The organism is Clostridium sp. KLE 1755, assembly GCF_000466465.2.
GTDB classification, from domain to species: domain Bacteria; phylum Bacillota; class Clostridia; order Lachnospirales; family Lachnospiraceae; genus Eisenbergiella; species Eisenbergiella porci.
Genome location: NZ_KE992717.1, coordinates 129,073 through 174,688 on the forward strand (window position 1 = coordinate 129,073; position 45,616 = coordinate 174,688).

Here is a 45,616-nt window from a genome sequence, read left to right on the forward strand (position 1 = left end):
CAAATATCCATGCAAGCATGGCTACTTGGCCCGTTGCTCGCGGGAATAAACAACTATAACTTACAGATGCAGATAATTTCTGCAAAATCTATGGACAGGAGGAATTTATAATGGGTCAGCCACTTGTTTTTCCGCATGGGGTCACGGTTTATGATCCTGAAAAATGCTGGAACGGATATACTCTGGTTCCGCTGATTAATGACGGTGTCCTGCTGTTTGATATGAACGGCAACGAAATCCGCCGCTGGAATATGCAGGCCATGCCTGCGAAAATGTTGCCGGGCGGCTATGTGATGGGGCTTTCCGGCTACCGCCACCCGGATTACGGCATGCAGGACGGTGTAAATCTGCTGGAAATCGACTATGACGGCAACATTGTTTGGGAATTTGACCACCTGGAGGAAATTGATGATCCCGGCCGTGATCACCGCTGGATGGCAAGGCAGCATCACGATTACCAGCGGGAGGGCAACCCGGTGGGCTACTATGTACCCGGTATGGATGCCAATCCGCTGGGCGGGAAAACCCTGATTTTATGTCATCAGACCATCCGCAATCCGCTGATTTCCGATAAAAAACTTCTGGATGACATGATGATTGAAGTGGACTGGGAAGGGAATATCCTCTGGAAATGGTCCATCAGCGATCATTTTGAGGAACTGGGTTTTGACGAGGCAGCGAAAAATGTACTCTTCCGCGATCCGAATATGCGCTCCTCGGACGGCGGCGTAGGCGATTATCTGCATGTGAACTGCGCAAGCTATCTTGGGCCAAATAAATGGTACGATCAGGGCGACAGCCGTTTCCATCCGGACAACATTATTTTCGACTGCCGGGAAGCGAACATCCTGGCAATCCTGGACAAAGCCAGCGGAAAGCTGGTTTGGAAAATCGGGCCGGACTTCAATGCCTCACCGGAGCTTCGCAAGCTGGGCTGGATCATCGGCCAGCATCATTTTCACATGATCCCCAAAGGCCTGCCCGGGGAAGGCAACCTGCTGGTATTCGACAACGGCGGTTGGGCCGGCTATGGCATGCCCAATCCCGGTTCTGCCCTCGGCGCGAAAAATGCGCAACGCGATTACAGCCGTGTCCTGGAATTTGATCCGATAACACTGGAAGTGGTGTGGAAGCTCACCCCCAAGGAGCTGGGCCATGCAATCCCCACGGACGCCAGTAAATTCTACAGCCCTTATGTTAGCAGCGTCCAGCGTCTTCCCAACGGGAATACCATGGTTGACGAAGGCTCCGACGGCCGTGTCATCGAAGTGACACCGGCGCATGAGATCGTCTGGGAATGGATTTCCCCTTATTACAGCCACAATACAAAAGGGCCCAAAAGCAACATGATTTACAGGGCCTACCGTTATCCCTACAGCTACGTCCCTATGGAGCCGGAACCACAGGAGATCCCCATCCCCCGCATCGACAACAGCACCTACCGCGTTCCCGGGGCAGGCGCCTTCGGAGCGAAAAAAGTAGTTGATGTTCCCGGCACGCTGCCGTATTATGAAGATGTGGCTCTGTGTGTCGCTACTGACGACGAAGAGGATGTAACAAAACGGGAAAAGGTATTTTCCGTGGATAAGGACTTCTTCCTTCCTGTAACCCATGCAAACTGGGATACGGATGTGTTGAAGGTAAAGGGTATGCCGGTGCTGGTGCTGTTCGGCGCCGAACGCTGCACTCACTGCAAGGCGCTGCACCCTGTCCTTGAGGAGGCCCTGAAAGAAGAATACGCCGGTAAATATGCGGTGCGCTATGTGGATGTGGATGCCAATCCGGATCTGACGCAGGCCTGTCATATCGGCGGAATCCCGGTGGTTGCCGTCTACAGGGACGGCGCTGAGGCCGTCCGTTTCAACGGGGAAAAGGATTACGACGATCTGTGCGATATTCTGGATAAATACGTATAATTATACTGTTTTCATACATCCGCTGTTTCATAAAGCCATAAGAAGGAGCTGCTCATGCAGTTCTTTCTTATGGCCTTTTTTTGAGGTGGACATTATATGCATAACATCAGCTTTTTACAAAATGAGAACCTGCCCTCTTTTGCCCAGTTCTGCATCAGCGACAGCCGATATGAGGATTTGCGTACCCATTTCACAAAAAAAACTTACCGGGCCGGGGAATGTGTACAGTCGGAGGGAGATACCATCACCCACTTCGGCATTGTGGTATCCGGAATACTGAAAGCGGTCAGCTACTCCAGGGACGGCGAGGAGCTGTGCAACGCCTATTTTGAAGAAGAGGATGTTTTCCCGGAATTCCTGTATCTTACAGGCAACCGGCATTATACTTACCTGCTATACGTGGAGAAAAGGGCGGAGGTACTGTGGATTCCCATTTTTCTTCTGGAGGAAATGCTGTCTGCGGATGCCGGACTGGTAAGCGCGCTTTTATGCTATGTCTCCCAGCGGGGGCTGAAAAACCAGCTGTATTTAAACTGCCTGAATTACCAGACCGTCCGGGAGCGCATTGCTTACTGGATCATGGGCGTCCGGAAAATAGAAGCCAGACAGGAGCAGGAGGTTCATATGCCCCGCTCCCAGCGGATTTTCGCCAATATGCTCCATGTCAACCGTTCTTCCCTGAACCAGGAGCTAAAACAGATGGAACGGGAAGGCTATTTCCGGCTGGATAAGGAAAGATTGCTCCATGTGGAGGGGGAACGGCTGAAGGAGCTGCTCTGATCGGGCAGCTATGTCAGGCAATTCCTATTAAAAACGGTCCTCACCTGAAAATACTGCTGACAGGTTCCCCTGGGCGGCCTTCCACTCAGCACTGTTTTTTATAATGTAAGCCATCATGCACCGGAGACAATAATCCACACAGCCAAGTTTTATGACGAAGGTTTTATGGGGAAGTTAACAACAGGGAAGTTAACCTTCCCTTGACACCTGCAGGAAATGGTGTTAGCATAACTTCGGATCAAAGTGCTGTACCATTGCTTTGGCCGGAAAAAAGGACAGATATAAATGTACAGGAAAACAAAAAGGGCTGCGGCCCACAAAAATCCACAAATAAACAGACATGACCGGCGGCAGGCTTCCTGCCGTTTTTTTATTGGAAATTTTACTGTGGTAGAGTGAAAAAGGAGTAATGAAATGCAGAAAAAATGGATGAATGCGGCGGAAAAGCTGGGTATGATTATCTTCGGCAACCTTCTGTACGCACTGGCGGTAACACTTTTTATCATGCCGAACCACCTGATTACAGGAGGCACTACCGGACTGGCGCTGTTCTTTTACCGGACGGCCGGGATTCCCGTCAGCGCCTTTGTATCGGTGTTCAATATCACTATGTTCCTGCTCGGCGCGTGGGTGCTTGGAAAACAGTTTGCACTGACTACGGTGCTCAGTACCGTAATCTATCCTCTCCTTTTAGGGCTGCTGGAGGGCGCCGGCATAACTGGCTTTGTGACTGAGGAACGGCTGGTGGCGGTTCTCTATGCCGGGCTTCTCATCGGCGCCGGAATCGGTGTGGTTATGCGGGCGGGCGCCTCTACGGGAGGGATGGATATTCCAGCGCTGATACTGAAAAAGAAGAAAAATATCAATGTTTCGGCTGTCATTTATCTGTGTGACTGCATTATCCTGGCGCTCCAGATGTCCGCCTCCGACGCAGGATCCATCCTGTACGGTATCCTTTTGATCGCTGTTTACACCCTGGTGCTTGACAAGGTTCTGATGTTGGGCGGGGCCAGAATGCAGGTCAAAATCGTCAGCCGTGAACACGACGCCATCAACCGGCTGCTGGCAGAAAAAATTGACTGCGGAACTTCGCTGCTTCACATGGAAACCGGTTTTCTGCATCAGGAACAGAATATGGTGCTGGCCGTGATCTCAAACCGTGATCTGCCTAAAGTGAACCAGCTGGTTCTGGAGGTGGACCCGGAGGCTTTTATGATTGTCAGCCAAATCAATGAAGTGCGGGGAAGGGGCTTTACCCTGAGCAAGCTCTACCGCAAGGATACCCAGAACAAATAAACAGGGAAATTTCCGGCGCAATGAAATGCCCGTGGATTCAGTAACTTCTGAGGCGCGGTAAAACCGGCCTACTGCATATCGGGATCGTACAAAGAGTTAGCGAACATCCGGCAGTACATCTGCGTCAGAATGATCTGGCTTTCCGGAGAACCGTATCTCTTTGCCAGGATCTGGGAATCAATCCGGTTTATGCCGGTTTTAAGCTGGCCGCCAGATGGCTGTACTCCTCTTCCGCGGTTTGGGGCCATCGCGGTTTATTACATCCTCCTGAGCATGATATGCGGGGTGTTAATCGGCAGAGGCAAAGAGGAACTCGTTTTGCTTCATAGTTCCTCGTTTTTTCTGAAAATCTCATTTTTATCTTCGTCCGTCAACAGCTTTTCCGTGATAAAAGCAATCGCGGCCACCACAAAGATATTCAGTCCAAACCGCACAAAGGTAAAACGCCAGCCAAAAGAGGAAATTTCAAACAACAGCAACGGTATACGGATACTTGAACTGGCGCACAGGAACAGAATCACATTAGAAACCCTGCTTCCCTTTTTGAGTAAAACGCCTGCCACAGGCAAAAGCGCATACAGAGGAACGGCCGTCACCATCCCTGACAGCAACGCGGTAAGCGCCCCTCTGAAGCCGGACCTTACTCCCATGATTTTTACCATGGAATCCCTCTCGATCCAGACGTCCAGCAGTCCGATACAGATAAAAATGGGAGTGAGCATGAACAGGAAGTTCAAAAAGTTTTTGCCGGTGAAACGCAGGACGGAAATTTCTCTCTGCGGCTGCCAAACCAGCATGATTATATTAATGACGGCCACCACGGAGAGCAGCCAATTCTTTTTCAGAAGTTTTTTCATGTCAGCAGCACTCCAATAAGAAAGGCTGCGGCAAAAGAAAATAAAAATGCAAGCGCATTACGAAGCACCGCGGCCTTTTTTCCCAGATATTTGATTTCCATCGGCAGAGTCACAAACCCAACCATGGTGAGCGTGGAAATAAAAACCGCTGTCTGTGTGACCCCTGCACCGTTTTGCAACAGCCTGGCGGCGACAGGGAAGGCCACCAAGACAGGCACCAGCGTTACCGCGCCAAGCAACGCTGCGGTCAGCATACCGCGAAAGCCGCTTTGTGCGCCTATGACGTATTGAATTGTTTCAGGTGAAACTGCCGCCAGCAAAAGCCCTGCCAGAAAAAGAATCGAAATAAATTGCGGCAGCACATTGATAAACATTTTCCAGGCTCTTTTGAGGGATAGCATGGTTTTATTCCTGTCTTTTACATAAGATATAGTAAGCAAAACAGCTGTCACGCCGTACAGGGAATAAGTAAATAAATTGTCCATTTTTATCCTTTTTCTCCCCCAATCGCTTTTTTTAACCGCGGAATCAGGAAGAACGCGAATGTCCCGCCTGTCAAAGCTGTGATAAGCTGCGGAATTGAAAACATATTTGAAATGACCGCCGCCTGTTTTTCCGGCAGGCCTAAAAATACAGGTATGGCAATCCGTACGATTCCCACATACAATACCAGAAATTTGGCAAATGCAGCGGTGAACAGCGCAGCCAGACGGGCTTTGTACTTTTTTCCGCCTATGCTGCGGTTTCCTATGAAATGCCAAAGCACCACAAGCGCTGCATTTCCTGCTGCAATAAACGGAATCAGACTCCAAAGCGGCCCGATCCCGAAAAGCCGTGCAACCACCGGTGAAACTGCCGCGACGCACAGCCCCGATGAAAGGCCGCAGGTCATTACTGAAATGATAAGCACCAGGTTAACGATTGAACCGGTAATCAGGGAATTGTTCAACGGCATCAAAGCCGCCTGCAATACGACCAGCAAAGCGATTAAAACCGCCGTACGCGTAATCCGGAGTATTCTGTTTTTCTGTTCCATATTTTTCACCTTTTCCTTGTTTGTTTGTAATTACTATACTATAATTCAGTCAAATCACCTGTTGCACCTGCAACAAATGAAGAAGAAGGAAGAGGTAAAGCAGTGAATGAATATTTGGAAGATTTAGCGCAGATGAACTTATTTTCCGGTATTGAGCCGGGAGAAATAGCGGAGCTTCTCAACTGCCTTCAGGCAAGGCGGGTCCAATATGCCAGCGGTGAAATGATCCTGGAGGAAGGCAGCCGGGTCCGCAAGTTCGGCATTATTTTATCCGGGCACGCCCATTCCATAAAATGGGACACCTCAGGCCGGGTAATTATACTGACCCTGCTTGAAAAGGGGAGCGAAATCGGTGTACTTCTGGCTGCACAGCCGGAAAAGGAAAGCCCTGTTTCCATACAGGCGCAGGACGATGTTTCCGTGCTGATGATCCCGTATGACCGTGTCCTTGCCCCTTGTATAAAGGCATGTCCAAAGCATGACAGGCTGTTGAGAAATTACATTTCCATCGTCGCCCAAAAGGGACTTGTTCTACATGAGCGTATTGACTGTCTTCTGAAGTCCACAGTCCGCGAAAAAATTATGACCTATCTATTGCGCATATCACATGAACAAAAAAGTACCTCCTTTCAAATTCCGCTCAACCGGAATGCGATGTCCGAATATCTGAATATTGAACGCAGCGCACTTTCCAGGGAGTTGTCTAATATGAAACGAGATGGACTGATCGATTATCATCTGAACAATTTCAGGCTGAAATACAATAATTAATTTTTATAATTGTTCTTGTAAATAATTTTAAATTAAACTATTCTGGTTTCAGGAGGGTAAAAGGATGGATGATTTATGGTATCAGATGATATTTAAAAGAAAGTCGTTTCATATTTTTAAGGACAGACAGACCATATCGGATATAGAGTTAAGAAATATCGAAGAAAATATTAAAAATTTTAAGTCATTGGATGAAGGTATAAAAACAGCTTTCCAGATTGTGCCCGCAGAGGAAACGTCCTGTAAGCGTGGAGAGGAGTATTGTATCCTGCTTTACAGTGAAAAGAAAGGGGATTATCTCCGCAATATCGGTTATATCGGGGAGCAGCTTGATTTATACCTGGCCTCTCTTAACATCGGCGCCCTGTGGTTTGGGATCGGCAAAGCAGATGCCGGGAATTACAACGGGCTGGATTTTGTTATTATGATAGCAATTGCCAGAGTGGAGGAAAGCAAATTCCGGAAGGATATGTTTAAGAGCAAAAGGAAACCCCTGGAACAGATATGGAAAGGAAACTGCTATCAGGAGATTGGTAATATTGTAAGATTTGCGCCCAGCGCCTGCAATACGCAGCCCTGGAAGGTTGTGGCAGAGGAAAACAAACTGACCGTATACCGTTATAAGCAGCCGGGAAAGCGGGGAATTATGCCTGCCGCCAAGGTGGCGTATTATAACAGGATTGATATGGGGATTTTCCTGTTGTTTCTTGAACTATGCCTGGCGCATGAGGGGCTCAGATTTGAAAGGGCTCTTTTTGCTGATGCAGATGATGACAGTGCGGAAATGACGTTGGCTGCGGTATATCTTATAGGATGACAGAGATATTAGCCGCCTGCGAAATGCAATTAATTGCAGTCATTGAACAGACATACCAATACAGGAAAAGGATGAAATATATTGCGGAAACCAATTCTTTCATAGAGAAAGATAACGACAGTCTTGTTTTTCCCGAAAAGTGAAACAATCCTATGGCTGGATAAAAGAATCCACCACACAAGCGGGCGGAAGAAATTATTGAGGGCCTTATTGTGACCAGGGTAAATGCGCAAAACATCAATAATCATACTTAAAGACCAAAATATCAGGGAAGCAGCTTGGTTTCTGCTTCCCTGATACTTTTTACTATTCTGCTTTTACAATTATTTCATCATACTGCTTCTTCAGTTCCGGATAGTTCTGATTGCCAAACTCCTCCAGCCTGTCCATACCAATCTGCTCCGCCTGCTGAACCATTTCCCGGAATGCTTCTTCACAGGCCTCTTCGGTTTCCGCCATAAAAATATTGGTCTGCTGATTCTTTACCATCTCATCCAGCTTGGCATTGATATTTGCCTCATCGGAATCTGTTACAAACCGGATCATTCCGATAACGGGATTCCTCTTGACATATGCAGTCAGATTTTTTCTGTCCTGCGCTGTCTGTGATTCGGAGTTTGCTTCCGCAATACTGGTTACAATCGCATTGTGTACCAGCCATCCCCAGTATTTCAGACCTCTGGGCTGAAGAACCGTGTTGTCCCCCTGAAAATCATATGTAAAATCAGGATAACCTTCACTGTCAACAGTATAGTCTTCCCCTTCAATTCCCCACATTAACAGCTTCATTCCTTCTTCGCCATAGGCATAGGCCAATAATTTATATGCAGCCTCCACATCCTTGCAGGAACGAGTGATATAAAGACCACGGCCGCCACAGCCGGTATCATAGGCCACACAATCATCACTCAGTTCCGAGGTAACCAGAGAAAATGTAAAATCATCTCCGTTGGCGGCAATTGCCGTATTGTAATTATCTGCATGGTTATCATATCCAAAATTAGCAAATACCTTACCGCCTACACAGATTTCCTTTGTTTCGTCTTCGGACTGATATGCAAAATTTTCCGCACTCAAATAACCTTTTCTGTACCACTCATTTACCTTTTTATAAAAGTCCAGCAGCTTATCCTGACGAAGCCACCATTTCAGGCTGCCGTCCTCCGCTTCATAGAAGCCGCCGTTTTTTACTCCCATCTGCTGCATCAACCAGTTAAATTTATGTGCGCAGTTAAAAGAGCATACCGTATAATCGGGATAAGACTGCGCCACCTTTTCAAACGCTGCATCCAAATCGTCCAGTGTCTTGAATTCCAGTCCCAGTTCTTCTGCAATATCCGTCCTGTACATGAAACCAGGGCCTTCCGTCAAAATTTTATCATATTCCGAATAAGCGCCGCTGGGGGAAAAACCACATCCAATGGTATAATAATGGTCATCAGCCGCCTTATTTACAAACTGATATACCGGATCTACTTCAAATGCAACCTCAGGATAAGTTTCATGAAGCTCATCCAAAGGATAGCATACCTGGGAATCCGCAAGATACTGATACCGGCCGGAGCAGATAATGTCAGGCATATCCCCGGAAGCCACCATTAATGACAGCTGATTGTTATCTGCCGCCCTGGTTACTTCAATATTTACCCCCAGTCTCTTTTCAAATTCTTCAGGCACCGCACCTTCCCACTTATCATAAGGCCACCATGTTTCGTCCACAAATAAGGTTAATGTGGGAACATCTCCGGCATCCGCACGGCCATCCGTCTCCTGAACCGATGCTTCGGTCGCTGTGGTTTCCTTCCCTCCCCCCGTGGTACTCACCTCGTTTTGCGTCTCCTGTGAACCGCCGCATGCCGCCAAAGACATTGTCATGGCAGCAGTCAGCAGAACTGCTAATACTTTTTTACATTTCATACACTCATCCTCCTGCTACAATATATTTATGGTTAATTTTCCTGACACCCGGTCAGGATGCTACCCATCTTGTTTTACGGAGTAAAATACAAACTCTGTCTGCGCAGAGAATTTTCCTCCATGAAATTTCAAAAACTAACCAGTCTATTCCTTGACCGCCCCAATCATCATACCCTGTACAAAATATTTCTGTAAAAACGGATATACACACATGATGGGAATCATTGATACTGCCATAGCCGTGGCCTGTACGGTAAATGACGTAGCTGTATTCGCCTGTGACATCTGTCCGGCCACATCTGCATTGGCCGCTGTTGCCAGCGTCTGGTTAATTGTGGTCATCATTTTAAAGGAAAGTGTCTGCAGACTTGCATCCCTCACATAGTACGCCGAGTCCAGCCAGCTGTTCCACTGGCCCACTGCGGCGAACAAAGCCAGCGTAGCCAGAAAGGGTTTGGAAACGGGGAGCACGATCTTCGTAAGCACCTTAATTTCCCTTGCCCCGTCAATCTTGGCCGCCTCAATCATAGATTCCGGAATGGATGCGAAAAAATTAATACCTGTCATGACAAAAAAAGTATTCACCATCCCGGGAACCACATATACCCAAAAGGTATTCAGAAGCCCCAGACTTCTGAGCAGCACATAATAAGGAATCAGTCCGCCGGAAAAATACATGGTGAATATGACAAGGAACCTGTACCCCTTTTTAAACATCAGATTATTTCTCGACAGCGCATAGCTGAACATACTGGTAAAGCCCGTACATAATACAGTTCCCACTACCGTCCTCGCCACGGAAATAAAAAAAGCATGCCTCCATCCTTCATCTCCGATAAACAGTTCATAATTGGACAGCGTAAATTTTCTGGGCCACAGGTAAACGCCGCCTTTCATTAAATCAAGCCCGTCATTAAAGGAGCATATGATTGTGTAATAAAAAGGATATAATGTAACAATCCCGATAAAAGCAAGAAGTATGTATACTATCACATTTACCACTTTATCTTCATTTATTTTGCCCTTCATACTCCCACCTCCTAAAACAGGCCTTCACCTGATACTTTTTTGGCTACCTGATTGCTGATGATCACCAGGATAATTGAAATAAGTGACTGTATCAGATCTACTGCTGTTGCATAAGAGAAGCGTCCCTGCGCCATTCCCATTTTAAAGGCATAGGTCTGGATAATTTCAGAGGCAGCGTTATTCACCGTATTCCCCATCAAAAATGACTGTTCAAAGTTGGATCCCACCATACCGCCTCCCAGGAAGCTTCCAATGGATAAAATCAGGACGGTGACAATCGCCCCCTTTATTCCCGGCAGGGTAATATGCCAAATCCGTTTCAGCCTTCCGGCCCCGTCAATGCTGGCAGCTTCATAAAGCGTACTGTCAATTCCCGAAATAGCCGCCAGAAAAATGATTGCCCACCAGCCGGAGCTTTTCCAGATTGAAAGAACCACCGTCATTCCCCAGAAATAATCCGGGTCCGTAAGAAGGGGAATCCCTTTGGATATGATACCTGCATTTACCAGAAGCTGGTTCAGGACTCCATTATTCTGCGCAAACAGGGCACTGCTGATACCATATACAAGCACCCAGGATATAAAATTGGGCAGGTAGCTTACCGTCTGCACCGTTTTCTTAAAGAATTTATTATGACATTCAGATATCAAAATTGCCAGAATTATCGGAACCGGAAATGCAAACACCATCTTCAGCGTACTGATTGCTATGGTATTCCTCAGAAGCTCTCCAAAACGGTAATCTGTAAAGAATTCCTTAAAATATTTCAATCCCACCCATTCGCTGGTAAATATCCCTCCGACCCCCGAGGTCAGCTTATACGACTTGAACGCCAGAATGATCCCGAACATGGGTATTACTGAAAAAACCAGCAAATACAAGACTCCGGCCAGCGCAAATACCTGCAGCTCTATCTGTCTGCCGAAACGCTTCACGGCCCTTTTCACCGTTCGTCCCTTATTCATCTCTGCCTGTCTCCTCCCTTTTTCTTTATTGTTTTTCTTTTATTTCATGGGTGTATTGTATCACTGCATCCTTTTCATGCATATCGTATGTTTTTTAGCCAAAAACTTACATTTCTTTATACACAATAACTTTTATAAATAAAATTTATATTTAACTGAAAGATTTTTGGTTTTTATTACAAATAGAGCTTTTTAGGAGAACAAAAACAAAAATCGTACACAAACCCAAAAAATTTACATACCTGATTTTATCTGTATGTATTGTTTTTTATAATAATTTTTTAGATAATGATTAGAGAACCCGCAAAAAAAGGAGGACTATTTTGTTTCCAAATATTACCAGGCTTCAGAACCGTTTTATCATATGTTATCTTCTGGCTGTTTTTATACCCATTATGCTATTAAGCAGTATGATTTATTCTTATCACAGCCATCAAAGGACAAGGGACTATATCACCGGTAAAAAGAACTCTTTAATCATCGAACAGAACTATCTGGAAAGCCAACTGAACAGTTCTTCCAACTACTTTAATCAACTAAAGTCTAATTATGAACTTCAGTCTTTGCTAAAGGGTATCTATGCTTCCGAAAGGGAAATTGTCTATGTTTATAACAGCCAGCTCTATTCCCTGATCAGCAGTATTTTTTTATATGATTCCAATATCAGCGGCATCACCCTATACACACAGAATACCAATGCCGCAAATATCCTGAATTATTTTGAACCGATGTCAGCCTGTCCTGTGTATGAAGATTTCCAGGCGGAACTGATTGACGGTTTCTGGAAAGCAGAGGAAGAAAAGGACGGCGCCGGCTTTTCCTTTTATATTGGCTTTTCCAATCCGCCGTCGGCGGCCTTTCCCGGTATTGTAAAGCTGAGTTACAACCATAATATTTTCAGCTCCTGCGAAGCGGACAGCCCGGAGTCTTCCGTTTACGTATTCCTGAACGGCCGCCCCATCTACCGGAGCAATGACGCGCCGGAAGCATCTGCGTGCCTGGAAGCCCATGAGCAGCAGCTCCTTGCCCAGACGCAGGCCGATGCCCCTCAGGTCATCCTGGACGGGAAAAGCCGCAGCATCATCAGCGCGATTTCTTTGGATAACGGCATTTTCCACGTAATAAGGGTGACGCCGGAAACAGGAAATATTTTTTCCTATCAGCCGTTTTTGCTCAGCCTGGCCATATCGGTTCTGATTCTTGGCAGCGCCAGCATTATTATCTTCTGCCTCATATTCAAACCGCTGAAAAACATTGTAAGGCTTTCCGAACATATGAACCGTCAGAACAGCCACACCCTTTCCCTTTATCCCGGGAAAATTTCCAGGGATGAAACCGGGGATCTGATTCTTTCCTTCAACCGGATGTCCGAGAGGATCAATGAGCTGTCCGAAAGCCTGCTGAATAATGAAATACAGTTGAAAAATGCACAGATAGAGGCCCTGCAGAACCAGCTCAATCCCCACTTCTTTTATGGCACGCTGGAAAGCATCCGCATGATAGCGGAAGCCAATCATCAGGAGCTGATATCCGATATCGCATATTCCTTCGGCAACCTGATGCGTTATTCCCTTTCCAGGGAGTATCTGGTCCCGGTGTCCAGGGAAATAGAAATGACGCGGCAGTATGTTTCCATCCAGGAAAAAAGGCTGGTAAACCGTTTCGAAATCAGCTGGGATATCTGCGAACTGGACGACAAATGGCGCTGTCCCAAATTTGCCCTTTTTAATATGGTGGAAAATGTATTTTCCCATAATGTGAGCAAATGCAGAAGCTTTATTCAGGCGGCCGTAATCCTGAAAAAAGACGGGGATGATCTTATCATCACAGTCAAAAATACCGGCCCCGGCATCCCTCCGGAAAGGCTCGCCCATCTTCGCTACCTGCTGGAGCATCCCAGGGAACGGGATACCATGACGAGTGAAAATAACGGCCGCGGTATTTTTAATATCAACGACCGTCTCAGGCTGTTTTACGGCGGGGACTACCGGCTGGACATTGACAGCGAGGAAAATGTCCTTACGGTATGCAGCGTGCGGATCTGTAAACATTATAATGGTTTTTAGGAAAATTCAGGCGCGGCACCTGCGCGCGGACAGGAGCGGAAATGCTGAAGCTATTGCTGGTTGATGATGAATATATTGTTTTAAAAGGTCTGGAAATCGTTCTGCGTGATCAGAAAGAGGTGTCACTTGAAATCAGAACCGCAATCGATGCGGTGGACGCCTATGAAAAGGCGGAGGGCTGGACGCCGGATGTTATTATCGCGGATATTAATATGCCCGAGATTGACGGTCTTACCATGCTGGAACGTCTTTCTGTTACGATTCCTTTATGCAGGTTTATCATCGTCAGCGGATATGAGGAAAATGAATATCTGAAACGTGCGCTGAAGCTTCATGTGGATGATTATCTTCTGAAGCCGGTGGATAAGCTTTATTTAATCCGGCGTCTCAAGCAAATAGACGAGGAAAAAAAGGCCCGCATTAAAAATACTCTGATGAAGTGCAGGCTGATGCTGTTTCGGGGTCATTTTTTCCATGATTCCGAATTTTCCGGACAGGAAACAGAGGAATTTCTCTATCTTCCTTATTTTTCACTGTTTGTTGCAGGGCTATCCCCTTCCGGGGCCAGGGAAGCTAAGAGCCGCCTGGCCGGCTATTTTGAACAGATATTCGTTTTTTCCCAGAATAACTGGAGTATCTTCCTCCTTAATTATTCCGTGAAGCTGCAGACGGAGGATATCCGGGCGATCCTGGCCCATGTGCTGGACGGCAGCATCTCCGGCATTGCCGATACAAAGCAGAATGGGGAAAAGCAGGCATTTCTTGAACAGATTGCCTTACATTATCAGAATGCGTTGTGCGATATGCTTTTGTCAATTCTTCCGGTATCCGAGGCTGCGAAGGCGCGCGCGGCGGAAAGAATTGCAGCGCATACCCTCGCCAGTGCCGTCAGGGTCATCACCTTTGAATTAAGCGCGGCGGCCTATGTAAATGAAATTTATGCTGCGGCAGAAGCTCCGGAAGATAATTTCCTGATGGTATTTACGGAAACCCTGTCCGCCTATATCATGATTGCCGATATCAATTTACCCGCCGCCTCCATACAGAAGCTTTACCAGACGCATGTAAAAGCGGTTGTCAACGAAAGGACGCTTGCCGCCTTTCTGGAAAAATCCCAGAACCTGGGGAACGATCTCCTCACTCCTGCGGAACAGGAGGCCTATTCCTCCAAAGTGGATGCTGCAAGAACCTATATTGCTGAACATTATCAGGAGGATATCGCCCTGGAACAGGTTGCTGAATTTGTATCCGTGAATCCCAGCTATCTGAGCTATATTTTCAAAAAAGAGACCGGGATCACCTTTCTTCAGTATCTGACAAACGTACGTATGCAGAAAGCCTGTCAGCTGATGACTGCGGATCCTGGCCTCTCTTTGGAGGAAATCGCCATAAGATGCGGTTATCATTCTGCCTCTTATTTTCATAAAATATTCCGCGGGAAATTCGGCGTAAGTCCGCGGCAGTGGCTGCAAAATTCGGGGAATTCCCCTCTACTCCTTGATTGATCCTACAAGCAGACCCTTTACAAAAAATTTCTGTGCAAAAGGATACAGCACGATCATAGGAATTGCAGAGATTACCATGGCGGCCAGTTCAATTGTTTTAGCATTGACAGTGCCGCTTCCGTTTTTCATGGCGGCCAGCTGATTCATTGCTGCCGCACCGCTTGCCGCTGCGGAACTTTGAAGCTGCTCTGCGGCATTGTAGCTTCTGACCAGCTTCAGTATATAATATTGCAGTGTCTGCAAATCCTGGCTATTGGTATAATACAAAGACGTGGTATAGTCATTCCAGATACCTACTGCGCTGAATACACACATAGCGGCCAGCACCGGTTTGGACAGAGGAATGACAATGCGGGTAAAAATATTGATTTCCCCGGCGCCATCCAGTTTTGCTGATTCAAAAAGCGATGCGGGCAAAGCCTTAAAATTGGTATTATAAATAATAACATTGTAAAAACCGCCGAACAAAGACGGCAGGATATAAATCCAGAAACTATTGTATAGTCCAAGGCCGTTTATCAGCAGGAAAAATGGAATAATTCCTCCGCTGAAATACATGCTGACAAATCCGATTACGGTATAAAATTTCTTTCCTCTTAAATACGGACGGGACCATGCATAAGCAAACATGGACGTGATCAACAGGGAAAAAAAGGTAACCACTATCGTTCGGACCACTGTCACCAGAAATGCTCTCCACAGCGCGCTGTCGCCGAATACCGTCTTCCAGCTGTCCGCAGTGGGATCCGCGGGCCACATCATGGAAAAACCTCTGAGTATTGCTTCGCTACTGTTGAATGAATTAATCACCGCATAATAAATAGGATAAAGGGCAAGGATCATCAGGATTATCATGAGCAATCCGTTCAGTGCCGAAAAAATCATATCGCCTGCTTTTTTGTGATATCTCATAATACGCCCCTCCTAAAATAGCCCTGTGTCCGTCAATTTGTTGGAAGCAAAATTCGCAAGGACAAGCAGGATTACCGCCAGTACGGATTTCATCAGTGAAACGGCCGTACCCACACCAAACTGAAATTGCTGCAGGCCGATTTCATAAACATAGGTATCAATAACCTGGCTGGCAGACTGGTTCAATACATTCTGGAATACATAAATCTGTGTAAAGTTATTGTTCAGCATACCTGCAATCGCAAAAATAAGCATAATCATAATGGTAGGCATAATCCCCGGAACCGTTACATACCTCATCTTCTGCCACCTTCCGGCCCCGTCAATGGTAGCCGCTTCATAAAGTCCCGTATCAATGCCTGCAATCGCGGCAAGATACAGAATTGCGCCCCAACCCAAGTCCTTTATCAGTGCCGTAACAATTGCAATTGCCCAGAAATACTGTGGCTCTGCCAGGAAAATAATCGGCTTCTCAATAATTTTCAGTCCCATTAAAATAAGATTTACAATTCCTCCGTTGGGAGAAAGAATGTTGATGCACAAACCGCCGAATACTACCCAGCTTAAGAAATGCGGCATATAGGTTACTGTCTGAACAAGGGATTTCATTTTTACGCTGCGGATCTCGTTGAGCAGCAGAGCAAATCCTATGGTGACCAAAATACTAATTGTCTGGCCAATCAGGTTAATCCCCAACGTATTCTTAATCATCGGAAGAAACTGAGAACTTCTGAATACCTGAGTAAAATTCTTGAAATTATTCCACTGGCTTGTAAAAATACCTGTAAACCCCATGGAAGCTTTAAAACTTTTAAAAGCAATAAGTAAACCAAATAAGGGGATAATGCTGAACAGCAGGATACATATGGTACCGGGCAGAAGCATTGCATGCAGCTCCGCCTGCGTGCGGAAATCCCTTCCAATGGCAGCCGCTTTTTTTACACGTTTTTCTTTGGCCATTTTTTATCCTTTCCCTGGTATACCACCAGTTAAGGCCCGGAAAAGGCAGTGTCCGGCGCATATTTAAAAATTCATTCCGGCAATTTTCAAATATGCCCATGTTCCCACTGCCTTTTCATTACAAGTATGCAGCCCGGACCTGTTTTAGTTTACAGCTTTCAGTACAACTCCAAGCTCCTTATAATTAGCCTGCACTGCTTCATCAATATATGCCTCCAGCTCTCCAAGCCCCAGCTTATCAAGCTGATCCGTCAGTTCCTGCATACGGGCATTGAAATCTTCCTCATCCACCGCATGAAGTATGATATCTGCCAGCTGTCTTGTTACATAATTTTTGATTTCCACCGTAATGGTATTCATCTCTTCGTTGCCTTCAATATATGCGCCGGGAAGCGAAAGGGCCTGGCTATCATATACGTATGTAGCCGGATTTTTGCCGTATGCACACTGTGGAACAATTCCTCCGTCATTGGAAGGATCCATGATGCTCTGGTCGAAATTTTGATTACAGAATGCCCAGAAAGCACCCACGCCGGTGACATTCGCATTTGAAGACTTTTCTGTTCCTTCTTCCGTACGAACGATCAGATTATCCTCATTATAGGTCCAATCTATCTCCGGCTCACCATAATTCCACAGAATTAATCCTTCCTTACTGGACATAAAATCAATAAATCTTGCTACTGCTTCCGGATTCTTTGTATCTTTGGATACAAAGTTTTGCAGCCAACCAGTGGTTACTTTCTGGTTAATTCCCAATACAGGCGTTTCTCCACCGTCAGAAAGGATAACTCCGGGCGTAAACCATTCTCCTTCAAATGCGAAACCTGTACTTGCCGTATTACCGATAAAACAGAAAACTCTGCCGCTTCTGCATTCAGCCTCAATTGCCGCATCATCCATAGTAAACTGATTGGCGTCCACATAGCCCTGTTTTGCGCAGGTGTTTAAAAACTTCATTGCATGTCTGAAGCCCTCCGTCCTGTAAAGAGACTGATAAGTACCATTTTCATCTACAGGCATGGCTCCGAAAAAGTTTGCAAGAGTAGCCACACAATTTCCGCACTGCCAACCCGTACCATTATATGCTTTACCGTTTGCAAGCAGGATGGTTACCTTGCCGCCGTTTACTTCCAGACCGGCATTCTTTACTTTCTCAAATGCTTCCAGCAAGCCGGATTCCGTAGATACATCTTCTTCTGTAATTCCAAGCTCATCCATGATGGTTTTATTGAAAATAACACCGCCGTTATTCCGATAATCCGTGCTTTCCCACAGCTCCCTGGTTGCATCCGGCAATCCCCATTTCTCCCTGTTTTCTGCGGACAAAATATGGCTCGGGAAGGAATACCAATCCCCGTCGCGTAAAATCAGCTGCTCCTTGATATCTTCAGGGAATGACTCGTTTGAATCGTTAATAATATGGGAATCCGGAAGATAAGTCTCAAAAAACTCCTGAAGGGGCCATACCAAATCAGCATCTATCATATCTTTTATTAAGGTAGAATTTGTAGTCGTGATAATATCCGGAAGCTGTCCGCTTGCGATCAGCAGGTTCAGCTTTGTATCCGCGTCCTCAGCAGGGATATCCGCAGATATGGTTACCCCGGTTTTCTCAGTTATCTGGCCCATAACGTACTGATTCGTATCCCAGGTCTGGGGAACCACGCCCGCAGACATAAACCATTCCAGATTTACCGTCTCTCCATTATTCTGCCAGGTTCCGGCATCGGCCTGTACGGCTTCTCCGTTTGATGCCTGTTCCTGCTGGCTTGTGGGAGTATTCTCCGATGCATTGTTTACGGCCGTCTCATCGGCTCCGCCGCATGCCATAAGACCTGCTGCCAGGCATATTGCGCTGATAACTGCGATTAACTTTTCTCTTTTCATAACTGCCTCCTTTTAAACAGGCTGAATCATTGTCATTTTTGTCCCATATTGTAAAGCTTTACCGCTCTGTTCACTTTTAAAATAACGGCATCCATTCCATTTCTTTTATATTCCGCTACACGTTCCTGCCACATATCCTGTACTGGCTCGCTGCCCGTCATGATATCCATCAGATCCTTCGTCACCTCAATTTCGAAAGCATCTCCTGATTCCAGATACAGTTGCCTGCATAAAGGTTCAGATGGAAGCTCCTGCGCCTGTCTGCCCTGTTTTAGCCTGGCCGCATCACAGACGGCCATATCATTCTCATTGGTAATGAAACGGTCTTCTCCGGCTTCTTTCATTAATCGGTCCAAAAGTTTGAGTATGCGTTCCATTTTTTCATCAGACACGCTGCTGCTGATATACAGTTCATTCCAGCAAATTTCCTGCGGGAGATTATATATTCTCCCATCCATAGAAGGCATGGCTTTCAGCGCCTTTACATCCTGTGAAAATTCGCCTCCGTTTATTTCCTTCCATGTACCTGCCAGCCGCTCTGCAGCCTCCTGATAACTTCCTTCAACGCAAAGAGCCGCCGCCTTACCGTGAAGGAAACTGTCCACAGCCTGACTTTCTGAAAGAAAGGCCGCGTCCTGCGCAATGCTGCCCTCCTCATACATCAGGCGGGCCAGGCTGAATACTGGAAGCATATCTGCGCCGGGAGTCTCTCCCTTAAAGTAAGCGGGCATATAATCTGACGGACCGGTTTGGATCCACAAAAAGCCCACACCTTCCACAGCTGCCAGCGGATTATAATAAGGCAGGAAAAGTCTTGTAAAAAGCTCCCTGGATTCTGCCACCATTCCCCTTATCTGCGTTTCCTGGCTGTCCGCTTCACAGATATATTTTATCATCCTGCGGAATTCCTGCCATTCCTCCGGTTCTTCGGATATCCCGGCACGTACGGCAAGGTCGCTGCGATATAAAACAGTCTGCTCCAGCTGCATCTTCTCCGGCGGAAAATAACTTTCCAGCGGAATACAATACAGAGCATCCTCTATCCTGCAGGATTGCACATCCTCCTTCTGAAACCAGGCGGCAAGCGCAGGATAGCGTGACAGATCCTCCGGGATTTCATGGAGAAGGCCTTCCTTAGCCCATTGCCAAAACTGCGGTTTCAGCCGGTATTTTCCTGCAAAAACATCCGGAAAAGTATTCGTCTGCGCCCATATCCGGCATTTACTGTCGTAGTTTTCCGCCGTCATATCCACAGGCACCAGCCGGATGTTCAGCTCATTCTCCAGCTGCCTGACTTTTTCTCCATTCTGCTCCAGCAGAATGCCGATATCCCAATAGGCCACTGAAATCTCCAGCACTTCTTCACTGTCAGTTTTCCCCGGCAGGGCCTCCTGCTCACTTCCGGGAGCGCAGCCGGCAAACAATACCATAGCCGCACATAAAAGAACGGGAATTTTATGTAATTTCATTTTAAGTCTCCTGCAATTGCAATAGTTACCGAACGGCTTTGACTGTACTCATTATATAGCCCGTGAAAAGAAATGAAAATATATTTAAATTACCCCTTTTTTCCAAAAACCTAAATTTCTTCCTTTTCGTCTGAAAATAATCTTCTTTCACTGGATTTTTTTTAGGTACATCTAAAAAAAGGCATGTTCGGCTCAAGCTGCTGCATGCTATAATAAGACATCCCCAAAATCAGAAAAATCCTTATATATATGGCCAGCTTTTCACAGTGAGGGTACCGGATGAAGTCAGAAAAAAACATGAAAAACTTAATACTACCCGCCTTCCGGAAAGGTTGTGCGGCTTTGAAACATCTTTCCATCAAAACCCAGTTTCTGATCAGCATGGCCTTTCTTCTTATTTTTATGACCTTTTTATGTGTTTTTACCAACCGTTCCATCTATAAAACCTACATGGCCAACACAGATATGTATACCACAGGCAGCATCAGTGAATTTGAAGAACATATTGCATCCATTCAGGCAAGCATTACCAATCTGTGCATGCAGTTCCAGTATAATAATACTTTTGCTGATATTTTCGAAGTGGATTCCTACCGTAAGCTTACCTCCTCGGATTATGAAAAGATGCTGGAAAGTATAACCTCCAGCATTATGGTAAATTCGTACATTACCGACATCAGTCTGGTAAATGATCTGCTTCACTGGTCCGATATCTATAAAGAAGAGGAACTGACCGATATGTATCTGCAGATGCAGGATAAAAACGGCGTATACTGCTTCGGGCTGACCAGCGGTTCCCTCTATAATGCCTCGGTAAAACCGCATCTTACCTTTGGCTATAATATCAACTACCGCACCCGCACTATCGGAAGTATCTTTATATCCGTGGACGTTTCCAACGCTTTTTTTACCCCTTCCAAGGATACCTTCTATATCCTCCACGATCCGATACGCGGGAGTATTGCTCCCATTAACTGCACCAACAGCAGTTCCGGTTCCATTATAAGCCAGGTATGGGAGAAACAGCCAGATTCTCACCTTTCCGGACAGGATGCCGGTAAAAATTCACGTTTTACCATAACCACCTCCAAATTCTGGATACAGACAGCGTTCCTTCCCTCCCTGAACTGCTATATGACCGGCGCTGTGGCATTGGAAGAGCTCAATTACCAGATGCGTCAGAATATTGCCCGGATACTCGTGATTGTTTTTCTGTGTATTCTGTTTCTTTTGCTGTTCTGGCTGCTGATAACACGCAGCTTTATCAATCCCTTCCGAAAGCTCAGCGAGACCATCATTTATATCCGGAAGGAAAAAATAAGAAAGATCAAAGCCCCTCTAGCGATCGACGGCTGCCGTGAAATCGTGGACACCAGCAGGGAATTTGAGGATATGATTAATTCCATACACGATTTAAACACGGAAATCATGGAAAAATCCCATGCCCTTTACGAAGCGGAAATTCAGCGTAAAATTTCTGAGCTTTCCTATTTAAGAAGTCAGATCAATCCTCATTTTATCTATAATTCCCTGGAATTGATCCGCGCCTCCGCCACCGAACACAATATGACGGAAATCAGTGATACCGCTCTTGCAATCGGCAAAATCTTAAGATATAGTGTGAAAGGCGAAGATTTTGTCACCCTCCAGAATGAACTGGATATCACAAGTTCTTATTTGAAAATCCAGCATGCACGGTTTCACCAACGGTTTGATTTTATCATCAATGCCCCTGTGGAACAGGAACGGCTGTATGTTATGAAAATGCTTATCCAGCCTCTTGTTGAAAATTCCGTATTTCATGGAATTGAGCCCAAACAGGGACATTCCATAATCATCATATCCGCTTCTCTTACCGGAAAGGATTTAAGCATATGCATCAGAGATAACGGAATCGGCATACCGGCTGACAGGCTTCTTTCTATAAAAAAAGCTTTGGATAGCAAAATATATGATACCAGCCAGCATATTGGACTGATCAATGTACACGCCCGTATCCGCCTTCAGTATGGTTCCCCTTACGGCGTAACGGTTGACAGTACGGAAGGCGACGGCACTGTAGTAACACTGCTTATGCCCTCCATATACGAAAATACTATTCCGCATATACTCCCTGATTCAGACAACTGAACTGCTGTACAAAAATATTTTTAACGGAGGATACCATGTTTCAAGTATTAATTGTAGATGATGAACAATCCGTACTGACCCTACTGAGTAATACCATCAACTGGCAGGAGCTGGAATTATCACTGGCTGGAACTGCTGCCGACGGAGAACAGGCGCTTGAAATTATTCGCAGAAAGCCTGTGGATATCGTCATTACGGATATCCGCATGCAGAAGCTCAGCGGACTTGAACTGAGCAAAATCCTGTACCAGCAATATCCGTCCATAAAGCTTATTATCATGAGCGGCTATGCTGAATTTTCCTATGCCCAGAAGGCGCTCACCTACGGCGCGCTGGGTTACTGCCTTAAGCCTGTGGAAACCGAGGATATCATCCAGCTTCTGCTAAAAGCCATCGGAAAGCTGCGCTCCGAAAAAAATATACTCTCAAACGACAGTATTCTGGAATATATCTATACAAACGATACCCCCAACATCCGCAAATATCTGATTCAGCACGGCATCTTCACCGATAATGTGTGCACAGCTGTAACCACTGGGACAAAGCCGCTTCCTGAAGAACTTTATGACGGGGTGAGGATCCGCCTTTCCAATACCCAGTGGGCCTATATAACGAAAGACAGAATCTCTTCCGGCGCCGCGGCCGCCCTTCAGGATACTTTTGACGGGTATGGCTCTCTGCCCGGGCCTGTGGACATCACCGATCTGCACCATGCAGTCCGGCAGTGTCAGCGGCAGGCTTACCAGTATTTTATCACTCCTGAAATGAAGCTCTGTTTCGGACACGATGACCAGATGTCCCTGCCTTTCCTGAACGAACTTCTTTCTCAGGTTTCTCCGCCCTATGCCGACGGAGTCCTGCAGCTGCTTCAAAAGCTTCAATCGCCCAGTTACCGGCAGCTTTTTTCTATTAAAGGCGCGCTACAGCTTTATAATACTATCCGCTACAGCGGGCTTTTGAAAGAAGAGGATGATTTTCCTGACTATTATGAGCATCTGGTTCAGCGTTTCCAGACCTTTGAAAATGAATTGTCCTGTCTCATCAGCCAGCTGTCCCAGGTAAAGGATAAGAAGGATATCGGCCAGAATATCAGCAATTCCAATCTTCTGGAAATGCTGGTTTACATCAATGCAAATTTTAACAGGGATATATCACTCAGCCAGGTGGCAGAGCGTTTTAATTTTAACTCCAGCTATTTAAGTCAGGCATTTAAGAAAGAAACAGGAGAAACCTTTACCAGATATCTGACCGCCCTGAGAATCAATAAAGCTAAGGAAATCCTGAATTCCTCCGACGATACCATCGAAATGGTGGCAAATAAAGTGGGCTACAGTGACTATTTTTATTTTATGAAAATATTTAAAAAGGTAACGGGAAAGACCCCGAATCAATTCCGATTCGGGGTCTGAAAGGCATCACACTTTCAAACGGAATATATTTATCGACTGCGCAGGAAAAGTATACACGATTTCTCCGTCCTCCACCACTGCCATATTCTCCTTTGGCGCCACCTTTTCCGGATCCTCAAAGCTGTTTCTGTCATCCGGCCCGAAGCCGTCCATATGATAAACTCGCGCGCTCCTGATCCTGGCATCCGTCAGCGCAATCCCGGCCTCAAAGGAATCTTCTCTTAAATTCACCGCCTTGACTATAATATCCCCGCTGCTTTCTTCTCTGGACGCCGTGCAGTATAACGGCTCAATAATCTCTTCCGGAAGGAGGGCGTCATTCATGATTTTGCCGTCAATGATGTTCACTATCCGCTGCGGCTCCACCCGTACTTCTACAGAATGGACGAAGCCGGTCCGCACGCAGAAATTTCCCAAATCCAGATTGGAATTCCTTCCATTAAGATCCTCTTCCAGCGTACAGCTCTGGTTTTCCCAGCCGCCGTATTCAATCTTTCTCTTATTCGCCTCATCGGCACAGTCAAACCACAGCGCAAGACCCAGCCAGCCACTCAGACGCTTCATACGGAAGCGTATGGTATAGCTTCCCTGCGCTTCTCCCAAAAGCACAGGGCTCTCCTCCGCCTTCAACAGCACATCCTTGCATCTTGTAACGCCGTCTTTCGTTTCGATCTCAATTTCCGTACATTCCATAATGCTGTCCATCCTGCGCATATTGGGTGCCAGATAAATTTTATTTCCCCTGGTCACAGGGAACGGCTGCGCAGCCATCCGGGTATTCAGGCGCACCTCAAACCCCGTGTCTCCCTGATGATTCATAAACAGCTTCTGCACATAATAATTGGCCGTTGCATACACTCTGTGATTATCATACCAAATCATATTTGGCCGCCAGTTGACATAGTCCGCGTTGCAGAGCATGGGCGCATAACAGGCGAGTCCTACGCTGTCTGCATTTCTTTCCAGCCCGATCATATAGCTCGCTTCCGCCAGCGCATTGTACCAGGCATTATCCTTGGAAGCGTATTCTCCCAGAAATACCCTGGTATGCTCCTTACCATAGCCATCATAGTGGTGATGATTAGAAATAAACCATTCCGGCGCCTGATAATAATGTTCGTCAATGAAATCCGCTCCATACTCTCGCGCGTTTTCCCAGCCCATCCGATACGCCTCCCCTGCGGCGGCCGGTCCTGCGGTATTGATGATTTTTACCTCCGGGTATTTTGCTTTTATGGCTTTGTGGAAATAAGGATATCGTTCAAAAAATTCCTCTCCCACCTCTTCATTGCCGATTCCGATATATTCCAGACCAAAAGGCGCCTCATGCCCCATTTCCGCCCGGAGCGACCCCCAGGTGGTGGAAGGTGCGCCATTGGCAAATTCAATCAAATCCAGCGCATCCTGTACCCATTCCCCCAGCTGTTCAAAAGAGGCAGCCCTTCTGTGATGAGGATCATATCCTGCCGGAAGTACCGGAAGCGCCTTTGCGCCAATATCCTCACAGAATTGAAAAAACTCATAGTATCCCAGTCCCAGCGACTGGTTATATCCCCAGTTATTTCTCCTGGAGGGACGTTCCATAACAGGACCGATCGTATTTTTCCAACGGTACATGGAATCTCTGTCTTCAGGATTCAGTGAACCGTCATGAATCAGGCATCCTCCCGGGAAACGCATGAATTTAGGATGCATGTCCGCAAGCAGTCGTGCAATATCCCTCCTCACCCCGTTTTTCCGGCCCATAAATGTCTTTTCCGGGAAAAGCGATACATTATCGATATAAACCCGTCCCGGGGTTTTCAGCCAGATTCCCAGCCTGGCTCCATAATCCGTAACCGGTGCGTCAAATACAGCCTCAATTTTCTCCCAATCCTTGTTCTCTATGGAAAAACGCTGTGCCTGATAAAGCTTTCCATCCACACTTTCCAGGGAAACCTCCATCTGCAGCGGACGCCCGTCACAGGAGATATGACAGGAAAATAAGTATTTTTCCCCGGCTTCCAGAGGAATTCCCTGATTATAGCCTTCATTTCTTACCCCGATCCCATCCAGGGGATCCATGGCATCCAGTACCAGATAGTGCGGATTTTTACAGCACACCGCATGTCCTGTCTGGATGGTGATTGTTCCTTTGGCATCCGCAGGAAGCACCCTCTCCCAGGCGGTCAGCGCATGGTATTCTTTATTGTCAATTTCACAGAATTCAAAACTGCGGTTCCTCACCAGCTCTGCATACAGGCCTCCGTCGGCCGCATGGTTGATATCTTCAAAGAAAATCCCATAAAGATCTCCCAGTTTTGCAGTTTCCTTTTTTTCATTTACAGTGATTTGCATTATGTTTGCCTGCTCCTTTGCCTCATGATTATTTTGGCGTTACATTTCTCCACAGGAAAATCATACGATATTTTTTATTTGATAAACATGGATATTTTTTAGGTTATTGGTAAATTTTTTGGTGATTTTACAGGTGAAAATCATCCAATATCTTCTCAGTAATCTCATAGAAACGATACGTTTTTTCTTCCCTATCATTTATGTCCCTGTACTTATCCTTTTTGGTCAACAGAAAACCTGCTTTTTCAACTACCTTCCAAGAGAATACATTTTCATCTCTTACCGTCGCTATCATCTTATGTAATTTATAATGATTGAAAAAAAATTCAGTATATGCCTTCACAGCTTCTACTGCATAGCCGTTGTTCCTATATTGCGCGCCAATAAAATAGGTAATACCTATTTCATTAAGGTCTTCATAATAGGAACACCCTACTGCACCGACCGCAATATTTACATTCTTTAAAATTACCGCATAAGCTAGATAATCCATTGCCGGATTATCCCTAATCGCAAATTTTTCAGCCTCAGCCCTCCATTGCGTTATCCATTTATAGCAGTCTTTATCAAAGCCAACATCATTTAAACTGCCATCTGCCGCCATTTCAGCAAAAAAAACTTCATCTTCTCTTCTCAAGTCCCGTATGAACAATCTTTTCGTTTCAATTAACATAAGTAAATCCTCCTAAAATTCTGGTTTCCAGACTTATTTGGCATTTTCATTATATCATATCCGTTCCGCCAATATGGGCCTACGACGGAATTTAGCGCCTGGATTTCTGCGGTGAGCCAGAAGCCAGGATGTGCAGATACCATGTCGTCTACACCGGCATGATACCACCCTTTCAGGCAAGTTTATACAAAACAATACATTGACAAATATCAATATGATGCATATAATAAAAACGAGCCCAAAAAGAAGGGAGCGCAGACTATGACGGAAAATGAAAAAAACGCAAGGATTTTCAAAGCTTTTTGCGATGCAAACCGATGGAAAATTTTAGGCCTGCTGCAAAGCGGAGAAAAATGTGCGTGCAAATTACTGGAAGAACTTAATATCGGACAGCCAACGTTGTCCCATCATATGAAAATATTATGCGATGCAGAAATAGTTGTAGGGCGCAAAGAGGGAAAATGGACGTACTATTCCTTCAATCCGGAAGGGATTGAGCGTGCAAAGGAATTGCTGAATCAAATTACAACGGTAACAGACAGTATCCCGCGTAGCTGCAATGAATGATAAGCCGCCAGGAATAAGGCGGCTTAAATAACAATCATTATATCGATAGATTGCAATATATAAATAGAATGGAGGGATTTCCTGCAGATGTTCAAAATTTTCTGGGACTTTTTTCAAAATCAAGTGTTGGGCATGAAATGGCTGAATAAAGTGATAGGCGGCGGATTATCCGCTGCCGGGCTTAACCTTGAAAGCAAAACCGGCGCAAGCATTCAGTTTTTCCTTTATGATACAATTAAAATCACTGTTCTGCTTTGCGTGCTTATTTACTTGATTTCCTATATCCAAAGCTATTTCCCGCCAGAAAGAAGCAAACGGATATTAGGACGTTTTCATGGCGTGGGGGCAAATATTATTGCTGCCCTGCTCGGGACAGTGACACCGTTTTGTTCCTGTTCCTCCATACCGCTTTTCATCGGTTTTACAAGCGCGGGGCTTCCGTTGGGCGTAACCTTTTCTTTTCTGATATCCTCCCCTATGGTTGACCTTGGTTCCCTCGTTCTGCTGATGAGTATCTTCGGTACAAAAATTGCTGTCATTTATGTTCTTGTCGGTTTAGTTATCGCCGTTGCAGGCGGTATCATCATTGAAAAACTGCACATGGAAAAATACGTTGAGCAGTATATCAAAACCGCCGGAAGCGTGGATATAGAAGCTCCGGATTTAACGAAAAGGGATAGGCTGAAATATGCGTGGGAGCAGGTTGCGGCTACTTTTAAAAAAGTATTTCCCTATATTCTTGTTGGCGTGGGCATCGGCGCCTTTATTCATAACTGGATACCACAGTCCTGGATTGAAACCGCACTGGGCAGCAGCAATCCCTTTTCGGTGATTTTAGCAACACTTGTCGGCATTCCCATGTATGCGGACATTTTTGGCACAATCCCCGTTGCTGAAGCTTTATTTGCCAAAGGCGCGCAGCTTGGTGCAATCTTATCTTTTATGATGGCGGTTACTACATTGTCTCTACCGTCCCTGATAATGCTGCGAAAGGCGGTAAAACCTAAACTGCTTTCCCTCTTTATCGGTATCTGCACAGGCGGCATTATTCTTGTTGGTTATTTGTTTAACCTGCTCCACTTATTTTTGGTCTGATTGAAAGGAGATTATCATTATGGCACTGTTTGGAAGGAAAAACAAAAAAGAAGGAAACGCCCCTTGCTGCTGCGGCGGTAATTTCAATGCGGAAAGCATGGCGCAGGCGGAACAAGCAAAAACAGAGGGCGCAGACATTAAAATCTTAGGAAGCGGCTGTGCGAAATGCAATCAGCTTGAAGCGGCTGTAAAGGCAGCTTTAGAGCAGCTGAATATGGACGCCTCCATCGATCATATTACCGACTTTACACAGATCGCAGCTTATGGCGTAATGACTACCCCCGCCCTTGTCGTTGACGGAAAAGTGGTATCCTATGGAAAGGTGCTCAAGGTCGGTGAGGTGATAAAAATTCTGGAAAAAGCCAGGGGATAATTTTACAGAAAATCCATGATGCAGAAATTAAGGGAAGCCGCATAAATCCAGTATTTATGCGGCTCCCCGGTGTTATTGCAACAGAAAATCTCAATCGTTATAAATTATGACCTTTATCGTCTCATTGGGATGCGCCAGCGCCCAGTCAAACCCTTCCTGGATCCGGCTCAGCGGGAACCTGTGGGTTATCATCCTCTCTGAAACTATACGGCCGTCCTTCAGCCAGGCAAGCGCCGTCTCAAAGGCATTGGCATACCGGTTCACTCCCATGTAGTCCAGTTCCTTTTCCATCAGCTTTGCCACATCCACAGGAACGATGTTGCTGCCCGGCCACCCCACCTGCACGCATCTGCCGCCCGGGCGGGCCATGGTAAAGAGCAGGGCCGTGGAAGCGTTGTTCCCGGCGGTTTCAAATACAATATCCCCTTTATTTTCAAGCGCAGGGATCTGTTCCGAGGGGATGAAAATTTCATCCGCTCCCAGCTGTTTCGCCCATTCCAGACGTTCCGGAACCTTGTCCACACATACGGCATAGCTGCCGCCGGCCGCTTTAAAGGCCTGCAGAGTCAGAAGCCCGATGGGGCCTGCCCCCACAATGACTCCCACGTCCCCTGGATGGACACGCCCCCGGTTTACCGCCTGTACGGCCACTGCAGCTGGCTCCGCAAGGGCGGCGGCTTCCAGGCTCAGTCCCTGGGGAACCGGAAATACGAAATGCTCCGGCACCACCACATAATCGCAGAAGGTACCGTTCACACCCGGCTCCGACAGAAATCTAACATCCGGACAAAGATTGTAGCGTCCGGTTTTACAGTAATGACATTTTCCGCAGGGAATTCCGGGTTCGATTACCACTTGATCCCCTTCTTTGAATTTGCCTGCGCCCTCTCCCAGCGCCTCGATTACGCCGCTTGCCTCATGCCCCGGGATGTAAGGATTTGTCACGACAAAATTCCCCAGCCGGCCGCTCTTATAAAAATGCAGATCCGAACCGCATATCCCGTTAGCGGCTATTTTAATAAGAACTTCCCCTGTCCCGGGGGACGGCACATCTTCCACGCGCAGCTCCAGATGATGATCCGGAGTTAAATAATAACATCGGTTTTCTGACATATGTTTTTCCCCTCCTTTAGCCCATTATATAAAATCCATCGCTTTTTACAAGAGTTTTTACAGAGATTTCCCTCTCAGACATTTCCTGCCCGGATCACCATTGCCCATAATGAATTTTCTCCGGCTCCCACCGGGAGCGGATTTCTTTTGTTTCTCCCGGCCATCCCAACGCAATTACTGCTGTTGGCTCAATTTTTACCGGAAGGGCAAAGGCCGCCGCAATCTCCCTGCGCCAGTCAGAACCGGCCGCAACGCCGCACCAGACGCCGCCCAGACCAAGACTGTGAATGCAAAGAAGCATGTTCTGCACGGCCGCGGCACAGTCCGCGTATAAAAATTCCTTCATCCCTTCCCTGTTTTTATCTCCGCAGACGATAATTGCACAGGCCGCAGTTTCCAGCATCGCCGCATTGGGATTGCTGCGGGACAGTCCGGTAAGGATCTGTCTCTCCCTCACCACAATAAAATGGCAGGGACGCTTGTTTTTGGCCGAGGGCGCATACATCCCGGCGCACAGAATGGTATCCAGCATTTCCCCTGCAATCGGTTCCGCAGTAAAACTGCGTATGCTCTGCCTTGTCCTGACTGCTGTGAGGGTATCCATACCGCAGGGAATTAACGAAGGCTCCGCAGACATTTCCACAGAATTTTCCCCTCCCGTCTCTTTCCCCGCTTCCTCAACGGCCATGGTCACATGGGCCTTCATTGTCCCGCCGTCATAGCCCAAGGCCTTCTGCAACGCTTTATCCACCGTCATGGCAAACCTGCCGTTTCCGCGGGCCAGCAGCTTGCACCGGTATTCTATATGATTGATCGTGCCGCTTACATAAAGCGTTCCCTTCGGCCTTTTGAAAACCTCCCTTGGAAAAAAGGGCAGTTCTATCACTGTGAGCCTCCCGCCCTCATCCTTTTTAATATCCGCATCAAATACTTCCATTTTTTTCTCCCACAATTAATTTTACCGCAACGCTCAGCCTCCCACAAAGGAAGTACAAAAATGGTTCGGCCAACAGTTACATTGTACCATATTAATCATCAAAAAGTGTCACTGAGATGTCACTTTTATTTGCTATAATAAGCTTACATCGATGTACAGTGAAAACAAAGGCAGTCAAAGCCCCGCTGCTGGCAACAGGCTATCAAACTTGCAGCGCTGCAGGGCAGCGGGATATTGGACCTTCGCGGCAACCGCCAAATATCCATGCAAGCATGGCTGCCTGGCTCGTTGTCCGCGGCAATAAACTTAGAATACGAGGAGCAATCATTATGGAAATTCTTAAATGCGAAGGTGTCAGAAAGCTGTACGGCACCGGAAATAATCAGGTAACGGCCCTGGACCGGATAGATTTGTCCGTGGAGCAGGGAGAATTCGTGGCAATTGTGGGAGCCTCCGGTTCCGGCAAATCCACACTTTTACATATTCTGGGAAGCGTGGATTCCCCCACCGAAGGGAAGGTGCTCGTGGAGGGTACGGATATCTCCTCCATGAACAGAACGCAGGCGGCCATCTTCCGGCGCAGGAAGGTGGGCCTTGTCTATCAGTTTTATAACCTCATCCCCACACTTACCGTACGCAAAAATATTCTCATGCCGCTTCTGTTAGACAAAAGGAAGCCGAATCCGGAATATTTTGACAAGGTGATAACTACGCTTGGGATCGCGGATAAGCTGGATTTTCTGCCAAGCCAGCTGTCCGGCGGCCAACAGCAGCGCGCGGCTATCGCCAGGTCGCTGATTTACCGTCCGGCCCTGCTGCTGGCCGACGAGCCTACCGGTAACCTGGATCAGAAAAATTCCAGGGAAATCATCGATTTGCTGAAGCTTTCCAACCGCAGCCTGAACCAGACTATCCTGCTGATAACCCACGACGAAAAAATCGCCCTGGAAGCAGATCGTATCATCGTAATAGAAGACGGTCGCATCATCAGCGATCAGAAACGGGGGAAATAATATGTGGAAGGACTATTCATCAGGCTTTATCAAGAATAACAAGGCGTCCAGCCTGTCCATCATGGCTGCGGCCCTCATTGCCGCTCTGTTCCTGTCTTTTCTGTGCACCCTTTTTTACAACTTCTGGATGGATGAAACGGCGCGCATCATCCTGGAGGATGGGGACTGGGACGGACGGATCACCGGAGAAATCAGTGAACTGCAGCTAAGTACCATAAAAAGCTTTGCCAACGTGGAAAAGGCCGTCATCAACAACGCCCTTTCCGGCGCAAAAGGAACCATTGTGGATATTTATTTTTACAACAGAAGGGTTGCATATCAGGATATGCCCCTGATAGCGGAAAGGCTGGGGCTGGAGGAAAATGCGGTCAGTTATAATACGCTGCTTCTGTCCCAGTATCTGATTCACGATCCCAACGCGAAACAGCCGCCCATGCTGCTGAGCCTTTATCTTGTGGTGCTGGTTTTGGTATCCTTTTCCCTGATTTTAATCATCCACAATTCCTTCGCCGTATCCATGAACGCACGAATCCACCAGTTCGGCATTTTTTCCAGCATCGGCGCCACGCCGGGGCAGATCCGGTTCTGCCTGATGCAGGAGGCCGCCATACTCAGTCTGATTCCGATTCTGGCCGGCTGGCTGCTTGGAATCGCCCTCAGCTTTGGAGTAATGAAGGCGGCTAATCTGCTTGTGTCACAGCTGCCGCAACGGGACAATATGCTCCTACAATTTTGCTATCATCCCGCGATTTTTGCGGTTACCATCCTTGCCTCACTTTTTACGGTGCTCTTTTCAGCCTGGCTGCCGGCGATTAAGCTCAGCCGCATGACACCCCTTGAGGCCATCCGGAATGCGGGAGGGCTGCAGCTTAAGAAAAAGAAAAAATCCAGGCTGCTGGCGCTGCTGTTCGGCATGGAAGGGGAACTGGCGGGCAATGCGCTGAAGGCACAGAAAAAAGCCCTGCGCACCTCCACCCTTTCCCTGACGCTGTCTTTTTTTGGTTTTTCCATAATGATGAATTTTTTCAGTCTTTCCACGCTCAGCACCCAATACACCTATTTTGAGAAATACCAGAATGTATGGGATATCATGGTGACCTTAAAGGATACAGAAATAGAAAATTTCGGGCTGACGGAAAAGCTGCGGGAAATCCGTGGAATCCAGGACTGCGTTGTATATCAGAAAGCCATGGCAAAGGTCCGCATTCCTGACAGCTGGCAGAGTAACGAGCTGGCCGCACTAGGCGGGCCGGCTGTGCTGGCCGGACAGGCAGCGTCCGGCGCCACTGACGCTGCAACTGCCAAAGAAGCCGGCGCCTGGCTGGCAGAAGCGCCCATCGTCATACTGGACGATGACGCTTTTAGAGCATACTGCGAAGAAATCGGCATCACACCACGCCTTGACGGAACCATAATACTGAATCAGATCTGGGACAGCCTGCACAGTAATTTCCGGCACAGAATCTATGTTCCTTATGTAAAGGAAGCGCAGGATACAGTCACCCTGCTGAATGCGAAGCAGGAAAGCGGCCAGGCAGAAATTCCCGTACTCGCCTATACCCAGACCGTTCCCGTATTAAAGGAGGAATATGATAATTATACCCTGGTGCAGTTCATGCCTCTTTCCTTATGGGAAAAAACAGCCGATCATTTGGGCGGCGCCGAAGAAGATACCTATGTCCGGATTCTATCCGAAAACAGAACGGATCCCGCCGGGATGGCTGCCCTGGAGCAGGAGGTGAGCCGGCTTATCAGCCCGGACTACGACATGGTAAGCGAGAACCGGATTCAGGATAAAATCACAAATGATCTGATGATTCAGGGCTATCAGCTGATTCTCGGCGGTTTGTGCGTAATGCTTGCCTTCATCGGCATTGCCAATGTCTTTTCCTATACGCTGGGCTTTCTTCATCAGCGGAAACGGGAATTTGCCCAGTATATGTCCGTAGGTCTGACACCGGGAGGAATCCGGAAAATGTTCTGTATTGAAGCGCTGGTCATCGCCCTTCGGCCGCTTATCATCACACTGCCGCTGACCGCAGCCTTTATTGTATTCGCAGTCAGGGCAAGCTACCTGAATCTTTCAGAATTTCTGCCGGTTGCCCCTGTGGCGCCAATTGCAGTGTTCAGTCTGGCGATTCTTGGTTTTGTAGCCCTGGCCTACTATATCGGCGGTAAAAAAATTCTGCGCTGCAGCATGGCGGAAGCGCTGCGTGACGATACGCTGGCATAGAAACCTTTTTAACTGATATAAATTTATATAAAAAACTGCCGTATTTTGAACTGTTGGACAGTCATAATACGGCAGCATTTTTTTCTCATTCAACTGCTACAGATAACATTTCAGATCTTCACAAAGCTGTTCCTCAATGGATATCAGCTCTTTACAGGTCTTTTTTGCAGAATTTTCAGCGCCTTCATACTGGTTAAGGTATCTGTTCAGGGATTTTATTCCCATATTGCAGCCGTCTGTAATCAGATCCGCCACTGTGGCATCGCTGTTATCCATGCTCAGCTTCACGTTTGTTTTCATCCAGGACATGCTTTTTGCCATTGCGGAGGGTTCCTTTTCTTCCGAATCGAAGCGGTCCAGCATTTCCCAGATCTCATTTTCCAGCTTTTCATGATGCACTTTGCTTTCCTCAAGCAGTTTCTTCATATTGCTGTCGCACACCTTTTCCAGAACCTCATCTATGGAGGATACTGCCATTTTCGTGCCGGCGTCACATTCACGAAGCAATTTTACCGTATCTGAATTTTCCATTGTGTACTCCTTTTTATTTTTAGTATTTCAGAAATTGTAAATGCTATGCATGAAATGGATTGGCGCTAAACAGCTGAAAAATTTTATTTTTTCATATAGCCTATGTTTGTTACACTCATAAAGAGGCCGGCATAAACTCCTGTGAGCTATGCCGGCCCCAAATTTCAGATTAACGCAGCTTAATTTAACTTGCTATTTAACGTCCGCCCTCGCCAACGCTTCCTTGTAATACTTGAATTCCGTAAATACCTCGCCCGTATAGGGGTTCTTTTTATTTTTCACGGATTTGTAAATAATGTAGGCAAGCGCTGCCGCATTGGTGAGCAGGGCCAGAGCGCTGATCACAAGCATTGCGGTGGGGTTGGCGTTTACCGCCGTACCGGCGGCGATGCCGTTCATTGTGCCGTCCGCATACTGTACGGGTATGGCAGCCCATTTATATGCTGCGGTGCCGTCGGGGAAGGTTTCCTGGAAAAGAGGGAACACCTGGGCGAACATGCACCACATGCACAGGGTATTGGCCCGGTTCATAATCCATCCGCCCTTATTCCATAAAAGGGCCGCGATGGTGGGAGCCAAGAGCAGCGCCACGCCGCAGAACCAAGAATGTGTGGGCAGGCAGTTATAGGTATAGGCAAAATTCCAGATATCATAGACCAGGATATAGACCCAAATCATATCCGGCCAGATCATGTCTTTTTTATCCTTGGAAGCGTAAACCGCCCACCATCCGGTCATGCACAGGATATTGAGGATCCCGGCAATTCCGTTCATGATATTATGCCATCCGCCGTACAGCCATACGCTTTCCGACGACATCCACCACGCATTCCAGCCATTGATTGCGGATTCAAAATCACTGGCGACGGCAATCAGGATATTAATAGCCACAATGGCAAACGGGAACGCTTTAAACCAGTGCTTTTTACCGATACCCCAGCCGTACTTAATCATCATAAAGCCGATACAGCCCGCCAGCGAGGCGTAAAGCTTGGCATAATGGAACCAGCCGTTCATATACAGATGTGTCTGGTTATTCAACGCCCACTGCGCTCCCTGTCCGGCCGCCACGGCAATTACCACAAAATATACGGTCAACGCCGCAGGCAGCACGCCGAACATAAACAGGCCGCCGAATTTACTCCTTCTGGAAAATTCATTCAGCAAAATCAACGCCGCCAGAACCGCCAGCATGGCTATCCACTGATAGACGGCATTACTGCCATAAACATGAAATAACATAATCTCCCCTCCCAAAGAGCGTGCATAAAACTAAATTTTATCTCACGCTCTTACTCCTTTTAGCCCTGCCTTTTCAGCAGGCCTCGATTTCTTTGATGCTGCACTCATTCCCCGTGAGCAGATAGGTTTCAAAGCTGCCGCAGCCGGGGCACTGCCGTCCGAATTCCACCGTAGGATAGGTCTTCTGACAGGCCTCACAGTAGGTTACCGCCGGCAGGATCTCAATTTTCAGATCCGAATCCTTAAAAAGCTCCGATTTTTTCCGGTAATACTTCCAGCAATCTGTCATATAATCCGGGACTATGCCGCTTACCTCCCCGATTTCCAGGGTGACGGAGCCGATTTCTGTCAGGTTGTTTTCCTTTGCCACCTCATCCAGGGTACGGGAAATATGTACGATAATACCCAGTTCATGCATTTTTGCCTACCCCTTCTTTCCCTTGCGTATGATCCGGATTTCGCGCTTGAGCATATAAGGAAGGATGGCCTTCATCTTATCCTCCGCTTTATACATCCTGCTCGCTTCCGGCAGATCCCTGCTTAAATGAATGGCGTCAAATTCGCATTTGGTGGTGCAGACGCCGCAGCCGATGCATTTGTTCGGGTCCACCACCGTAGCGCCGCAGCCCAGGCAGCGTCCGGCTTCCGCGCGCACCTGCTCTTCGGTAAAGGTGCTTCGCAAATCCCGGAAATTATTGTTCCCATCCGGGCTTTTTCTGCCGGGCACCTGCCGTTTTGCGTTGTCAAAGGTTTCCGGATCCAGCTGCAGATTATCTTTATCCAGTTCACTGAACTGTCTTAAATTTCTCCCTATCGTCAGGCTCTGTCCCGGATGGACAAACCTGTGTATGGAAACGCAGCCTTCCTTTCCCGCAGCGATGGCGTCAATGGCGAATTTTGGTCCGGTATAAACATCCCCGCCCACAAAAATATCGGGCTCGGCAGTCTGGTAGGTCACAGGATCCGCCTTTACGGTTCCGTTTCTGTTGAATTCCGCCTTTGTTCCCGCAAGCAGTTCTCCCCATCTGACAGACTGGCCGATGGCTACAAGTACGGCTTCGCATTCCACGGTAAGCAGCTGTTCTTCATCGTAAACCGGATGGAAACGGCCCGATTCGTCAAAAACGGAAACGCATTTTTTAAATACCACACCTGTTACCCTGCCGTTTTCCGTAAGGATTTCCTTCGGGCCCCAGGAATTACAGATACCGATGCCCTCCTGCGCCGCTTCTTCAATCTCATCTCCTGCGGCAGGCATTGTTTCCCGCGTTTCCAGGCAATACATGGAAACAGATGATGCGCCTGCCCGGAGCGCTGTCCTTGCTACATCCACAGCCACATTTCCGCCGCCGATAACAACGGTGCGTCCGGCTATCCTGGTATTTTCCATATCCTGGTTCACACAGCGTAAAAATTCCAGTCCTGTGAGCACACCCTTTGCATCCTCTCCGGGGATGCCTGCCTTCCGGCCGTCCTGGGCGCCTATTGCCACATAGAAGGCCTTGTACCCATCCTGTCTCAGCTTTTGGACAGTGATGTCCCGGCCCACTTCCACGCCGCACCTGAATTCCACTCCCATTTCCCGAAGCACATCGATCTCGGCTTCAATCACATCCTTTTCCAGACGGAAGGAAGGGATGCCATTCATCAGCATGCCGCCGGGCCGTTTTTCCTTTTCAAAAACAGTGACCGGATATCCCATTTTTTTCAGATAAAACGCGGCGGACATTCCAGCAGGGCCTGCACCGATGACAGCTATTTTTTCCTGAAAGGGCTTTCCTGAATAGTTCAGCATGGGAGGAATATAGCGGGTTTTTGCATGAAGCTCCTGCTCTGCGATGAATTTCTTGATTTCATCAATGGCAACGGCCTGATCCACACGGCCTCTGGTACAGGCATCCTCGCAGCGGCGGTTACAGATGGCTCCGCATACGGCGGGGAATGGATTTTCCGTCTTGATAAGCTTCAGCGCGTCCAGATATTTTCCCTGGGAAGCCATTTTGATATAGCCCTGCACCGGAAGATGGGCCGGGCAGGAGGCCTTGCAGGGGGCTGTGCCGGTGTCATAGCAGTTAATCTGGTTTTTATCCCGGTAATCCACAATCCATTTATCTCTGCCCCACTTTGTTTCATCCGGCAGCTCCTGTACAGGGTACTCGATTTCCCCGTTTTTCGTACACAGCTTCTGCCCCAGCCTGGCTGCTCCCGAAGGACAGTATTCCACGCACCGTCCGCAGGCCACGCAGTTTTCCTTTGTCACGCTGGCCCGATAGGCGGAACGGGACATGTTGGGGGTATTGAACAGCTGGGAGGTGCGCAGGCCGTTGCAGACGCCTATCGCACAGTTGCAGATGGCAAAAATTTTCTCTTCGCCGTCAATGTTTGTTATCTGGTGGACATAGCCGTTGTCCTCCGCCCGCTGGAGGATTTCCATCACTTCATCGTAATCGATATAGCGTCCCTTCCCGGTTTCCACCAGATAATCGGCCATATCCCCCACGCCGATGCACAGATCATCCTCCAGATCGCCTGTCCCTTCTCCCCTCACCCGCTGCTGCCGGCGGCAGGAGCATGCGCCCACCGCATATTTGTCCTTATATTTATTCAGCCAGTAGGAAATATGTTCTATGCTTGCCGATTCCTGGGAGGAGGGAATCGCCTTTTCCACAGGGATAACATGCATACCGATTCCGGCACCGCCCTGCGGCACCATGGGCGTCACCTTTTCCAGCGGCAGCCTGGCCATCTGCTCAAAGAAATCCGCCAGCTCCGGATGCTCCTCCACCTGCTTTGCATTCATCATCATAAATTCCGCGCAGCCCGGCACAAACATGGGCAGCACATACTGCTTATGATGATCTTCATTCTCCCAGTTGTACTCAATCAGGCCGATGACGCTCATTTCCTGAAGCAGCTCTTCGGTGCGCTCCACGCTCTTCTTGCACCGCTTCGCTATCCACTGGGCCGTGGCGGGCACCCTCACCTTCATCGCCAGCGCAACCTCCGCCATCTCGTCCGTTATCACACATGCCAGCCCCCAGTACTCCGGGTCCTCCGTGGTTACCTTCACTCCGATCCTGTCCGTAATCTTCTGACCCAGCTTCAGAATCAGCTCTCTTGCCTCCGCCATAGTTCATCTCCTTTTTCGTTTTTTGGTGATTTTTATTGTAACTAAAATATATAGGTGCATTTTTGTTATTTATATTATATAACAAAATATAATATTATACAAATTTATTGTTATATTTCTACAATAATAATTGAAAGGCAGCAGAAATGACATTGGCATGTCATTTCTGCTGCCCTTCAATTATATGTAATATTTCATAGGTTACTGAATATCAGCGGCAATTCTTCGCATTTCATCATCTGTCAAAAGTACCCGCATTTTTTCTTCTCCTATCTTTTCATCTATATGGCAATGCTTCCTGTCCCCATTTTCCAATATACAACAGTCTTTATACCAGCATTCCCCCATCAATCTGCCTTTTACACTCCAGGCATCTGTGTCAGTCAGCATATAGGTCATAGACTTTATAACCCTTTCCGTCGAAAAATGTCTGAATCCCATTAAATATTTAATTGATTTTTCGTCTGTAATATTGTCGAGATTTATTCTATGGTTTTCAATTGCCTTTAAAATATGAGTCCTCATAGATATCACATCCTTGCGGCCGATACCTGTTCGCCAACTGCCAAAAATGCAGACCTGCTCCCTGATCCTCCGTCCATAAGTATTTCATGGCAACACCAATTCTTTCTGAAGAGTAATAAGGTGGTTTTTTTCTTTTAAAATCGTAAAGCTGTCACCGGAAACATTTAAACCATCGCAATTTCTGAGAAATAAAAGGTACTGGTTACTCTTTTCAAAATTAATAAACTTTTTATCCTCTTCATTCAAAATTGTATCTGCATTATCAATGACAATAAATTTATCCCTGCATGCTGCTAAACCATTATGAAAGTCATCACTCTTATAATTGAAAAGTTTGATTGCATTGTATTTATCAATCAGTCTTAAATCCTCCAGCAGCTGATACAAATATGTTTTACCGGTTGCGCTGTCACCGCGTACCAACGTTAATCTGCTGGTAAAAGTCAAATAATACTGAAAAGGAGCCGCGCTAAATTCTAACGTACTATAAATCATCCTCCGCCCTCCTTTCATATTCCCTGGTCCACCATTGCTCATAACCCTTTCTGCCAACTACAATTTCAATTTCATTAAAACAAATCCGGACGTTATCGTCTATGGCAAAACGCTCCGGACGCTTCATATAGATTTTAATATTATCCAGCTTAAACAATAAAGAAAGCACATTACCGCCGCATTCCTCTGCACTTACCACTTTACCGGGATTCTTAATTATATTCAGATATGTTTTGCATTCACTGGAAAGATTTCGTATTGTACCCAGGCCATATTTTGTCTCAATATGATTATCTTCTGTTACCTTTGCTGAATCGATTTTTAAAATTGCCTGTTTATCCTCTTCCGTAAGCGGTTGATTACCTGTATACAGATTAAAGAATAAATCATTTTTTAGCACCCAGTCTTCTGATTCCTGCTTCTCCGTATAAATATATATCAATCCTTTCACCAGCTTTCAATTAATAATTTTTGATTCTTCCACATTTCGTACTGCTCTATAACATCAGCAGATTTTCTCAGTACAATATCAGTGTATCATAATTTATAACTCATTTCTATTATTTCATCGACATCCTAACCGTATACTTGCAGTTTGTGTAACAGTTTAGCCTTCGGCCGAACTGTTACTGCACCTCCCCATTATAAGTCGCCTTCGGCGAGGGGCGGATTCCTGCTGCCACCACGTTTTCTTACGGTCAACATGAAGCGCTGGCTTGTATGAACTGTCTGTTCTTTGTTTTTTTATTCTTGAGCATTTTAACAGGCAGCAGAAAAGACATTGATATGTCTTTCCTGCTGCCGTAAATCTTACGCCATAACCTCAATTTTAACAATCCCCACAGCCTCTCCCGGAAAACGCGCCCTGACAAATCTGGCCCTTTCGGAGGAAAGATGCACTGTCAAGAAGGAATTGGCATCCCCTTCCCGTGCCAGGTATATCTGCCTGAATTCTTTTCTGTCATCAGAAAGCGCCAGTTCATATACTCCGTTCATAACAGCGTTGAATTCCAGGGTAATACTTTTAACCTCCTTCGTGCCTTCCAAATCAACCAGGATCCAGCCGCCCGTTTCTTCCTCCGCCGGATACCAGAAGGTATTGAAACTACCATCCGTGACATTTTTTCCCGGATGCTCTTTGTGGGCGCTGCTGCAAAAGACCGGCCTGTTAAGGCTGATATTACTTAGCTGCTTCCTTTCCGGCGCTCCCTGCAAATACGGCGGAGGCTGCAATTCCTTCAATTGCCGGTTCTCTGGTTTTACACTGCCCGTTACATGGATACAGAGCCTGTCGCCGAGCAGCCCGCCGCTTCGCGCCTGTATTATGGTATCTCCTCCATAATAGGAACGCAGCTCAATGGCTCCCAGCCCTTCAATGAAGTTATTCCTTCCCGGAGAAAAAACAAAGGTTTTGCCGGTGGGGAACATACCTTCCCCGCTTACCACCTCAAGCACCACCTCCGGGGAATTGGTGATTCTGTTTCCCTGTTCATCCATGACGGAGACAATGATATGAGCATCCTGCGTCCCGTCGCTGCTTATTTCCGTCCGGTCCGCAGCCAGATGGATCCGGAAAGGGATCCCCTCCTGCAGGATCGCAGGCCGCTGTATGCCAAGCAGATTTTCCCGGTACCAATACCAGGTGTTCAGCGGCAGACGGTAATAATCTATCATTCCCATATGCCCCATATCAAATAAAATACTTCCGTGATGGAACCCGCACCATAAGGATTTCCCGGAGCGCCATGGATAGTTTTTCTCCACCCCGTCCTGATATCTGTGCATAAATTCTCCCGGCCGATCAGAAACCGTGCTTCCATATTCCGATACGAAATTGGGGAATCCCGGATTTATAAAAATGGATGCCCCGTCTCCGTTGTAGCCTGCAATATCTCCCAGGCAGTCGAAGCCTCCCCTCTGTGCTCCGCCGACTGCGGCCGGACGCGTGGGATCCAACCTGTGGGAAAGCTCTGCAAGCCTGACCACCAGCGCTTTGGCTTTTTCCATCACCTCAATATCGGAAAAGAACGGTTCATTGCACATACTCCATACGATGATGCTGGGATGGTTCCGGTTTGTCCGAATCATTTCTTCTAATGTCTGAAGGCAGCTCTGTTCAAATTCCTCCTCATCCTCTTCCTTTACCGGATAGCCGCTGGCGGTCCAATAGCCTTCCTCCTTCGGGCCTCCGGTCCCCCAGAAGCAATTCTCAGACCAGAAAAGGATCCCCTGCCTGTCGCATTCCTGCGCGAAATAAGTATGGTGCGGATAATGAGAGCCTCTGATAAAATTCATGCCGCAGCCTTTTATCATGGCGATGTCCCTTTGTATTCCCGTATGGGTCACCGCATCAGACCAGCCCGCATGATCCTGATGTACATTTGCCCCGTGTATCTCATAATGCTCCCCGTTTAATGAAAATCCTGTGTCCGCTGAAAAAGAAAACCACCGGATGCCAAATTCAGTCTCGCAGCTATCTGTCAGCCTTTCCCCTTCCCATATCTCACTTTTAAGGACATAGAGATTGGGATGATCCGGATGCCACAGCTCAGGCCGGCAAAGCGTATATTCCTGCGAAACTATTTCCGTATCACCAGAAGATACGTTCAACGCAGAACATACTCTCCCGATTTCCTCTCCCTCCCGGAGAATCCTTGATACCAGACGGCATTGCGCGGCATTTTCTGCCTCATTGCAAATCTCAGTATCCATTGCTATCTTCGCTGTCCCCTTTGAAACCTCCGGCGTTGTCACACGGGTTCCATACCATGCTATATGGAGCGGCTGCGTGACAATTAAGCTCACATCCCGGTAAATGCCTCCGTTGAATACATGTTCCCCCGCTCTTGGCGCAAGCCTGGGATTCCAAAGATTATTGACCCTTATAAATAACTGGTTCTCCCCTTCATGGACACAGGAAGTAATATCTACGATAAAAGCCGTATATCCCCCTTTGTGGCTTCCTGCCAGGCAGCCGTTTACATACACCTGCGTATCCTGAAAGCTCCCCTGAAATTCCAGGGAAATCCGTTTTCCAAGCCATTCCTTTTCCACATACAGTTTTTTCCTGTAGCAGCCATAGCCTACATAAAACTCATTTGTCATAAAATAAGGAATGCCGAAAGAATGCGGAAGCCCGATATCATACCATTGGGAATCGTCAAAATCCGGCGTCTCCGCCTCCGGGAAGTCCCCATGCATAAATTTCCAGTCATTGTTTTCCAGGCGCTGTATCCTGTTACCTGCTCTGCTGCTCATTTCCTTTTACTCCTCCGTCTTTCCGAAAAGAAGCTCATACTGCTTCCCTTCCTCCATATAAATCCGATAGCCTTCTATACATTCCTCATACTCTATATTTCTGTCCCCCTGCCGGATCAGGAACGGATAATTTCCCGTAAATTCAACCATCCGGCTGCTGTCGCTTTTGACCCAGGCAGCGGTCAGCATGCCGTCCTGCCAATAAATATCCGTCTCAATCCCGCCTCTGGCCCGAAGTCCCTTCACCCATCCGTTCTTCCAGGAAGGCGGCAGCGCCGGAAGGAAATGGACCGCCGCATGGCTTTGAAGAAGGCATTCCGCCATGCCTGCCAGCAATCCCATATTTCCGTCAATCTGAAAGACATTTTCCGCATTCAAAAGGCTTCTGCTTAATCCGTGTTCCAGCATCATGGAAATGATCCTGCCTGCGTTTCCACCGTCCAGGAATCTGGCAAAGAAAGCGATATGCCAGGCCCCTGGCCATCCAAATGATCTTGCACCATGCTCAATTCTGGAATACAGCGCTTTTTTGGCTGCGTCAAACAAGTCTCTGTCTTTATTCCACGCGATTTCATCTCCGGGATACACGGCCCAAAGATGGGAGGTATGTACCATATCAGGAGTCAGTTCCTTTTCCTGTGAGGCCCATTCCATAAGTCGTCCCATGCTGTCGATTTGATTTGGCCTTAAACGATTCAGAACCTTTTCAAATTCTTTTTCCTTGTCATTATGAATTCCCAGCACCTTCCCGGCTTCCAGGCACGCAATCATTAAAGCGCGGATGATCTGGCTGTCTATGGTCGGTCCGGCGCAGATAGGCGTATCATAGCCATTTTCCGTAATAAACCGGTTCTCCGGTGAAACCGACGGGCAGGTTACAAGGAAACCTTCTTTGTCTTCTATCAAAAAATCCACAAAAAACAAAGCCAGCTTCTCCAAAACAGGATATTCCTGCCGGAGGAATTTTTCATCCAGGGTATACCTGTAATGCTCCCATATATGCAGCCCCAGCCAGGCGCCGCCGCACTGCCAGATTGTGGCCGCCGGATAAACATCCTGAGGCGCACAGTCCCCGTAAAAATCCGTGTTATGATGGCACATCATCCCCCGGCAGCCATACATTTCCCGGGCACATTTTTCACCGCTTTCCTCCATTTTATGGAGCAATTCAAACAGTGGACTGTGCAGCGATGAAAGATTGCAGATTTCGGCGGGCCAGTAATTCATCTGTAAATTAATATTCACCGTATACTTGCTGTCCCAGCTGGGATCAAATTCCGAGTTCCATATTCCCTGCAGGTTCATTGCAGAAGAGCCTTCCCTGCTTCCTGAAACCATCAGATATCTGGCAAACTGGAAATACCGTGAGGCCGCAGCATCCTCCGCAACGTCCAGGCTGCAGCATCTCATAAAGGGCGAAAAATCCAGGATATGCCTACGTTTAAGCTCCTCATAGCTGATAGCAGCCGCATGATCCAGTCCTTTCTTTACTGCAGCAGGGCAATCCTTCTCCCGGTTGTCCGTAGCCGCCGTAACAAGGAGAACCACCTCCTGCGCTTCGCGGATAATCAGCCTGGAATAGCAATCCTCAATTCTGCCGTCCGTTGCTGCCGACACCCCTACCGCAAATCGGGTTTCCGCTTCGTGCCCTTCCATGATTATCCGGTTTCCATCCAACGTATACAGACGGTCACACCGCGTAGCCGGCCAGACTCCGGCGCTCACATATTTTCCGGGACGTCTGTCATCCGGCGCTTTTGCATCCGTAAAGGGATATCTGTTCAGCATGACGTCCAGCCGGATTGCCCCCGGCCTGCTGCTTTTCAGCCGTATAACCATCACCTTATCCGGAAAGCTGACAAACATTTCCCTTTCATAACGTACCCCATCCTCTATATGTACAATCCGCAGGATCCCATTTTCCAGATCCAAATCCGATTCGTAATCCTCCCCCTCCGATTCCGGGAACCAACCCATGGGAAAAGCAGACTGCTGATTCAGCGCCAGATCCAGTTCTCCAAGCGTGGAATAATTCCTCATATTAGGAGGAGAGGATACCATATAAGAATACATAAGCTCTTCCGCCTCATCAAATCTGCGGTCCAGCACCTTCTCCTGTATTTCCTTCAGCTTTCCGGCCGCTTTCGGATTAATTCTGTTCTCCGATTTCCCATACCAGAGAGAATCCTCATTCAGCTGAATCCTTTCCTTTGCGGTATGCCCATAAACCATGGCTCCTAAGAACCCATTGCCCATAGGGAGGGCATCCTTCCAGCGCATCGCCGGCTCCTCATGCCTTAAGTGAAACTGTGCTTCCATAAATCCATACCTCCTCCAATTAGTCAAGACCACCGGCTTAGCCGGTGGCT

The 45,616-nt window shown here is 47.2% G+C and carries 37 protein-coding genes; 14 read left to right on the forward strand and 23 right to left on the reverse strand.

The genetic code is table 11. The annotated features are described in order from the left end of the window. Positions 1-110 precede the first annotated feature (110 nt). The 3 genes from HMPREF1548_RS15095 to HMPREF1548_RS15105 all read left to right on the forward strand — a co-directional run bounded on the left by HMPREF1548_RS15095 (position 111) and on the right by HMPREF1548_RS15105 (position 3,992). Positions 111-1,916, forward strand: coding sequence for an aryl-sulfate sulfotransferase (locus tag HMPREF1548_RS15095; RefSeq protein WP_021637139.1), 1,806 nt, complete (start codon positions 111-113; stop codon positions 1,914-1,916). 96 nt (positions 1,917-2,012) lie between these two features. Then, complete coding sequence (locus tag HMPREF1548_RS15100; protein WP_021637140.1) at positions 2,013-2,696, forward strand: Crp/Fnr family transcriptional regulator; 684 nt, start codon at positions 2,013-2,015, stop codon at positions 2,694-2,696. A gap of 414 nt (positions 2,697-3,110) precedes the next feature. Further along, positions 3,111-3,992 carry a YitT family protein gene (locus tag HMPREF1548_RS15105; protein ID WP_021637142.1) on the forward strand — a complete coding sequence of 294 codons (882 nt, stop codon included), beginning with the start codon at positions 3,111-3,113 and terminating at the stop codon, positions 3,990-3,992. 323 nt (positions 3,993-4,315) lie between these two features. On the opposite strand, the gene HMPREF1548_RS15115 is transcribed toward HMPREF1548_RS15105, so the two are convergent. From HMPREF1548_RS15115 to HMPREF1548_RS15125, 3 genes are read right to left on the reverse strand one after another with little or no spacing between them, the layout of a single operon-like run. Beyond that, positions 4,316-4,849, reverse strand: coding sequence for a permease (locus HMPREF1548_RS15115; RefSeq protein ID WP_021637144.1), 534 nt, complete (start codon positions 4,847-4,849; stop codon positions 4,316-4,318). Further along, positions 4,846-5,334, reverse strand: coding sequence for a hypothetical protein (locus tag HMPREF1548_RS15120; protein WP_021637145.1), 489 nt, complete (start codon positions 5,332-5,334; stop codon positions 4,846-4,848). The genes HMPREF1548_RS15115 and HMPREF1548_RS15120 overlap by 4 nt, the downstream gene beginning before the upstream one ends. A 2-nt stretch (positions 5,335-5,336) precedes the next feature. After that, positions 5,337-5,885, reverse strand: a complete 549-nt coding sequence (locus HMPREF1548_RS15125) for an ECF transporter S component (protein ID WP_021637146.1) — start codon at positions 5,883-5,885, stop codon at positions 5,337-5,339. 102 nt (positions 5,886-5,987) lie between these two features. Between HMPREF1548_RS15125 and HMPREF1548_RS15130 the strand changes: the two genes are divergently transcribed. Both HMPREF1548_RS15130 and HMPREF1548_RS15135 read left to right on the forward strand, forming a co-directional pair. Then, positions 5,988-6,656, forward strand: coding sequence for a Crp/Fnr family transcriptional regulator (locus HMPREF1548_RS15130; RefSeq protein WP_021637147.1), 669 nt, complete (start codon positions 5,988-5,990; stop codon positions 6,654-6,656). A gap of 64 nt (positions 6,657-6,720) precedes the next feature. Next, positions 6,721-7,473, forward strand: a complete 753-nt coding sequence (locus HMPREF1548_RS15135; protein WP_021637148.1) for a nitroreductase family protein — start codon at positions 6,721-6,723, stop codon at positions 7,471-7,473. A gap of 306 nt (positions 7,474-7,779) precedes the next feature. Here the strand turns inward: HMPREF1548_RS15135 and HMPREF1548_RS15140 are convergent, their stop codons facing one another. From HMPREF1548_RS15140 to HMPREF1548_RS15150, 3 genes are all read right to left on the reverse strand, one after another. Continuing rightward, positions 7,780-9,390: an extracellular solute-binding protein gene (locus tag HMPREF1548_RS15140; protein ID WP_021637150.1), complete on the reverse strand. Its 1,611-nt coding sequence runs from the start codon at positions 9,388-9,390 to the stop codon at positions 7,780-7,782. A 144-nt stretch (positions 9,391-9,534) separates the two neighbouring features. Further along, on the reverse strand, positions 9,535-10,419 hold the full coding sequence (locus tag HMPREF1548_RS15145; RefSeq protein WP_021637151.1) for a carbohydrate ABC transporter permease: 885 nt from the start codon (positions 10,417-10,419) through the stop codon (positions 9,535-9,537). An 11-nt stretch (positions 10,420-10,430) separates the two neighbouring features. Beyond that, positions 10,431-11,384 (reverse strand): ABC transporter permease, encoded by a 954-nt coding sequence (locus tag HMPREF1548_RS15150; RefSeq protein ID WP_021637152.1) that lies wholly within the window; start codon positions 11,382-11,384, stop codon positions 10,431-10,433. 323 nt (positions 11,385-11,707) lie between these two features. Here HMPREF1548_RS15150 and HMPREF1548_RS15155 point away from each other — a divergent pair, with 323 nt between their 5' ends. Both HMPREF1548_RS15155 and HMPREF1548_RS15160 read left to right on the forward strand, forming a co-directional pair. Next, positions 11,708-13,450, forward strand: coding sequence for a sensor histidine kinase (locus tag HMPREF1548_RS15155; RefSeq protein ID WP_021637153.1), 1,743 nt, complete (start codon positions 11,708-11,710; stop codon positions 13,448-13,450). A gap of 41 nt (positions 13,451-13,491) precedes the next feature. Next, positions 13,492-14,955: a response regulator transcription factor gene (locus tag HMPREF1548_RS15160; RefSeq protein ID WP_021637154.1), complete on the forward strand. Its 1,464-nt coding sequence runs from the start codon at positions 13,492-13,494 to the stop codon at positions 14,953-14,955. Here the strand turns inward: HMPREF1548_RS15160 and HMPREF1548_RS15165 are convergent. The 4 genes from HMPREF1548_RS15165 to HMPREF1548_RS15180 all read right to left on the reverse strand — a co-directional run bounded on the left by HMPREF1548_RS15165 (position 14,941) and on the right by HMPREF1548_RS15180 (position 20,186). After that, a complete protein-coding gene (locus tag HMPREF1548_RS15165; RefSeq protein ID WP_021637155.1) occupies positions 14,941-15,867 on the reverse strand; it encodes a carbohydrate ABC transporter permease in 927 nt (308 codons plus the stop codon). The two genes, HMPREF1548_RS15160 and HMPREF1548_RS15165, sit on opposite strands and share 15 nt — an antisense overlap. Positions 15,868-15,879: 12 nt before the next feature. Next, a complete protein-coding gene (locus HMPREF1548_RS15170) occupies positions 15,880-16,827 on the reverse strand; it encodes an ABC transporter permease (protein WP_021637156.1) in 948 nt (315 codons plus the stop codon). Positions 16,828-16,971: 144 nt separating this feature from the next. After that, on the reverse strand, positions 16,972-18,717 hold the full coding sequence (locus HMPREF1548_RS15175) for a type 2 periplasmic-binding domain-containing protein (RefSeq protein WP_021637157.1): 1,746 nt from the start codon (positions 18,715-18,717) through the stop codon (positions 16,972-16,974). Between the two features lie 32 nt (positions 18,718-18,749). Then, positions 18,750-20,186 (reverse strand): type 2 periplasmic-binding domain-containing protein, encoded by a 1,437-nt coding sequence (locus HMPREF1548_RS15180; protein WP_021637158.1) that lies wholly within the window; start codon positions 20,184-20,186, stop codon positions 18,750-18,752. Positions 20,187-20,465: 279 nt separating this feature from the next. Here HMPREF1548_RS15180 and HMPREF1548_RS15185 point away from each other — a divergent pair, with 279 nt between their 5' ends. Continuing rightward, a complete protein-coding gene (locus tag HMPREF1548_RS15185; RefSeq protein ID WP_083492994.1) occupies positions 20,466-22,316 on the forward strand; it encodes a sensor histidine kinase in 1,851 nt (616 codons plus the stop codon). Positions 22,317-22,351: 35 nt separating this feature from the next. Next, entirely contained in the window at positions 22,352-23,725 is a 1,374-nt protein-coding gene (locus tag HMPREF1548_RS15190) for a response regulator transcription factor (protein ID WP_021637163.1), read from the forward strand. A gap of 6 nt (positions 23,726-23,731) precedes the next feature. Here the strand turns inward: HMPREF1548_RS15190 and HMPREF1548_RS15195 are convergent, their stop codons facing one another. Together HMPREF1548_RS15195 and HMPREF1548_RS15200 are read right to left on the reverse strand one after the other, a co-directional pair. Further along, entirely contained in the window at positions 23,732-26,062 is a 2,331-nt protein-coding gene (locus HMPREF1548_RS15195) for an alpha-L-arabinofuranosidase family protein (RefSeq protein ID WP_021637164.1), read from the reverse strand. 127 nt (positions 26,063-26,189) lie between these two features. Next, entirely contained in the window at positions 26,190-26,735 is a 546-nt protein-coding gene (locus tag HMPREF1548_RS15200) for a GNAT family N-acetyltransferase (RefSeq protein WP_021637165.1), read from the reverse strand. Positions 26,736-26,996: 261 nt separating this feature from the next. On the opposite strand from HMPREF1548_RS15200, the gene HMPREF1548_RS15205 reads away from it, so the two are divergent. The 3 genes from HMPREF1548_RS15205 to HMPREF1548_RS15215 all read left to right on the forward strand — a co-directional run bounded on the left by HMPREF1548_RS15205 (position 26,997) and on the right by HMPREF1548_RS15215 (position 28,770). Then, positions 26,997-27,302 carry an ArsR/SmtB family transcription factor gene (locus HMPREF1548_RS15205; RefSeq protein ID WP_021637167.1) on the forward strand — a complete coding sequence of 102 codons (306 nt, stop codon included), beginning with the start codon at positions 26,997-26,999 and terminating at the stop codon, positions 27,300-27,302. An 87-nt stretch (positions 27,303-27,389) separates the two neighbouring features. Further along, on the forward strand, positions 27,390-28,397 hold the full coding sequence (locus HMPREF1548_RS15210; protein ID WP_021637168.1) for a permease: 1,008 nt from the start codon (positions 27,390-27,392) through the stop codon (positions 28,395-28,397). A gap of 19 nt (positions 28,398-28,416) precedes the next feature. Then, positions 28,417-28,770 carry a thioredoxin family protein gene (locus HMPREF1548_RS15215; protein ID WP_021637169.1) on the forward strand — a complete coding sequence of 118 codons (354 nt, stop codon included), beginning with the start codon at positions 28,417-28,419 and terminating at the stop codon, positions 28,768-28,770. A 90-nt stretch (positions 28,771-28,860) separates the two neighbouring features. Here the strand turns inward: HMPREF1548_RS15215 and HMPREF1548_RS15220 are convergent, their stop codons facing one another. Further along, the gene (locus HMPREF1548_RS15220) at positions 28,861-29,883 is read right to left on the reverse strand and encodes an alcohol dehydrogenase catalytic domain-containing protein (protein ID WP_021637170.1); all 1,023 of its coding nucleotides are present in this window, start codon (positions 29,881-29,883) and stop codon (positions 28,861-28,863) included. 94 nt (positions 29,884-29,977) lie between these two features. Continuing rightward, complete coding sequence (locus HMPREF1548_RS15225) at positions 29,978-30,820, reverse strand: nitroreductase family protein (RefSeq protein ID WP_021637171.1); 843 nt, start codon at positions 30,818-30,820, stop codon at positions 29,978-29,980. Positions 30,821-31,149: 329 nt separating this feature from the next. On the opposite strand from HMPREF1548_RS15225, the gene HMPREF1548_RS15230 reads away from it, so the two are divergent. Further along, positions 31,150-31,833, forward strand: coding sequence for an ABC transporter ATP-binding protein (locus HMPREF1548_RS15230; RefSeq protein WP_035322291.1), 684 nt, complete (start codon positions 31,150-31,152; stop codon positions 31,831-31,833). A gap of 1 nt (position 31,834) precedes the next feature. Next, positions 31,835-34,066: an ABC transporter permease gene (locus tag HMPREF1548_RS15235; RefSeq protein WP_021637173.1), complete on the forward strand. Its 2,232-nt coding sequence runs from the start codon at positions 31,835-31,837 to the stop codon at positions 34,064-34,066. Between the two features lie 96 nt (positions 34,067-34,162). Here HMPREF1548_RS15235 and HMPREF1548_RS15240 read toward each other — a convergent pair whose 3' ends face one another. The 9 genes from HMPREF1548_RS15240 to HMPREF1548_RS15280 form a co-directional block, all read right to left on the reverse strand. Continuing rightward, positions 34,163-34,597 carry a hypothetical protein gene (locus tag HMPREF1548_RS15240; RefSeq protein ID WP_021637174.1) on the reverse strand — a complete coding sequence of 145 codons (435 nt, stop codon included), beginning with the start codon at positions 34,595-34,597 and terminating at the stop codon, positions 34,163-34,165. Between the two features lie 192 nt (positions 34,598-34,789). After that, a complete protein-coding gene (locus HMPREF1548_RS15245) occupies positions 34,790-35,839 on the reverse strand; it encodes a DUF5692 family protein (RefSeq protein ID WP_021637175.1) in 1,050 nt (349 codons plus the stop codon). 73 nt (positions 35,840-35,912) lie between these two features. Next, positions 35,913-36,257, reverse strand: a complete 345-nt coding sequence (locus HMPREF1548_RS15250; protein ID WP_021637176.1) for a hydrogenase maturation nickel metallochaperone HypA — start codon at positions 36,255-36,257, stop codon at positions 35,913-35,915. A gap of 6 nt (positions 36,258-36,263) precedes the next feature. Beyond that, positions 36,264-38,969 carry an FAD-dependent oxidoreductase gene (locus HMPREF1548_RS15255; RefSeq protein WP_021637177.1) on the reverse strand — a complete coding sequence of 902 codons (2,706 nt, stop codon included), beginning with the start codon at positions 38,967-38,969 and terminating at the stop codon, positions 36,264-36,266. Between the two features lie 201 nt (positions 38,970-39,170). Continuing rightward, on the reverse strand, positions 39,171-39,494 hold the full coding sequence (locus tag HMPREF1548_RS15260; RefSeq protein ID WP_021637178.1) for a hypothetical protein: 324 nt from the start codon (positions 39,492-39,494) through the stop codon (positions 39,171-39,173). A gap of 84 nt (positions 39,495-39,578) precedes the next feature. Then, positions 39,579-39,989 carry a hypothetical protein gene (locus HMPREF1548_RS15265; protein ID WP_021637179.1) on the reverse strand — a complete coding sequence of 137 codons (411 nt, stop codon included), beginning with the start codon at positions 39,987-39,989 and terminating at the stop codon, positions 39,579-39,581. Further along, the gene (locus HMPREF1548_RS15270) at positions 39,979-40,431 is read right to left on the reverse strand and encodes a DUF4869 domain-containing protein (protein ID WP_035322341.1); all 453 of its coding nucleotides are present in this window, start codon (positions 40,429-40,431) and stop codon (positions 39,979-39,981) included. The genes HMPREF1548_RS15265 and HMPREF1548_RS15270 overlap by 11 nt, the downstream gene beginning before the upstream one ends. 368 nt (positions 40,432-40,799) lie before the next feature. After that, positions 40,800-43,247 (reverse strand): glycoside hydrolase family 2 protein, encoded by a 2,448-nt coding sequence (locus HMPREF1548_RS15275; RefSeq protein ID WP_021637182.1) that lies wholly within the window; start codon positions 43,245-43,247, stop codon positions 40,800-40,802. A 6-nt stretch (positions 43,248-43,253) separates the two neighbouring features. Then, positions 43,254-45,566, reverse strand: coding sequence for a glycoside hydrolase family 95 protein (locus tag HMPREF1548_RS15280; protein WP_021637183.1), 2,313 nt, complete (start codon positions 45,564-45,566; stop codon positions 43,254-43,256). Positions 45,567-45,616: the final 50 nt, after the last annotated feature.

Coding starts and splice junctions, on each gene's coding strand:
- HMPREF1548_RS15095 (WP_021637139.1), top strand. CDS start 111: ATGGGTCAGCCACTTGTTTTTCCGCATGGGGTCACGGTTTATGATCCT.
- HMPREF1548_RS15260 (WP_021637178.1), bottom strand. CDS start 39,494: ATGAGGACTCATATTTTAAAGGCAATTGAAAACCATAGAATAAATCTC.
- HMPREF1548_RS15120 (WP_021637145.1), bottom strand. CDS start 5,334: ATGGACAATTTATTTACTTATTCCCTGTACGGCGTGACAGCTGTTTTG.
- HMPREF1548_RS15240 (WP_021637174.1), bottom strand. CDS start 34,597: ATGGAAAATTCAGATACGGTAAAATTGCTTCGTGAATGTGACGCCGGC.
- HMPREF1548_RS15275 (WP_021637182.1), bottom strand. CDS start 43,247: ATGAGCAGCAGAGCAGGTAACAGGATACAGCGCCTGGAAAACAATGAC.
- HMPREF1548_RS15145 (WP_021637151.1), bottom strand. CDS start 10,419: ATGAAGGGCAAAATAAATGAAGATAAAGTGGTAAATGTGATAGTATAC.
- HMPREF1548_RS15265 (WP_021637179.1), bottom strand. CDS start 39,989: ATGATTTATAGTACGTTAGAATTTAGCGCGGCTCCTTTTCAGTATTAT.
- HMPREF1548_RS15140 (WP_021637150.1), bottom strand. CDS start 9,390: ATGAAATGTAAAAAAGTATTAGCAGTTCTGCTGACTGCTGCCATGACA.
- HMPREF1548_RS15220 (WP_021637170.1), bottom strand. CDS start 29,883: ATGTCAGAAAACCGATGTTATTATTTAACTCCGGATCATCATCTGGAG.
- HMPREF1548_RS15100 (WP_021637140.1), top strand. CDS start 2,013: ATGCATAACATCAGCTTTTTACAAAATGAGAACCTGCCCTCTTTTGCC.
- HMPREF1548_RS15175 (WP_021637157.1), bottom strand. CDS start 18,717: ATGAAAAGAGAAAAGTTAATCGCAGTTATCAGCGCAATATGCCTGGCA.
- HMPREF1548_RS15125 (WP_021637146.1), bottom strand. CDS start 5,885: ATGGAACAGAAAAACAGAATACTCCGGATTACGCGTACGGCGGTTTTA.
- HMPREF1548_RS15235 (WP_021637173.1), top strand. CDS start 31,835: ATGTGGAAGGACTATTCATCAGGCTTTATCAAGAATAACAAGGCGTCC.
- HMPREF1548_RS15230 (WP_035322291.1), top strand. CDS start 31,150: ATGGAAATTCTTAAATGCGAAGGTGTCAGAAAGCTGTACGGCACCGGA.
- HMPREF1548_RS15180 (WP_021637158.1), bottom strand. CDS start 20,186: ATGAAATTACATAAAATTCCCGTTCTTTTATGTGCGGCTATGGTATTG.
- HMPREF1548_RS15205 (WP_021637167.1), top strand. CDS start 26,997: ATGACGGAAAATGAAAAAAACGCAAGGATTTTCAAAGCTTTTTGCGAT.
- HMPREF1548_RS15245 (WP_021637175.1), bottom strand. CDS start 35,839: ATGTTATTTCATGTTTATGGCAGTAATGCCGTCTATCAGTGGATAGCC.
- HMPREF1548_RS15115 (WP_021637144.1), bottom strand. CDS start 4,849: ATGAAAAAACTTCTGAAAAAGAATTGGCTGCTCTCCGTGGTGGCCGTC.
- HMPREF1548_RS15195 (WP_021637164.1), bottom strand. CDS start 26,062: ATGCAAATCACTGTAAATGAAAAAAAGGAAACTGCAAAACTGGGAGAT.
- HMPREF1548_RS15280 (WP_021637183.1), bottom strand. CDS start 45,566: ATGGAAGCACAGTTTCACTTAAGGCATGAGGAGCCGGCGATGCGCTGG.
- HMPREF1548_RS15200 (WP_021637165.1), bottom strand. CDS start 26,735: ATGTTAATTGAAACGAAAAGATTGTTCATACGGGACTTGAGAAGAGAA.
- HMPREF1548_RS15210 (WP_021637168.1), top strand. CDS start 27,390: ATGTTCAAAATTTTCTGGGACTTTTTTCAAAATCAAGTGTTGGGCATG.
- HMPREF1548_RS15135 (WP_021637148.1), top strand. CDS start 6,721: ATGGATGATTTATGGTATCAGATGATATTTAAAAGAAAGTCGTTTCAT.
- HMPREF1548_RS15170 (WP_021637156.1), bottom strand. CDS start 16,827: ATGGCCAAAGAAAAACGTGTAAAAAAAGCGGCTGCCATTGGAAGGGAT.
- HMPREF1548_RS15105 (WP_021637142.1), top strand. CDS start 3,111: ATGCAGAAAAAATGGATGAATGCGGCGGAAAAGCTGGGTATGATTATC.
- HMPREF1548_RS15250 (WP_021637176.1), bottom strand. CDS start 36,257: ATGCATGAACTGGGTATTATCGTACATATTTCCCGTACCCTGGATGAG.
- HMPREF1548_RS15165 (WP_021637155.1), bottom strand. CDS start 15,867: ATGAGATATCACAAAAAAGCAGGCGATATGATTTTTTCGGCACTGAAC.
- HMPREF1548_RS15225 (WP_021637171.1), bottom strand. CDS start 30,820: ATGGAAGTATTTGATGCGGATATTAAAAAGGATGAGGGCGGGAGGCTC.
- HMPREF1548_RS15255 (WP_021637177.1), bottom strand. CDS start 38,969: ATGGCGGAGGCAAGAGAGCTGATTCTGAAGCTGGGTCAGAAGATTACG.
- HMPREF1548_RS15160 (WP_021637154.1), top strand. CDS start 13,492: ATGCTGAAGCTATTGCTGGTTGATGATGAATATATTGTTTTAAAAGGT.
- HMPREF1548_RS15185 (WP_083492994.1), top strand. CDS start 20,466: ATGAAGTCAGAAAAAAACATGAAAAACTTAATACTACCCGCCTTCCGG.
- HMPREF1548_RS15215 (WP_021637169.1), top strand. CDS start 28,417: ATGGCACTGTTTGGAAGGAAAAACAAAAAAGAAGGAAACGCCCCTTGC.
- HMPREF1548_RS15190 (WP_021637163.1), top strand. CDS start 22,352: ATGTTTCAAGTATTAATTGTAGATGATGAACAATCCGTACTGACCCTA.
- HMPREF1548_RS15150 (WP_021637152.1), bottom strand. CDS start 11,384: ATGAATAAGGGACGAACGGTGAAAAGGGCCGTGAAGCGTTTCGGCAGA.